Source organism: Pseudomonas sp. GW821-FHT02A08 (assembly GCF_059422045.1).
Window position 1 is genome coordinate 1 of record NZ_JBWKWD010000028.1, and the last position, 56438, is coordinate 56438.

Here is a 56438-nt window from a genome sequence, read left to right on the forward strand (position 1 = left end):
ACGCCTGGAACTGCCGATGCCAACCGTAGAGGGTGTGGTCGACAACGTCCTCGACCCGGATCGCAACGGCACCACGCAGACCGCCACCTGGCTCAATACCCTGGTCGACGACAAGGTGACACGAGAGTGGGTGGGCTCGAAAACCGGCCTGGACAGCGACTCGATCACACTGACCTCGTTCACCGCCGGTAAACCCGTGCCGTTCCCCATCAGCGCCGATTTGATCAAGGGCAACGAGGGCGGCACGGTCCAGGCCAGGTACTTCGTCGAACGTGCGGGGGAGCGCATCCGGCATTCGCAGCCACTGGAGTTCAGTGTCGGCGCTGCCCTGGAGCTCAAACCGCCAAAAATCCGCCAGGCCGAACCCGACGGCAAAACCTTGCTACCGATGAACGCCGTGGAGGCGCTGACGGCCGAGGTTCCGCCGGAGGGGTTGCTGTTGACCGACCTGTTGAGCGTGACCTGGGCCGCGGCGGCCGGCAGCCATGCAGAGGGTTCCCACACCACCGAAGCCAGGCCGATCAGTGAGACGGGGCTGAACATTGAACTGCCGGTCACGGTGCTGGCGTTCAACCTGGGCAAAACGGTGAGCGTGACGTTTACCATGACCCGTGACGGCAAACCTGTTACGTCATTGCCGTTGAGCCTGAATGTCGGGACCTTGCCGGTCGACGTGCTGAACTCACCAATCATCACCGACGCCGACAACGGTGTCCTGGACGTCCCCGCACTGGGCAACAATGCCACGATCCACGCGCTGGATTGGCCGCTGATCGCGGTCGGTCAACAGGTATGGATGAGCCTGGCGGGCAAGAAAGCGAATGGTGATGACCATGACCTCAACCTCTGGACCGGAGGAAGTGCCCATTACGTCAACGCCACCTGGTTCGCGCAAAAATACTGGCCAAGAACTGTCGCCAAAAGTTATTTCAATGAGTTGGCCGATGGCAGCCGCTTGACGCTGAGCTTCAAGGCCGCGCTGGATAAAAGCAACGCCCCGGCCAATGCACTGGTGTTCGCGGATCAGGTCTATACGATCAAGGCCTTCGAGGTGGTGACGCCGACCATCATCAAAGCCGAAGACTCCAAGGGCGTTGAAATCCCGCCAGCCGGCTTCACGGTCGACACCACCGTCAAGCTCACCGGGGAGGCGAGCAAGGGCCAGAAGGTCCAGATCAAGGACGTTGAGACGGTCAAAGGGGAAGCCACCGCCAACACCACCAACGGCGAATGGTCCCTGACCCTGACCGGCCTGAGCGTGGCAGCCCACAGTTTCACTGCCAAGGCGCTGTACGGTTCGGGCCAAACCTCGGACGCACGCCCCCTGACCGTCGTGGCGACCACAGCCCCGACTATCAGATCTGTAAAGGATCGGAGCGACTGGGTCATCCCTGACAACGGCTATACCGTCCACGACAGAGTCACGCTTACAGGCTCCGCGTCTGCCGCTCAGGAGGTGGAAGTCTTCCTCGGTACGACCTCCAAGGGCAAGGCCAAGGCAGGAACCGACTCGATCTGGACCCATACCGTGAGCGGGTTGACGCTTAACGTACAGCACACTTTCCAGGCCGTTGGCCAATACGCAAACAACCCGCCCTCGAACCTCTGGCGTTTGACAGCGTTAAATGGAGTGGTGCCGGCCATTACCGCCGCGCATGATTCCAAAGGGCAACCAATAGCCAATGGCGGTCGCACGATTGACACCACTGTTCGTCTGACAGGGACGGCGAATACGTTTCTGGAGGTGGAGGTTTTCAACCACATGACCTCCACGGGCAAGACGGCCAGGGCAGATGCCCAAGGTGTCTGGACAGTTGATTTGACGGGACTGACGATTGACGATCATTCCTTCAAAGCCAAGGCGTTGTATGGCAGTGGAACAGAGTCGGCACCGCGGACCCTGACTGTGGCCGCCGCCACCGCCCCCACCATCACATCCGTAAAAGACGAGAGCGATTGGGACATCCCCGATAACGGCTATACCGTTCACACCCGTGTCACGCTTACAGGCTCCGCGCCTGCCGGCCAGGAGGTGGAAGTCTTCCTCGGTACGACCTCCAAGGGCAAGGCCAAGGCAGGAACCGACTCGATCTGGACCCATACCGTGAGCGGGTTGACGCTTAACGTGCGGCACACAATCAAGGCCGTTGGCCAATACGCAAACAACCCGACGTCGAACCTCTGGCGTTTGACAGCGTTAAATGGAGTGGTGCCGGACATTACCTCCGCGCATGATTCCAAAGGGCAACCAATAGCCAATGGCGGTCGCACGATTGACACCACTGTTCGTCTGACAGGGACGGCGAATACGTTTCTGGAGGTGGAGATTTTCGACGGCACAGCCTCCACGGGCAAAAAGGCCAAGGCGAATGACCAAGGCGTCTGGACAGTTGATTTGACGGGACTGACGATTGCCGATCACTCGTTCAAAGCCAAGGCATTGTATGGCAGTGGAACGGAGTCGGCACTGCGAACCCTGACTGTGGTCGCGGTTACCGCCCCGACCATCGATTCGGCCAAAGGCTCGCCGAGCGGGGTGGAGATTCCCGAAGGCGGCACCACCGTGGAAACCGCGGTGACCCTGTCTGGTGAGGCCAGCAAAGGTCAGAAAGTCGATGTGCTTGACGGCAGCGTTTCCAAAGGCCAGCCGACGGCTGACCCGAGCACCGGAATCTGGACACTGTTGGTCTCCGGCCTGAGCGTGGCCGCGCACAGTTTTACCGCCAAAGCCCTATACGGTAGTGGGCAAGTTTCAACGGCGTGGACCTTGACGGTGATCGAGGGAAACATCGAAAATTTTGAATCGATACCCTTAGGCCCATTCAGGAATATTACCAACCGCCCACTGATGGACTTCCAGGCGACGTCCACGATTAATTTGCCGGAGATCTCCACCGGTGCCTCGGCATACCCTTATTTCTCGGGCCGGGCGTTGTATATGTCGAAAGGCGGTAGTGTGACGGTAACTTTCAAACGGTATGTAGAGCGCGTCTCACTTGTAACTCGGGGTCACCTTACGGACTCTTCGAGTGGAATTTACGCCACATACAACAATGGGCCAGACTCAACACATTTATGGTCGGAGGGCCAATCTGCAATATTACAGATAGATGGGCTCAACCGCGGAGGTGTCCGCAGACTTTACTTCCTGGCACCTAAAACGGTCGGGGCAACAGTGTATGTAGACAATATTGAGATTTTAACATTTAGCGCCGATTAATCATTAATATCCATGTACCGCCGATGCGGGAATAAGTCCCGCGGGGCGGATACGTTGGGGGAGGTGTAAAACCTATTTCAGGACTACTCTAACCAATCACCTCCTCCAGCCCGACCTGTTCAACCAGCCTCGAATGCGCACCGCGTTCATGTACATGGGATTGCGGGCTGCGGTCGATCAGCAGGCTCAGCAATTCCGGGCGGCTGTAGTGGCCGCGGGAATCCATCATGCGTTTGCGCTTGTCGATCAGGCCCATGTCGAGGTCGGCGATCACCTCGCCCTCACCTTCCTGCAACGAACCCAGCACCGTGCCATCCGGGCTGATGATTGCGGTATAGCAACCGCCGGAAATCGGGCCGATGGCGCAACCGGTGTCGGCCATGATCTGCGCCTGTTGTTCAGGGTTCAGCCATGCCGTGGAGTTGACCACAAAGCACGCGGCCTCCAGGGCATGCTGGCGAATGCTGACTTCCATTTGCGATGCGAACTGGGGACCTGCAAACGACCCCGGGTACATCGCCGCATGGATCTGTTCGCCATCGGCCATCAGGGCATAACGGGCCAGCGGGTTGAAATGCTCCCAGCAGGCCAGTTGCCCGATGCGCCCTACCGCGCTGTCGACGGCCCGCAGGCCGGAGCCGTCGCCCATGCCCCAGATCATGCGCTCGTGGTAGGTCGGGGAAATCTTGCGGCGACGCTGGATCAAGCAGCCGTCGGCATCGAACAGCAACTGCGTATTGTACAGCGTACCGCCATCGCGTTCGTTGACGCCGATGGACACGACCATCCCCGCTTGCCTGGCCGCAGCACCGATGGCATCGGTGGCGGCCGAAGGCACGGTGACCGCCTGGTCCAACAACTTGAGGTGTTCGGCGGCCATTTCGAAAGGCGATTGCACGTAGGAAAAGTACGGGTAGTACGGCACCACGGTTTCCGGGAACACGGCGAATTGCACACCCTGTTCGCCGAGTTCGAGAATCTTCTGCACCACTTTGTCGACGGTGCCTTCACGGCTGTAAAGAACAGGACTGATTTGTACGGCGGCGGCTTTGACGAGGGTCATGGCGGTGATCTCATTGAGGGATACGTTTCAACAAGATCAAGATTACACCTATAATAAAACGACTTTAATGTCGTATACACCACCTTTCAGGACATCATGATTCAGCCCCGACTGGCGCGCTGAATGACCTGTGGCGGCTGCCCGAACGCCCGGATAAAAGCGCGGCGCATACGTTCCCGGTCACCAAAGCCGGTGTCCGTCGCCACCACATCGATGGAGTGCCGTCCGGTTTCCATCATCAACCGGGCCGACTCGACCCGCAGGCTTTCGATGGCCTTGGCCGGAGACTGGCCGGTTTCGGCATGAAACACCCGGCTGAATTGCCGAGGGCTGAGATTGGCCGCGCCGGCCAGTTCTTCGACCGACAGCGCCGACTTGAGATTCTGCTTGGCGTAGTTCAACGCGGCCTGTATGCGATCGGTCTTGGGGGCCAGTTCCAGCATCACCGAAAACTGCGACTGTCCGCCGGAACGCCGGTGATACACCACCAATTGCCGGGCAACCTTGCGTGCAATGTCGGCACCCAGATCGTTCTCCACCAACGCCAAGGCCAGGTCCACGCACGCACTCATGCCCGCCGCCGTCCACAGGTGGCCATCGTTGATGAAGATCCGGTCTTCCTCGACCTTCACGTTCGGGTACGCCTTGCGAAAGGCCGGAACATGGGCCCAATGGGTGGTCGCCCGCCGACCGTCGAGCAAACCGGCCTGGGCCAAGGCATTCGCCCCCGTGCAAATCGAGCCCAGACGCCGGGTGCTGTGACTGGCGCGACGCAGAAATTCCAGCATGCCCGGCGTGGTCGGGCGGATCAGGTTATCGCCCAGGACCAACAGCGTATCGAACCCGCGCCGGTCGAACGCTTCGGTCTGCACAGCAAAACCGGCGGACGTTTGCACCAGGCCACCCGGTTCGGACAGCAAGGCAATGCGGTACAACGGCTCGTCACCGGCACTGTTGGCCAACTCGAAGGCGGCACACATGGCCAGGCCCAGAACCTGGAAACCGGGATAAACAATGAGTCCGATCTGGTGCATGGCGATATGACCCTGATCGTGGCATGCCTGAAGTTAAAGCCAGAACCTGTACTCTAACCCGAACAGCCCGCACCGGACATCAGGGTGGAGCGCCTCGCGCATCGGCGGATGGCGACGGATAATCAAGTGGTATCCATCTCACCGAGGAATTGAAGGATGTCACTGACTCTTTATTTCCATCCGCTCTCGTCGTTCTGCCACAAAGCGCTGATCGCTCTCTATGAACTGGAAATCGAATTTGAAAAAAGGCTCATCGACCTGGGCAACGAGGCTGACCGGGCCGAGCTACAAGCACTTTGGCCACTCTGCAAATTCCCGGTGATCCGCGATCACGACCGCCAACGGGACGTACCCGAGTCGAGCGTGATCATTGAGTACCTGGACCGGCTTCACCCCGGCCAGGCACATCTGATTCCGGACGATTGGGAAACCGCGTTGGAGGTGCGCCTGTGGGACCGTTTTTTCGACCTGCACGTCCAGGTGCCGATGCAGAAAATCGTCGCTGACCGAATCAATGCCGCAAACGACGACCTGAACCGCGAACGTGCCGCGCTGATGACGGCGTACGGCATGCTTGAACGCCAGTTGGCCGCAAACACCTGGGCAGCCAGCCCCGCCTTCAGCATGGCCGATTGCGCCGCCGCCCCGGCGCTGTTCTACGCCAGCACCCTCGTACCCTTCCCCGGCGATCATCGCCACTTGAGTGCTTATTTCGACAGGCTGACCCAAAGGCCCTCGGTCAAGCGGGTGATCGACGAGGCAAGGCCGTATTTTTCCTTGTACCCGTTTGCCGAGGCCATCCCGGAGCGCTTTCGGTAATGATGATCGAAAGGCCAAAACGAAGAATCCACGTCAACCATCAGATCATGGGTCACGGGAATCAGTGAACAATGCTTGCGCTTGATCAGGCCGGAACGCCCAGGATGATGTGGGAAGCCTTGATCACTGCGGTGGCGCTGACGCCGGTTGCCAGCCCCAGTTCTGCCACGGCATCGCGGGTCACGATCGAATAGACCTTCGAACCGCCAGCCAGCTCGATGACCACTTCTGCGTTGACCGCGCCATCGGTAACGCTCAGTACCTTGCCTTCCAGGCAGTTACGCGCCGACAGGCGAATGTCGCTCGATTCGGTCATCAACATCACCCAAGGCGCCTTGATCAGCGCGACGGCTTCTTTGCCGGCGGCGATGCCCAGGTTCTTGATGCTTTCCATGGTGACGACGGCAACCAGTTGCTCACCACCCGCGAGGGTCAGAACCACTTCGGCGTTGACCGCACCGGCCTGGACCTGGCTGACTTTGCCTTTGAATACGTTGCGTGCACTGACTTTCATGTGAGGCGTCCTTTTCTTGACTTTAAAGTTAGGAAATGGCGGGCATCATCAGTGTAAGCGCTATGTAGAAACAACTACAGCGCTGCTCTGGATCAGTGACGGACGGCCAGATCAACTCAGAAATATTGTTCAAGGGCGCCAAAAAAAGCCCCCCGAGCCCAGGCTGGAGGCTGCCTGGCAAGGGAATATCCGGGATAGGGAAAACGAACGCAAAAACCAGCGAATCGACGAATAATAACCGTCGGTCGAGTGTTATCTGATTAGGCAGGAATAAAAAATGGCAGGGGCGGCTGGATTCGAACCAACGCATGGCAGGATCAAAACCTGCTGCCTTACCGCTTGGCGACGCCCCTGTATCTGTTGCGATGAGTGCCTGGCACTCGCTTTCTTGAGTGGCAACAAGACCTGTTGCCGGCTCTCGCGACTGGCTCCCTGAGGGCCGGTGCAAGAGTGGGCGCAAATTTACCAACATTTTCCTTGCCTGGGAAGCCCCAACAAAAAAAATTGTTCGTTAAAACAGATGCTTAGTGTTGAGCCGGATCTCGAGGAGTTATCGGCGCACATTCAGCCCGAACAGCTCTGCTACGCTTTTCTTTACTCGAATTGAATCGGGAATCGTTTACGCAACACCCTTCCCTTGCCATTTGAGGGCGCCAAAAGTGAAAGGCAAATTAATGGGGGTCGCTGCAGCCCTTCTGGTACTCGGGACCGCGATTTATGGGTTGAACACCTGGGAACACATCCAGAACCAGCGACAGGATGCGGTCTGCAAGGCCGCCCGGGAGCATCTCAATCGCCTGGAAACCCAGACGCGAGCGTTGGCCTCCGGGTTGACGGTCGAAGCCTATGCCGAAGCCGAAAAAGCCGAGGCCGGCCAGTTGGTCATGGCACTCGATACCGCGAAGAATGAAGCCGAGGTCGATGCCGTCATCGACAAGCACGCCGCTGCCATCGAGGCGCAGATAACCGCCGAGAACGCTGAGGTCCGGTCCCGAGGCGAACAACCCTTCCTCGGTCAGGAAATGAAAAAGCAACGTATCCCCACCGACGTCAAACAGGAATTCAAACGAGCTGAAAAAGCCGTCGCCGACACTTGTGGATAGTGTCGACCGCCAGCTCCAGGTTTATCGCCAGCGTCCGGACTTCTGCAAAAGAGGTTTCAAGCTGGAACAGGTAAGCGCGCCGTTGCGGCGCACTCACCGGTCACTCAATGCGGCGCGCGCGGGATGGTCTTGAGCAGGTCTTGCGGGCTGATGTGGCCGACCACGCTGCCCGGTTGCGGCAGGTTGAGGATGTGGCCTTTCATCTTGCCGATGATGTGCATCTCGCAAGGCTTGCAGTCGAACTTCAACGTCAGCACTTCATCGCCGTGGATCAATTGCATCGGCGCAACCTTGGTGCGCACGCCGGTCACGCCCTTGGCCTGTTTCGGGCACAGGTTGAAGGAGAAACGCAGGCAGTGCTTGGTGATCATCACCGGCACCTCGCCGGTTTCCTCGTGGGCCTCGTAGGCCGCGTCGATCAGCTTGACGCCATGGCGGTGATAGAAGTCCCGGGCCTTCTGGTTGTAGACGTTGGCCAGGAACGACAGGTGCGACTCCGGGTACACCGGCGGCGGCGTGGTCTCGGCTTTACGGCTGCCGCGCGGGTGGGCGGCGATCCGCGCGTCGGTCAAGGCGTCGATCACTTCACGGCGCAAGGCCTTGAGCTGCGAGTTCGGAATGAAGTACGCCTGCGGCGCATCCAGCTTGATGTCGATAGCGTGGTACTGGGTGGTACCCAGTTGGCCCAGCAGATCCTGCAATTGCTCCAGCGCCTGCTCCGGCTTGTTGGCCGCGCCGAACGGGCCGGCCAGGGTGACGCTGGCGCTGATGCCTTCTTCGCTGGTAGCGGTCAGTTCCAGCTGGTCTTCACGCAGGCGAGCGACCCAGCTCAGGGCAATGCGACGCTCGGCGGAGGTCTTTTGCAGCGCCTGTTGCCAGTTGTGATCGAGATTGCGGTTCAGCGGATGGTTGGGGCGCAGCTTGTACATCCCCTCCGGCATCTCGTTGGGCTCGACGCGATAGCGATAACGCTTCTCGCCGTCTTCCTCGAATTCGCCTTTGGGTTCGGCGATGTTGGCGCGAAAACCCACCACTTCACGCTTGACCAGCACGTTGAGGCCGTCGCCGTTGGACAGCGGCTCGTGCGTCACGACCTGCATGTCACGCTTGGCGACTTTCTCGACCACACCCACCGGCAGACCGGTGAAGGTCGGCGAGTCAAAGGCGCCGATATCGATCTTGCGGTCAGTGACGAAGTAATCGGTGCTGCCACGGTGGAAGGTTTTTTCCGGGTCGGGCAGGAAGAAGTGCGCGGTGCGGCCGCTGGAGGCACGGGCCAGGTCCGGACGGTCTTCGAGGACGTCGTCGAGACGCTGGCGGTAGTAGGCGGTGATGTTTTTCACATAGCCCATGTCCTTGTAGCGACCCTCGATCTTGAACGAACGCACGCCGGCCTCGACCAGGGCGCGGATGTTGGCGCTCTGGTTGTTGTCCTTCATCGACAGCAGGTGCTTTTCGTAGGCGATCACGCCACCCTTTTCATCCTTGAGGGTGTACGGCAGACGGCAAGCCTGGGAGCAGTCGCCGCGGTTGGCGCTGCGCCCGGTTTGCGCGTGGGAAATATTGCACTGACCGGAAAATGCCACGCACAGCGCGCCATGGATAAAGAACTCGATGGCCGCGTCGGTTTCGTCGGCGATCGCGCGGATCTCCTGGAGATTCAGCTCACGGGCCAGCACCAGTTGCGAGAAACCGGCCTGATCGAGGAACTTCGCCCGTTCCAGGGTGCGGATGTCGGTCTGGGTACTGGCGTGCAGTTCGATCGGCGGAATGTCCAGTTCCATCACCCCCAGGTCCTGGACGATCAGCGCATCGACGCCGGCGTCGTACAACTGGTGGATCAGCTTGCGGGCCGGCTCCAGTTCGTTGTCGTGCAGGATGGTATTGATGGTGGTGAACACCCGGGCATGGTAGCGACGGGCGAACTCCACCAATTGGGCGATATCGCTCACTTCGTTGCAGGCGTTGTGGCGGGCGCCGAAGCTCGGGCCACCGATGTAGATGGCATCGGCGCCATGCAGGATGGCCTCGCGGGCGATGGCCACATCGCGGGCAGGGCTGAGCAATTCCAGGTGATGTTTGGGCAAAGACATAATTTTTTTAGTCAGGCTTGTCACGGTCGAGGCGTGCATTGTAGCGGCGAAACGCCTGACCGGCACCCGAATGCTGCTCGATGGTGTTTCGGGTAAGCCTGACCTGCCTCAACCCTGTGGGAGCGGGCTTGCCCGCGAAAGCGCTGGGTCAGTCAACATTTGTGCAAGCTGACACTCCGCTTTCGCGGGCAAGCCCGCTCCCACATTTGATCGGCGTCGAGCACAAATCCAGCCCATGACTAACATCCCCTGTGGGAGCGGGCTTGCCCGCGAAAGCGCTCGGTCAGTCAACATTTGTGCAAGCTGACACTCCGCCTTCGCGGGCAAGCCAGCTCCCACATTTGATCGACGTTGACCACAAATCCCGCCCATGACCAACATCCCCTGTGGGAGCGGGCTTGCCCGCGAAAGCGCTGGGTCAGTCAACATTTGTGCAAGCTGACACTCCGCCTTCGCGGGCAAGCCCGCTCCCACAGGGTTTTGTGTGTGTGTTGCCGAGATCAGGCCTTGGCCGCCATCGCGGTCACTTCCACGCGCATGCCTTCCACCGCCAACGAGGCAACCCCGACAGCGGCGCGCACCGGCCATGGCTTGGCGAAGTAGCGCTTGTAGACCTCGTTGAACGCGGCGCGGTCGGCCATGTCGGTGAGGTAGATGGTCAGGTGCATCACGCGGTCCATGGAACTGCCGGCACGCTCCAGCGCGAATTTCAGCGCTTGCAGAGTGCATTCGCTTTGCAGGGTGATGTCGCCCAGTTCCAGGCTGCCGTCGGTGCGGGTGGGGATCTGGGTGGAGACCAGCACGCCGCCGAAACCGACGACGTCGGAGGAAATCGAATCGGCATCGAGGTCGGGGGTAAAGGTCAGGTCGTGGTTTGCCATGAGGACTCTCTTGCTTGAAGTGATGAGGCTGGCGCCTTTTGCGCGGCCAGTTTACAGGCCCATTGGCGGCGCGTCGCTAATCCACAGCGGACGACTGCTCGATACCGGTAGCCTGGCGGTACTGGCGCGGGGTGAAACCGGTCAATGCCTTGAACTGCCGAGTGAACGCACTGTGGTCGGTGTAGCCGCATTGCAGGGCGACCTCGGTGATCGGCAGATCGGTATGCAGTAGCCGATGCGCGTGCTCCAGGCGAACCTTCTGGATCATCTGCCGTGGCGTCAGGTGAAACACGCGCTTGCAGTAGCGCTCCAGTTGCGCCACGGAAATGCCGGCGATGCGCGTCAACTCGCCCAGGGTGACGCGCCGGTTGAAATGCGCGCGAATGTGCTCGTCCACCGCCGCCAGGCGCTGGTACGCCGGGTGCGTGTCGCTGGCCGATTGCAGGTCGACCGAGATACCCGCCAGACCGATGATTTCATTGCGGCGGTTATACAAGGGTCGCTTATGGGTCAGGCACCAGCCCGGTTCGCGGCTGCCGTACAGATGCAACTCCAGCTGGTCTTCCAGCACCAGACCTTGCTCCAGCACCCGCCGGTCCTGCTCGGTGTAACCGGGCCCCAGTTGCTCGGGAAACACCTCGGCGCTGGTTTTCCCCAGCAGCGGTTTGAGCTGCTTCAAACCACAGCGCTGCACCAGCGTGCGATTGGCCATGACATAGCGCGCCTGCACATCCTTGATGAAGATCGCCGCATTCGGAATGACATCGAGCATGGGCAACAAAAGCGCAACGCCGGCCAGCAGTTGCTCGATGGATTCGGGGCGGTTCGAGTCGTCGCCCTGGCACAACAGCGCAAACGCATCCTGAGTCATCCACCGGCCCCTCGCAAAAATCAGACATTTCCCATTGTGCTGATTTCGTCATCGACACCCAAGCAAAACATCAATCGCGAGCAAGCCGCCAAGTTCACTCTATGGCCACCGCCCTCCTCGGCAAAACCGACCGGGGCGTCTTGAAGTGCACACCTGCCTATCCAATAACTCACAAGAAGGCGATGCCATGTCAGGCCAAGGCAAGTTCAAAAAACAACTTTCGTTGATAGACCTTACGTTTATCGGACTGGGAGCCATCTTCGGCTCCGGCTGGCTGTTCGCAGCCAGTCACGTGTCCGCCATCGCGGGGCCGGCGGGGATCTTTTCCTGGCTGCTGGGCGGTTTTGCGGTGCTGCTGCTGGGCATCGTCTACTGTGAACTCGGCGCCGCATTGCCCCGAGCCGGCGGTGTGATTCGCTACCCGGTTTATTCCCACGGCCCACTGCTGGGCTACCTGATGGGCTTCATCACACTGATCGCGTTTTCCAGCCTGGTGGCCATCGAGGTGGTCGCCGCGCGCCAGTACGCCGCGGCGTGGTTTCCCGCATTGACCCAGGCCGGTTCCAGCAATCCAACAGCCATTGGCTGGCTGGTGCAGTTCGGTCTGCTGTGCCTGTTCTTCATGCTCAATTACTACAGCGTGAAAACGTTCGCCAAGGCCAACAACCTGATCAGCCTGTTCAAGTTCATCGTGCCGTTGCTGGTGATCGGCGTGCTGTTCACCTTCTTCAAACCGCAGAACTTCCAGTCCCAGGGCTTCATGCCGTTCGGGCTTTCAGGTGTCGAGATGGCGGTGTCCGCCGGCGGCATCATCTTCGCCTACCTGGGGCTGACGCCGATCATCTCGGTGGCCAGCGAAGTGAAGAATCCGCAACGCACCATCCCGATTGCACTGATCCTCTCCGTACTGCTCTCCACCGCCATCTATGTGCTGTTGCAAGTGGCGTTCCTCGGCGGCGTGCCCACCGAAATGCTCGCCAACGGTTGGGCCGGCGTCGCCAAGGAACTGGCCCTGCCCTACCGCGACATTGCCCTGGCATTGGGTGTGGGTTGGCTGGCGTATCTGGTGGTGGCCGACGCGGTGATCTCCCCCAGCGGTTGCGGCAACATCTACATGAACGCCACCCCGCGGGTGATCTACGGCTGGGCGCAGACCGGCACCTTCTTCAAGGTCTTCACCCGCATTGACGAAAAGTCCGGCATCCCGCGTCCGGCGCTGTGGCTGACATTCGCCCTGTCGGTGTTCTGGACCTTGCCCTTCCCTTCGTGGGAAGCCCTGATCAACGTGGTCTCCGCCGCGCTGGTGTTGAGCTACGCCGTGGCCCCGGTGTCGGTGGCTGCCCTGCGCCGCAATGCGCCGGACATGCCGCGCCCGTTCAAGGTCAAGCGCATGGGCGTGCTCGGTCCCGTGTCGTTCATCATCGCCGCGCTGATCGTTTACTGGTCCGGCTGGAGCACGGTGTCCTGGCTGCTCGGCCTGCAGATCCTGATGTTCGTGGTGTACCTGCTGTGCGGACGTTTCGTGCCGACCCAGCACCTGAGCCTGGCCCAACAGGTGCGCTCTTCTGCATGGCTGATCGGCTTCTATGCCGTGACCATCGTGCTGTCCTGGCTAGGCAGTTTCGGCGGCATGGGCGTGCTCACCCATCCGTTCGACACCCTGGTCGTGGCGGCCTGTGCGATGGGCATCTACTACTGGGGCGCGGCCACCGGTGTGCCGGCGCATCTGGTTCGCCTGGAAGCCGAGGACGGCGATGAAGAAGCCGATCCCGTCTACAGCGGCACGACCACCGGCCAGCGTCCGATCGGTGTGTCCGCCCAGACCTCTCGCTGAAATTCAGGCCGGCAAAGCCTGCGTGTTCCTCTAATGGAAAGGTATATGAAAAAAGTACATGTCATTGATTCCCACACCGGCGGCGAGCCGACTCGCCTGGTGATGTCGGGTTTGCCCCAGCTGGCTGGCCGGACCATGGCCGAGAAGCGCGACACCTTTCGCGAGCAGCATGACCAATGGCGTCGCGCCTGCCTGCTGGAGCCCCGTGGCAACGATGTGCTGGTGGGTGCGTTGTACTGCGAACCGGTGTCGCCGGATGCCACCTGCGGCGTGATCTTCTTCAACAACGCCGGCTACCTCGGCATGTGCGGTCACGGCACCATCGGCCTGGTCAACTCGCTGCACTACCTGGGGCACATCCAGCCCGGCGAGCACAAGATCGATACGCCGGTCGGCCCGGTCAGCGCCACGTTGCATGAGGACGGTAACGTCACCCTGCGCAACGTGCCCGCCTACCGCTACCGCCAACAGGTGCCGGTCGAAGTGCCGGGGCATGGCCGCGTGTACGGCGACATCGCCTGGGGCGGCAACTGGTTTTTCCTGGTGTCCGATCACGGTCAGGCGTTGCAGATGGACAACGTCGAGTTCCTCACCGAGTACACCTGGGCCATGCTCAAGGCCCTTGAAGCCCAAGGCATCCACGGCGAAGACGGCGCCCTGATCGACCACATCGAACTGTTTGCCGACGACGACCACGCCGACAGCCGCAACTTCGTCATGTGCCCCGGCAAGGCCTACGACCGCTCGCCTTGCGGCACCGGCACCAGCGCAAAACTGGCGTGCCTGGCGGCCGACGGAAAACTGGCCGTCGGTGAGCGCTGGGTCCAGGCCAGCATCACCGCCAGCCAATTCGTCGGCAGCTACGAATGGGAAGGCGCACGCATCATCCCTTTCATCACCGGCCGCGCCCATATGACCGCCGACAGCACCTTGCTGATCGACGAACAGGACCCCTTTGCGTGGGGCATTTGAGCCCCTCGCCTCTTCTCTCAACCGAACTGAACAAACGCTTCAAGGAGTGACAACAATGAGCGACAACATTTTCACTGGCTGCATCCCTGCACTGATGACCCCATGCACCGCCGAGCGCAAGCCGGACTTCGACGCGCTGGTGGCCAAGGGTCGCGAGCTGATCGACATTGGCATGAGCGCGGTGGTGTATTGCGGTTCCATGGGTGACTGGCCGCTGCTGACCGAAGCCGAGCGTCAGGAAGGCGTGGCGCGCCTGGTGGCCGCCGGCGTTCCGACCATCGTCGGCACCGGTGCCGTCAACAGTCGCGAAGCGGTGTCCCATGCGGCACACGCGGCCAAAGTCGGCGCCCATGGTTTGATGGTCATCCCTCGCGTGCTGTCTCGCGGCGCTTCGGCCACCGCGCAAAAAGCCCACTTCGCCGCGATCCTCCAGGCCGCTCCAGGCTTGCCTGCGGTGATCTACAACAGCCCTTACTACGGCTTCGCCACCCGCGCCGACCTGTTCTTCGAACTGCGCCGCGAGTATCCGAACCTGATCGGCTTCAAGGAGTTCGGCGGTGCCGCCGACCTGCGCTACGCCGCCGAGCACATCACCTCCAAGGACGATGACGTGACCCTGATGGTCGGTGTCGACACCCAGGTGGTGCATGGCTTCGTCAACTGCAACGCCACCGGCGCCATCACCGGCATCGGCAACGCGCTGCCGCGCGAAGTGTTACGCCTGGTGGCCTTGAGCAAACAAGCGGCCAAGGGCGATGCCAAGGCACGTCGCCAGGCACGGGAGCTGGAATCCGCGCTGGCGGTGCTGTCGTCCTTCGATGAGGGCTGCGACCTGGTGCTCTATTACAAGCACCTGATGGTGCTCAACGGCGACAAGGAATACAGCCTGCACTTCAACGAGACCGATGCGCTCAGCGATGCCCAGCGTCGTTACGCAGAGAACCAGTACGCGCTGTTCCGCCAGTGGTACGAGCAGTGGTCGGGCGAGCAGAACTTCGCCTGACATCCAGCCTGTACAGCGGCGTGCCAATGCGCGCCGCCTTTATTTTCGCCCACGGCGGTACGGCGCTTTTTCGCAAACGCCTCCCCTCTTTTTTTCAGGAAAGACCATGACTCTGACAGGCAACATGTTGATCGGCCAACAGGCCATCATCGGTAACCGCGAAGCGATCCACGGCATCGATCCCGCCACGGACCTGCCCCTTGAACCAACCTATCACGGTGGCAGCGGCGAACACGTCGAACAGGCCTGCGCCCTGGCCTGGAGTGCCCTGGACAGCTACCGCGCGACGTCCCTGGAGGCCCGCGCCGAATTCCTCGAAACCATCGCCAGCGAAATCGAAGCCCTGGGCGATACGTTGATCGACCGCGCCGTGGCCGAGACCGGCCTGCCACGCCCGCGCATCCAGGGTGAACGGGGCCGCACTTGCCAGCAATTGCGCACCTTTGCCCGCACCGTGCGGGCCGGTGAGTGGCTGGATGTACGGGTCGACTCCGCGCTGCCGGAGCGTCAGCCCCTGCCCCGCCCGGACCTGCGTCAGCGTCAGGTGCCGCTCGGCCCGGTGGCGGTGTTCGGCGCCAGCAACTTTCCCCTGGCCTTCTCCGTCGCCGGCGGTGACACCGCGTCGGCGCTGGCCGCTGGTTGCCCGGTGATCGTCAAGGCCCATGGCGCGCACCCCGGCACCGGCGAACTGGTGGGCCGCGCCGTGGCCCGTGCGGTCAAACTGTGCGGGCTGCATGAAGGCGTGTTCTCGCTGTTGTACGGCTCCGGCCGCGAAGTGGGCATCGCTCTGGTCAGCGATCCGCGCATCAAGGCCGTGGGTTTCACCGGCTCGCGCAGCGGTGGCATCGCCTTGTGCAACGCGGCCCAGGCGCGTCCCGAGCCGATCCCGGTGTATGCGGAAATGAGTTCGATCAACCCGGTGTTGCTGTTCCCGGCGGCCCTGCAATCGCGAGCCGAAACACTGGCGCAAGGCTTCGTCGCCTCCCTCACCCAGGGCGCCGGCCAGTTCTGCACCAACCCTGGCCTGGTGATTGCCCGCCAAGGCCCGGACCTTGAGCGCTTCATCAAGACAGCTGCGCAACTGCTACAGAACAGCCCGGCGCAGACCATGCTCACCCCCGGCATCTTCAACGCTTATGAGTCCGGCGTCGGTTCGCTGGCCGAACACGCGCAAACCGTGGCAAGGGGCCTGCGGGGCGAAACGCCGAACCAGTGCCAGGCCCACCTGTTCGTCACCCAGGCCAGCGACTTTCTCGCCGACCCGGCCTTGCAGGCGGAAATGTTCGGCGCCGCATCGCTGATCGTGCAATGCGCCAGCGACGCGCAAATCCGCCAGGTCATCGAACACCTGGAAGGCCAGTTGACCGCCACCCTGCACCTGGACGATGCCGACGTGGAGAGCGCCAGGGCCTTGCTGCCGACCCTGGAGCGCAAGGCCGGGCGTCTGTTGGTCAATGGCTGGCCGACCGGGGTCGAGGTATGCGATGCCATGGTCCATGGCGGCCCGTTCCCGGCGACGTCCGATGCCCGCAGCACCTCGGTCGGCACCGCCGCCATCCTGCGGTTCCTGCGCCCGGTCTGCTATCAGGACTTCCCGGACGCCCTGTTGCCGGCCGCGCTCAAGCACGGCAACCCGTTGCAGTTGCGCCGTCTGCTCGACGGCCAGAGAGAAGCCTAGGCCATGTCGATCCATTCCCCTTTGAACCATTCGCAAACAACGGCGGACGTTGCCGTGATCGGCGCCGGGATCATCGGCGTCGCTTGCGCCCTGCGCCTGGCGCGCCAGGGCCGGCGGGTGGTGGTCATCGATCAACAGGAGCCCGGCCGTGGCGCCTCGTTCGGCAATGCCGGGCACCTGGCCACCGAGCAGGTGTTCCCCATCGCCGATCTGTCGATCCTCAAACGCCTGCCCGCCATGCTCTTGGACCCGATGGGCCCGCTGCGCCTGGACTGGAAATACATGCCCCGGGCCCTGCCCTGGTTCACACGCCTGCTGCTGAACCTGCGCCCGGCGCCGTTCCAGCGCACCGTGGCCGGCATCCGCGCGCTCAATGAAGGCAGCCTGGGTGCCTGGCAGCGCTTGCTGGAGACCATCGACCGCCCCGGGTTGCTCAAGGCAGACGGCTCGCTGCTGGTATTCGAGCGCCCCGACTCGCAGCAGGCCATCGAAGCGCTACAGGCGCGCATGCGCCAGCAACAAGTGCCGGTGGATTTCTGGCAGGCCAAGGCGGTAAGCGATGCGGCGCCGCAACTCAGCGAGCAGATCCGGGGTGGCTTGTTTTTCCCGCGCACCGGGCATTTTCTCGATCCCTTCCAGGTAGTCGGCGAACTGGTGCACGCGGCCAAAAACAGCGGCGTGCAGTTCCTCAAGCAGCGGGTCGAGGGCGGGCAATTGAATGAACACGGTGTGTCGTTGATCACTGATCAGGGCCGCGTCAGCAGTCGACAAGTGCTGATAGCCTGTGGCGCGCATTCCGCCAGGCTCACCGCCGCGCTGACCGGCAAGAAGGTGCCGCTGGACACCGAGCGCGGCTATCACCTGATGCTGCCCCACGAACACGGGCGCCTGCCGTTCGCCGTCACGTCGCTGGAGCGCAAGTTCATCATGACGCCAATGGCCGACGGGCTGCGCCTCGCCGGCACCGTCGAATTCGCCGGCCTCGAATGCCCACCGACCATGGAACGCGCCTGGCAGTTGCATCGACTGAGCAAAGGCCTGTTCAAGCGTGAACTGAGTGCTGAAGCCGCGACGCCATGGATGGGTTTCCGACCCTCCTTGCCCGACTCCCTGCCGATCATCGACCGGGTGTGCGACGGCAAGGTCCTGCTCGCCTTCGGCCATCAGCACCTGGGGTTGACCCAGGCGGCGGTCACGGCGGAGATGATCGCGCAGATGGCCTCGCCCTTGACCGACGCCCAGCCTCACGGCCTGCCGGCGACTGCGCCGTATCGGCTGGATCGTTTCTGAGGCCCCAATCAAGCCGAGCCCTCGTCATTGCAAGGGCGAAAACTTCGCCGGCAGGTAGATCGTCGAGCGCATGTCACGCAATTGCGGGCCGGAGTTTTCCGGCGGCCAGACGCCGTCGGCGACCGCCTGGGTGCGCACCTGCAAGCGCTGCTCAAGGCTGGCCCACGGCCAGATGTGCAGATAGCGCGGCAGCGCGCCGTCGGTGGCGTAAAACGCCGCGTACACCGGCGAATACTGCTCGGCGGTTCGTGCCTCGATGGCTTTGCTCCAGCCGTCGAGGGTGGGCTGCAACCCGCTGCTGACCAGGTCGTAGACACGCAGTTCGTAGAATGGACCGTGCGTCCCCGCGCTCAAGGGTTCGAGGAAGGGAAACAGCGTGTAGTTTTCGATGCGCAGATCGGTGATCCACTCGTTGATGCCAAACGCCCCGCCTCCCAGCAGGAAACGCTCGCGCTCCGCCTGCCTTGAGTGTTCGTCGGCATAGCCGCGCAGCACGGCAATCTGGTTCAACTGACCGATCTCCGAGGCCCAGCAACCCATCAGCGTGCCGCCGACATTCGGGTCGTCCAGCGCCGCCTCGATCTGCGCCAATGCTTGCGCAACCGTGCGCACCCGCACAGTGAAAGTGATCAGTTCAAAAAAACCCATAGCGACTCCGCCGACTTGATTGCCAAAAGCCCACAGCCTAAGGCAGCCCCTGCCGACAGGGTATTGAGACGAACCCCATCGATTACGGCATTTCCCCCAGTGTTCCAGGTGATTTCTTTACGCCGGGCAACCATCGATTATTTACACAACGTGTTCAATGCCTTCACTTAATGGCGCTTGATGCAGGAATGGCGACGAATATGCTGTGGGTACGTTTCCGTGATCTCGCATGACAACAAGAGCCCACACCATGCACAGCCCCAGAACGCTCTACCAGAAACATATCGACAGTCACACCGTCTGCGCCCTCGACGATCAGGGCCATGTGCTGCTGTACATCGACCGCCAGGTCGCCAACGAATACACCAGCCCGCAAGCCTTCAGCGGCATGCGCGACGCAGGTCGCAAAGCCTGGCGGCCGAGCGCGACGCTGGCGGTGGTCGACCACGTCAATCCCACGGCGCCGACACGCGTTGCCACCATGCCGGACGCCGGCGGTGCCCGTCAGGTGTCCTATTTCGAAGAAAACTGCCGCGACTTCGGCATCGAACTGTTCGATGTACTGGACAAGCGCCAGGGCATAGAGCACGTCGTGGCCCCCGAGCAGGGCTTTATCCTGCCCGGCATGGTCGTTGCCGCCGGCGACAGCCACACCACCACCTACGGTGCCCTGGGTGCCTTCGGTTTCGGCATCGGCACCTCGGAAATCGAACACCTGCTGGCCTCGCAGACCCTGGTCTACAAGTGCCTGAAGACGATGCGCGTGACGGTCAATGGCCTGCTCGGGCCTGGCGTGACGTCCAAGGACATCATCATGGCCCTGATCGAGCAAATCGGCGCTTCAGGCGCCACCGGCTATGCCATCGAATTCGCCGGCCCGGCGATCAGCGACCTCAGCGTCGAAGCACGCATGACCATTTGCAACATGGCCGTCGAGGCTGGCGCCCGAGGTGCGTTCATGGCCCCGGATGACAAGGTCTTCGCCTACCTGCAACACAAGCCCCGCGCACCCCAGGGCCAGCTGTGGGAACAGGCCATCGCAAAATGGCGCGGCCTGCACAGCGACGATGGTGCGGTGTTCGATCGCGAAGTCACCCTGGATGTCGCGACGCTCGAACCCATGGTCACCTGGGGCACCAGCCCCGATCAGGCTGCACCGGTGGGCGGGCATGTGCCGGACCCGGCCGCGCAGCCGGACCTGATCCTGCGTCAGGGCATGCAACGCGCCTTGAACTACATGGGCCTGGAACCGGGCATGCCGCTCAGCGACGTGGTGATCAGCCATGCTTTCATCGGCTCCTGCACCAATGCGCGCATCGAAGACCTGCGCGATGTCGCCCGCGTCGTGCGCGGCAAACGGGTGGCAGCCCACGTGCGGGCCATGATTGTTCCCGGCTCGACGATGGTGCGTGACCAGGCCGAAGACGAAGGGCTGGCGCAGATATTCCTCGACGCCGGTTTTGAATGGCGCCAGTCGGGTTGCTCGATGTGCCTGGCCATGAATGACGATGTGCTCGCCCCCGGTGATCGCTGTGCATCGAGCACCAACCGCAACTTCGAAGGCCGGCAAGGCGCCGGCGCGCGCACCCATTTGATGAGCCCGGCCATGGTCGCCGCCGCAGCGATTACCGGACACTTGACCGACGTGCGCACCTTCGCGCTGGAGGCTTGAACCATGCAACCTTTCGCTATCGTCAGCGGCAGCGCCGCCCCGCTCCTGGCCGCCAACATCGACACCGACGTGATCATGCCCAAGCAGTTTCTCAAAGGGATCGATCGCAAGGGTCTGGACAAGGGTCTGTTCTTTGACTTGAGGTTCCTTGAGTCCGGCGAACCCGATCCGCGGTTCATCCTCAATCAACCGGCCTGGAGCGAGGCTGCGTTTCTGGTGGTGGGTGCCAATTTCGGCTGTGGTTCGAGTCGCGAACATGCGGTCTGGGGCCTGAAACAAGTGGGCATCCGGGCACTGATCGGCACCAGCTTCGCCGGCATTTTCTACGACAATTGCCAGCGCAATGGGGTGTTGGCGATTCAGCTGACCGAGGATCAACTCAAGCAGATTGCCGCGTTGACCAGCAACCCGGCAACGGCTCGAATCAGCGTCAACCTGCCGGAGCAAACCATCGAACTGGCTGACGGCAACGTGATCCCGTTCGAGATCGATGAACTGCGCAAGCAATCATTACTGCTGGGGCTGGATGCCATTGGCACCACGTTGCAACGGGCCGAACAGATTCGCCAGTTCGAAGCCCGGCACCTGGCGGAAAATCCCTGGCTGGTCTGATAAGGATCCTGTAGGAGCGAGCCTGCTCGCGATGGTCGTTAACGATAACGCGTGTTTACTGGCTAAACGCGGCGCTTTTGAATCCATCGCGAGCCAGCTCGCTCCTACAGAGGATGATGACGCCGGTGGTTCACTCAACCGACAGATGACGGAAATATTCCTCCAGAAACTCAACGCAAACCCGCAGCTTGGCCGACTGGCTCAGCCGCGTCGGGTATACCGCCCACACGTTGGCGCTCTGGGTGTAATCGTGCAGCACCTGCACCAGTCGCCCCTGCTCCAGCATCGGCTTCACATCCCACATCGAGCGTAACAGGATCCCGCCGCCACTCAAGGCCCACTGCAACACGATCTCACCGTTGTTGGAGGATAACGGCCCGCTGACACGCACCGATTCTTCCTGCCCGTCCTTCGTCAGGTTCCACACGCCGAACGCGTTGTTGCGCTCCTTGAGCACCAGGCAATCGTGGTCCTTGAGGTCAGCCAGCGACTGCGGCACACCGCGCCGTTCCAGGTACTCGGGCGTCGCACACAGCACCCGCCGGTTGCTCACCAGTTTGCGCCCCAGGTGCTGGCCCGGCAGGTCATCCCCCACGCGAATCTCCAGATCGAAGCCCTCGCCAACGATATCGACCACGCGGTCGAATACGTCCAGGCGCAGCTCGAGTTTCGGATAGGTCTGCGACAGCTCGCAAATAGCCGGCGCCACATGGTTGCGGCCAAAACCGAAGCTGCTGCAGATGTGCAACGAGCCCATGGGTTGTTGCCGCGCCTCGGATATTTCGCCGACGAAATCATCGAAGTCACCCAGCAACTTCTCCGCCCACACCCGCACCCGCTCGCCGTCGTCGGTCAGCGCGATGCGTCTTGTCGTGCGGTGCAGCAGGCGGGTCGAGAGCGTGGTTTCCAGCACGGAAATGCGTTTGCTGATGTAGGCCGGCGAATACCCCAGCTCCTCGGCGGCGCTGGCGAAGCCGTTTTTGCGCACGACGGTGAGGAACACCTTGAGGTCTTCAGGCAAGGGAAATTGATCACGATTCGTGTTCATACGCCTCATACTTTTGCTGTTTATCGCGTTATTCGCGAAGGATAGCATCGATCTACCGAGTGGCAATCCATCCCCGGCCAACCGTGGTTTCTGAATCCTCGATAAAAACAACATGAGGAAAGCGCGACATGAACAAGCCCTACGAGCAAACCCTTAACGCCCCCGACGGCGGTTTCGTGCAACGCCTGCGCAGCCTCTGCGCCTACGAAATCGGCGTCATCCCGCTGCCGATCTTTCTCGGCATCGCGGTCATCGTTTATCTCTCGGCCCATCTGGGCTTCCTGCCCAAGAACATGATCGGCGGGCTCGCCGTGATCATGACCATGGGCGTGTTCTTCGGCCAACTGGGGTCGCGTCTGCCGATCCTCAAGGAAATCGGCGGCGGCGCCATCCTGTGCCTGATGCTGCCCTCGATCCTGGTGTTCTACGGCTTCTTCGGGCCGGCGACGATCGACGCGACCAAAATGCTCATGAAGGAAGCCAACTTCCTGTACTTCGTGATCGCCAGCCTGGTGGTCGGCAGCATTCTGGGGATGAGTCGTTTCATCCTGGTCCAGGGCATGCTGCGGATGTTCATTCCCCTGCTCGTCGGCACCCTGGCCGCCGTTGCCAGCGGATTGCTGGTCGGCAAACTGGTGGGCTACAGCTTTCACCACACGTTCTTTTTCATCATCGTGCCGATCATTGGCGGCGGGATCGGCGAAGGGATTCTGCCCCTGTCGCTGGCCTACTCGGCGATCCTCGGCGGCACCCCGGATATCTACGTAGCGCAACTGGCGCCCGCCGCCGTGGTCGGCAACATCGCGGCGATCATCTGTGCCGGTTTTCTCGCGCGCCTGGCACTCAAACGCCCGAACATCAATGGTGAAGGTTCGCTGATCCGCGCCAAGGACGAGAACGATAAATTCAAGGTCAAGGAAGACACCGGCTCCCTTGTCGACTTCCGCGTCATGGGTGCCGGGGTGCTGGTGATCTGCGCGTTCTTCGTCCTCGGCGGCCTGCTGGAAAAAGTCGTGGGCATTCCCGGCCCGGTAATGATGATCCTCGTGGCGGTGCTGTTTAAGTACCTTCGGGTGCTGCCGGAGAAACTCGAGAAAGGCGCCAACACCTTTTACAAGCTGGTGTCATCGGCCTTCATCTGGCCGGTCATGATCGGCCTGGGCATGCTCTACGTGCCGCTGGACAGCGTAGTGAAAGTGTTCTCGGTCGGCTATGTGCTGGTGTGCGTCTCGGTGGTGGTGTCGATGACCGTGGCCGGCTTTTTCATTGGCAACCTGATGAAGATGTACCCCATTGAATCGGCCATCGTGACCTGCTGTCACAGCGGCCTGGGCGGAACCGGAGACGTGGCGATCCTCTCGGCTTCCAACCGCATGTCGCTGATGCCGTTCGCGCAGATTTCCACGCGCATTGGCGGGGCTTCGACGGTGATTCTGGCGACGATACTGTTGCGGCTTTTTGTTTGACGCTGTGCCGGTGACCGAAGGGAGTTCTCTTGAGCAAGAGAACTCCCTTTTCATCACCTGAAAAAATCACTCGGCGTCTTGCCGAACTGCTTCTTGAACATGGTGGTGAACGCGCTCGGGCTGTCGTACCCCAGCTCCCCGGCGATGTCGATGATCTTCTCCCCGACGGCGATGCGCTCCAGCGCCAGCAGCAGTCGCGCTTGCTGGCGCCATTGGCCGAAGGTCATGCCGGTTTCCTTGCGGAAGCGGCGCTGGATGGTTTTGGCGTCGAGGCTCAACCGCGCGCTCCAGTCCGACAAGGTCGAGCCATCGCCTGGGTCTTGCTGCAATGCGCTACAGATCTGGCTGATCCGTTGATCGGTGGGCTGCGGCAGGTTCAAAGGCAAGGTCGGCAGGATCGTCAGTTCGTCCAGGATCAGCCGCAGCACCCGGGCTTCCCGGGAGTCCGGATCGCAATTGAAATCGAAATCCACCGAGACCTTGATCAGCTCACTGAGCAATGCGGACACACTCACCGCCCGGGTTTCGCCGGGCAGATCCGGGCTTGCGCCGGGGTGCACAAACACGCTGCGCATCTTGATCGGCCCCACGCAGCGAATCGAGTGCACTTCCCCACTCGGCATCCAGATGCCACGGCTCGGCGGCACTGTCCATTGGCTGGTGGCGGCGTGCACCACCATCACGCCTTCGATGGCATAGATCAGTTGATGCTTTTCATGGGAATGCGGCGCGATAAACCAGTTTTCCGGGTAGTCGGTCGCACTGCTGCGAACGCTCCAGCCGCCCTGGTCGATCTCCGCAAGAAATGTCTGCAATGGCTTGATCATGACGCCCTTTTTGCGATGGTCCGTGCCCGAGCTGCGCGAGACGGGCGACTTTGTGGGCCATAGGATAACGCCGAACCCTGAAATCGGCTGCGCCTTGCATTCGCGGCTCGCGTTTTTTATCCGGAAACCCGCCTATGTCGACCACTACCCTCAGCTCGCCCTCACCCACCGTCTCGGTCGCCAGCCAGGCCAGCCCCCTGGTCATGCGCGTCATCGGCGCCTGTGCCCTGGCGCACCTGATCAACGACCTGATCCAGGCCGTGCTGCCGTCGATCTATCCGATGCTCAAGGCCAGCTATGGCCTGAGCTTCACCCAGGTCGGGCTGATCACCCTGACCTTCCAGCTCACCGCCTCATTGCTGCAACCGTGGATCGGCTTCTACACTGACCGTCATCCCAAACCGTGGCTGCTGCCGGCCGGCATGGTCTGCACCCTGATCGGTATCCTGATGCTGTCGATGGTCGGCAGTTTCCCGGCGATTCTCGTGGCCTCGGCGCTGGTGGGGGTTGGCTCGTCGACCTTTCACCCGGAGACCTCGCGGGTGGCGCGCCTGGCCTCGGGCGGTCGCTACGGCCTGGCGCAGTCGACCTTTCAGGTCGGTGGCAACGCCGGCAGCGCCTTCGGCCCCTTGCTGGCCGCCGCGATCATCATTCCCTATGGCCAGGGCAACGTCGCCTGGTTCGGCCTGTTCGCGGTGTTCGCCATCCTCGTGCAATACGGCCTGAGCCGCTGGTATCGCAATCACCTGAACCTGTTCAAGCTCAAGCAAGGCAGCAAGGCCACCCACGGACTGTCCAAGCGGCGGGTGACCTTCGCCCTGGTGGTGCTGGCGCTGTTGGTGTTTTCCAAATACTTCTACATGGCCAGCTTCACCAGTTACTTCACCTTCTACCTGATCGAAAAATTCGACCTGTCGGTGGCCAGTTCGCAGCTGTACCTGTTCCTGTTTCTTGGCGCTGTCGCGGCGGGTACCTTCTTTGGCGGCCCGATCGGTGACCGGATCGGCCGCAAGCGGGTGATCTGGTTCTCGATCCTCGGCGCAGCGCCGTTCACCCTTGCCCTGCCCTACGTCGACCTGTTCTGGACGGGCGTGTTGAGTATGATCATCGGCTTCATCCTCGCCTCGGCATTCTCGGCCATCGTGGTCTTCGCCCAGGAACTGGTGCCCGGCAACGTCGGCATGATCGCCGGGGTGTTCTTCGGCCTGATGTTCGGGTTCGGCGGGATCGGTGCTGCGTTGCTCGGGCATCTGGCGGATATCCATGGCATCGAGTACGTCTACACGCTGTGTTCGTTCCTGCCGCTGCTGGGAATTCTGACGATCCTGTTGCCTTCGACCCGGAGCGCTCGCTGAAGGATTCAGCCGATCACTTTTGCTACCAACCTTGTAGCACTCGGTAACACCTGTCCCTGTTGCGGTGCGTCTTTTCCACGACGCGCCGCCACCCACCCCGCTCCACATGGGCAAACCCGCCATGGCGTACTTTGTGCATCCAAAGGCCATCCTCTTCTGCCTGTAGTCGCCATGCGCCCCAAGGAACTGAAACTCTGGACCACCGGAGTCGCCCACCTGCTCGACCTGCCTGCCGGGCATGGGCGGCTGTCGGGGTTGAGCCACTGGCTGCGGCAAATCTGCCCGGTCGATCATTTCGTGTTGTTTGTCTACGAAGGCAATCACCGGCCACTGGCGTTGTTCGATACGTTCTCGGCGGACAAGCGCGCGGTGTATGTCGACGACTATCAGTGCGGGCCTTACCTGCTCGATCCGTTCTACCTGGCCTGTACACGCGGGCAGGCGCCGGGGCTGTGGCGTCTGCGCCAGTTCGCCCCCGACCACTTCTACCTTGGCGAATACTTCCTGACCTATTACCAGCAAACCGGACTGGCCGAGGAAGTGGCGTTTTTCGTCGACCTCGGAGGTGGCGCCATGGCGGTTTTGTCGCTGATGCGCTCCAGTGCCAGTTGCGCCTTCAGCCGGGACGAAATGCAGTTGGTCGAGTGTGCGCAAGCGGTGGTCGAGCAGATTATCAATGAAGCCTGGCGCTTGCGTCAGGCCCAGCAACCGCGCCCGGCGCAGGACCTGGACTTCAAGATCCGCGAAGCCTTCGACCACTTCGGCGCGCACATCCTCACCGGACGCGAACAGGAAATCGTTCAACTGTTACTGCGCGGCCACTCCAGCGCCTCGGTGGCCGAACAACTGAACATCAGCCCCGGCACGGTGAAGATTCACCGCAAGAACATCTACGCCAAACTGGGGATTGGCAGCCAGTCGGAGTTGCTGGGGTTGTTCATTCGGGAGCTGACGGAGGATCCGTTGCAGGCGCCCGGCCTCAGGTTGCACGCCTGATACCTGTCGGCTAGCACAACACCCTGTGGGAGCGGGCTTGCTCGCGAAAGCAATATTTCAGCCGACACATAAGTTGCCTGACACACCGCTTTCGCGAGCAAGCCCGCTCCCACAGGTCTTTGTGTTGCCTGGATAGGTGTGGTTATTCAGGTGGATCGAGCCGATCCAGCGCCCGGTTCACCGCCAGTTCACCCAGCATGATCACCTGCGCAATACCCAACAGCGCATTGCGACTCGTCCCCTCCAGATGATCCACCAGATCGTTGGCCATGACATTGGCCGATGCCAGCGACTCGCAGGCATGCACCAGCAAGGTTTCGGTATTGAGTTCGGGATTGACGATGAACATGGTGCTGGGCTTGCGCGGCGTCGCCATGATCTGGGGGCCGGGGTTGAGGTCGTAATCGAGACTTTCGCACGGGGATGCCGGATCGGTGTCCGGCGGGTTGGGTGTGACCTTGAACATAGTGAAACTCCTTGTACCGTAAAAAGGAGCCATCACTCTCACGCTACCAAACGTAGGGTGGTGGCCATACGCAGGTTGGTAGACCGGGTACAAGGAAACCGGCGCGCCCGAAGACGCCCTGTGCATGACCACCATGTAGCAGCAGAGCAGAAAAACGCTGCTGATAGTGACGCGTTGCACCTTGTAAAACCGGGCTACCAAACCCGATCACTGCTTTTTTTCAGCGACCGGCCAACGATAAAACCCAGCCCCAAGGCGCACAAGCCGGCGGATTCTGGCGTACCTGTAGGCAACGACGCAAGGTGTTGTAGCTTGCGGGAAGTAACGCTGACAGCGACTAAACACGAACATCTCAGCCGTGAATTTACGCGATCCACTGCGTTGAAATTCTTAGGGAAGCGGAGGAAATATCCGACGTACTTTTAAGGTTGGCGGTCGGAAGCGTGAGTATTAACTTGGCCGCTCTCAATATTCAGGGTGAAACGATTACATGCGCGAGACAAGGGTCGACAAAGTCAATTGCCCGGATGGCGACATTTGGCGTTATGATCACGTCAAATGTCGCATGGAGGTAATCGGTATGCCCGCCGTCAGATCCACAGAAAATAAAGTCGTTGGGACGGAGACAAAGCGTCTCGCCCGCAAGCCGACTGAGGTGCTGCTACATGGCCGTAGTGGCGATACGCGCATGTTGATCATCCGATACACCCAGGAAGGCTTTGATCTGAGCGACGTCAGGGACATGATTTCCATATCCGGCCTGTACATGGAACACGACCTTGTTCAGCGCATTACCGGGAAATCCCTCAGAACTGTGCAGCGCTTGGCAAAGGAGACCCAGCCAGTTCGGCTGAACCAGCAACAAAGCACCGTCGCCTTTCAGTTTGCACAGGTACTCGAGCACGCCATCAATGTGTTTGGCGATCAGCAGTTGGCTGAGGACTGGCTGAGAAAACCCTGCAAGTACCTGGAGGGTCATATTCCGCTGGAACTGATCGACAACTCGCTGGGTTTCCAGGTGGTAGAGGACTATCTGACCCGAATTGAACATGGGGTTTATCAATGAATCCTTTGCCTTGGGATGGGAAGTGGCACGCCTGGCGTCTGGACCGTGCAGTTTTCAAGGACTCATGGGATAGCGGCATTGGTGCGCAACAATCCGGCGGCCGATGGAACCCTCCTGGCCGTCGGGTTATTTACGCTTCGGCTGACCCAGCTACTGCGATTTTAGAAGTCGCCACCCACGCAGGCTTCGATACGCTCGACAGGGTGCCTTATGTGCTGACGTGTTTCGAAGTGCTGGATTCGAATGTCATCAAGGTTGTTCAGCCCGAAGATGTGCCGAACCCGAACTGGCTCATTCCGTCTGAACTTTCACCCAATCAACAGCATTTTGCTGATGAGCTACTGGCCGAACACCCATTCGTGCTTATCCCGTCTGCGGTTACCCGCCACTCCTGGAACCTGCTGGTAAGTTGTGATTTGGCAGCGGATCAATTCAAGCTTGTTTCGCAGGAGCGTTTTGGACTGGATACCCGCTTACTGAAATGAATGAGAGTGTCGACCTTGCCCATCAGAACCTCAAATGTAGCCAGTCGCGTGTGATCTCTACACTTCACACCCACTGAACACCTGCTCCACTTCCCTCCTATCCCCCAAGGGATATATACACCGCAAAACCCCCATTGCTAGTTTGGCCCCCGACGCACTGATTCATCACTGCAAGGGAGCCCGCCTCGTGAACAACAGCGTGAACAACACCCCGCCAAGCGATATCGAATTCTGCAATGTGGTCAAACGCTATGGCGAGGTGCAGGCCGTCAGCGGTCTGGATTTCGCGGTGCGGCGTGGCTCGTTTCATTCCTTTCTCGGCGGCTCGGGCTGTGGCAAGACCACCACCCTGCGCATGATCGCCGGTTTCGAACAGCCCACCAGCGGCGAGGTCCGTCTGGCCGGCAAGAGCGTGGCCGGGGTGCCGGCGTTCGAGCGGCCGGTGAACATGGTGTTCCAGCATTACGCGTTGTTCCCGCACCTGACCGTGGCGCAGAACATTGCCTACGGCCTGCGCTATCGCAATCCGCGCCCGGACAAGAAACAGCAACTGCGCGTGGCCGATGAAGCGCTGGAGATGGTCCGTCTGAGCGGCTTTGGCCAGCGCAAGCCGAGCGAGCTTTCCGGCGGCCAGCAACAGCGTGTCGCCCTCGCCCGCGCTCTGGTCAACAAGCCGACGGTGTTGCTGCTCGACGAGCCGCTGGCCGCGCTGGACCGCAAGCTGCGCAAGGAGATGCAGTCGGAGTTGCTGCGTTTGCAGCGCGAGGTCGGCATCACCTTCGTGCTGGTCACCCATGATCAGGAAGAAGCCCTGTCGATGAGCGACAGCATCAGCGTGATGCACAACGGTTCGATCATCCAGACCGCCACCCCGGAGCAACTCTACGAAGCCCCGGCCAGTCGCTACGTGGCTGACTTTATCGGCGAGTCCAACCTGTTCGACGGCACCGTGCGCCAGCTCAACGGCAACTCGGTGGTGCTGCGTACCGAGCAGGGCCTGGAGCTGACCAGCCCACTGACGCCCACCGGCAAAGGCCTGAGCGCCAATGCAGCCGGTTGCATCGCCGTGCGCCCGGAGTTGATCAGCATCGCCAGCGCCAACGCCGAGATGGCCCGGGAAGTGAAGCTGCAAGGCTGTGTCGAGGACCGCATCTACCTGGGTAACTCAACCGAATACCGCGTGCGCACCCAGGCCTTCGGCGTGGTTTGCGTGCGGGTGCCGCGCCAGCAGGACCACGGTGCCAATGCATTCGAACACGGCGCGCCAGTGCGCGTCGGCTGGGATCACGCCAATGGGTTGGCCATGGCGTTGTAAATCATCGATTCGTTTCATCAACCGGATGTGGAGCGTGCTATGGACCAGAAGACTTTTATAAAAACCCTGCGCAGCTGGCAGAACGGCTCGATCAGCCGCCGCGAGTTCCTTGGCCGCACCGGCCTCGGCATTGCCGCCGCCGTGGTCGCGACCAACATGCCCGGCCTGTTGACCTCCAGCGCCGAGGCTGCCGAGCAAACCAGGCTCGGTGATCGCCTGTCGCTGGCGACCTGGCCGAACTACCACAGCCAGGACAACCTCGACGCGTTCAGCAAGACCACCGGCGCCCGGGTGTCGATGAGTGTTTTCGGCTCCAACGAAGAAATGCTCGCCAAATTGCAGGCCGGCGGCAGCGGCTGGGACGTATTGGTGCCAACCAACTACACCATCAGCACCTACGTCGGGCTGGGTCTGATCGAACCGCTGGACCTGTCGCGCATTCCCAACTTCGACGCCTCGGCGTTCCAGCAGAAGTTCATGGCCCAGGGCACGGTGGACGGCAAGGTCTACGCAGTGCCGAAAAACTGGGGCACCACCGGCATGCTCTACGACACCGGCAAACTGAAAAACGGCCCGACCAGCTGGAAGGAATTCTGGGTCGCCGCCCAGGGCCCGGCCAGTGGCCGCACGATGGTCCACGACTACCAGTTGACCGCCATCGGCAATGCCCTGAAAAGCTTCGGCTACAGCTTCAACTCCCTGGACCCGAAAGAACTGGCCGACGCGGAAAAGCTGCTGATCGAGGTCAAGCCGCACCTGTTCGCGATCAACTCCGACATCCAGCCGTCGATGCGCAGCGGCGATGCCTGGCTGGCGATGTCCTGGACCGGCGACGCTTCGCAACTGCACCGCGACAACGCGCAAATGCAGTTCGAACTGGGCAAGGAAGGGGGTGAGCTGTGGAGCGACTTCTTCGCGATTCCCAAAAGCTCGGAGCACAAGGATGCCGCCTACGCCTTCATCAACTATTTGCTCGACCCGCAGCACAACAAGCTCGAAGTGCTGAGCCACGGCTACCCGAGCGGCGACAAGCGTGTCGACGCACTGCTGCCGGTGGCGATGCTCGACGATCCGATCATGTACCCGGCCGCCGAGGCCCTGAGCCCGCTGGAGTTCGGTGCCGCCGCGACGCTCACCAGCCCGGCGCGCGCCGAACTGATGGCGCGTTTCAAGTCCGCCTGATCGCTTGAACATGGCCAATGAGGAGTCACCCATGAATGCCGCCGCCCACCCGCAAACGGTGCAGCCGGGCCATGCCCTGTCGGCCGAGGTTCGCCAACGGCGCAGCCTCGGCCGGCGCATCACCCTGCTGATGCTCTTGCCTTCGACCCTGTGGTTCTTGCTGCTGTTGTTGATGCCGCTGGTGATCATCCTGGTCTTCAGCTTCGGCGAGCGCAGCGCCGTGGGCGGTTACGCCGGTGGCTTCACCCTGGCCAACTACCTGAACCTCGGTTCTCGCGGCGCAGCGTTCAGCAACACGCTGATGCTCGCGCCGCTGGGCACTTTGGTGTGCCTGGTGGCGGCCTATCCGCTGGCGTACTTCCTCGCGGTCAAGGTCACCAGAAACCGCTCATTGCTGCTGACCCTGGTGATCGTGCCGTTCTGGACCAGTTTCCTGATCCGCACCTACGCGTGGATTTTCATCCTCAGCGGCAAAGGCATTCCGGCACTGCTGGCCAGCCTGGGGCTTGAGGATGTGCGGCTGATCAACACGCCGTGGGCGGTGCTGATCGGCATCGTCTACGGCTACCTGCCGCTGATGGTGTTCCCGATCTACGTCAGCCTGGAAAAACTCGACAAGCGCCTGCTCGAAGCCTCGGCGGACCTGGGCGCCAGTGCCTTCGAAAGCTTTCGCCGGATCACCCTGCCGCTGTCCGCGCCGGGGATCATCACCGGGGTGATGCTGGTGTTCATCCTGCTGATGGGCGAGTTCCTGATCCCGGCCATTCTCGGCGGCGGCAAGGTGTTCTTTGTCGGCAACGCGCTGGTCGACCTGTTCCTGCAATCGCGCAACTGGCCGTTCGGCAGTGCACTGGCCATGACGTTGGTGGCGATGATGCTGCTGATCATCGGCGTGTACTTGAAACTGGTGGCGCGCTATGGCGGCCGCCCTGCCGACGGAGGCCTGTGACATGTGGCTGCGCAGCTATTCGACCTCACTGTACCTGTTCCTCTATGCGCCGATTGCCTTGATCGTGCTGTTCAGCTTCAACGCCGGGCGCAGTGGTCTGGCCTTCCAGTGCTGCTCGGTGCAATGGTTCGGCACCGCGTTCGGCAACCCGTTCATCATGGAAGCCCTGGGCAACAGCGCACTGATTGCCGCAAGTTCCGCGGTGATTGCCACGCTGTTCGGCACCCTGGCGGTGTTCGGCCTGCAACGTACCGGGCCCAAGGTGCGCCTGCTGTTCGATGCGCTGACCTATTGCGCGATCATCGTGCCGGGCATCGTCATCGGTATCTCGACGCTGATTGCCTTCATCAGCCTGTTCGACCTGATCAACCCGCTGCTGGCGAGCTGGCTGCCGACTGTGCCGAAGCTGAACATGGGCTTCTTTACCGTGATCGCCGCGCACTCGCTGTTCACCATGGCCCTGGTGATGGTGATCGTGCGCAGTCGCGTCGATTCGCTGGACAAGGCCTTGCTGGAAGCGTCGGCGGACCTGTACGCACCACCGATGGACACTTTCTGGCGGGTGACCCTGCCGCAGATCAGCCCGGCGATCATGGCCGGGTTCCTGCTGGCGTTCACCTTCAGCTTCGACGATTTCATCATCGCGTTCTTCGTCGCCGGCTCCGAAACGACGTTGCCGATCTACATTTTTTCCTCCATCCGCCGCGGCGTGACGCCAGAGATCAACGCAATTTCCACGGTGATCATCTGCGTGTCACTGGCCCTGCTGTTCACTTCCCGCCATCTGCAGAACCGCCGCACCGGCGTCCAGGAGTCGCACCATGCGTGATCAGCTCTACATCAACGGCGAATGGGTCAGCCCGGATCTGGGCGGCTATCTGGACGTGATCGACCCGGCCACCGAACAGGTCTTCCACCGTGTCGCGGCCGGCACCGAAGAAGACGTCGACCATGCCGTGCGTGCGGCCCGTCGCGCCTTCGACAATGGCTGGAGCCAGACCAGCGGCGCCGAGCGCGGGCAATGGCTGGAGGCGCTGGCCGATGAACTGGAAAGTGGCCGGCAGGCGCTGGCGGAACTGGAAGTTCGCGACAACGGCAAACCCTTGCCCGAAGCGCAGTGGGACATTGGCGATGCGATTGGTTGCTTTCGTTACTACGCCGGTCTGGCCCGCGATCTCGATCAGCAACAGGACCAGCCGCTGGCATTGCCGGATGAGCGTTTCCGCTGCCGCATCCGCCACGAGCCGATTGGCGTGGCCGGGCAGATCATTCCCTGGAACTACCCGCTGCTGATGGCCGCGTGGAAGGTGGCGCCAGCCTTGGCCGCCGGAGCCACGGTGGTGTTGAAACCGTCCGAGCTGACGCCGCTGACCGCCCTGGAACTGGTCGCCGCCGCCGATCGTATCGGCCTGCCAGCCGGGGTGTTGAACCTGGTCACCGGCCTCGGCGCCGACGCCGGCAGCCCGCTCACCGAGCATCCGGGCGTAGACAAACTGGCCTTCACCGGCAGTGTGCCCACCGGGGCGAAAATCATGTCGGCGGCGGCGCGGGACATCAAGAACATCAGCCTGGAACTGGGGGGTAAGTCGGCCTTCATCGTGTTCGATGACGCCGATGTCGACGCCGCCGTTGAGTGGATTCTGTTCGGGATCTTCTGGAACCAGGGTCAGGTGTGCAGCGCCACGTCACGCCTGCTGGTGCAGGAAAGCATCGCCCCGCGCCTGATCGAACGGCTGGTGGAGGAAACCCGCAAGATCAGCATCGGCCCGGGCATGCAGCCCGGGGTTCTGCTGGGGCCGCTGGTGAGCCAGGGCCAGTACGACAAGGTGCTCGGTTTCATCGACCAGGGCTTGGCCAGTGGCGCCCGTTTGCTCACCGGCGGACGGCGACCGGCGCATCTGGCTGAAGGGTATTTCATTGAGCCGACAATCTTCGACGAACCGGGGCACAGCAGCATTCTGTGGCGCGAAGAAGTGTTCGGCCCGGTGCTGTGCATCAAGCGCTTCAAGACCGAAGAGCAAGCGGTGCAAATGGCCAACGCCAGCCGCTTCGGCCTGGCCGCCGCCGTGATGAGCGCCGACTTGCAGCGCACCGCCCGGGTCGCCAACCAACTGCGCGCCGGGATCGTCTGGGTCAACTGCTCGCAACCGACCTTCGTCGAAGCACCTTGGGGCGGCATGAAACACAGCGGTATCGGCCGGGAACTGGGGCAATGGGGGTTGCACAATTATCTTGAGGTCAAGCAGGTGACCGAGTACGTCAGCGACCAGCCGTGGGGGTGGTACCTGAAATAAACAGTCAACTTCCCACAATTATTCTCTGCACCACACAATGACTGCGCTCACCGCCGCCCCCTGTGGGAGCGGGCTTGTGGCCAGCCGTGGGATTGGCGATCACTGAAGATCAAAACTGTGGGAGCGGGCTTGCCCGCGAAGAGTCCGGTACATCCAACATTGATACCGCCTGACACGCCGCCTTCGCGAGCAAGCCCGCTCCTACAGTTCCACTGGCCAGCAGGCTTGTGACAACGGGTTATCTACGCGTAACTTGAATGACCTGCCCTGCAAGACACGCCGGAGTTGATCAATGCGCATTGCTTTGCTGTCCGACATGCACCTGTCCGTCAATACGATCCCGTTTCCCGAAGTGGATGCCGATATTGTCGTGCTCGCCGGGGATATCGCCCGGCCGGCCAAGGCCATCGAGTGGGCCAGGGCCTGCCCGGTTCCGCTGCTGTACGTGGCGGGCAATCACGAGTTCTATGGCAGTGACCTGGTCTCCACCTACGAACAGTTGAACAGCCTGGCGCAAGGCACGCAGATCCACATTCTGGAACGTTCGGAGTACGTCCACGACGGCGTGCGTTTTCTCGGTTGCACCTTGTGGTCTGACTATCGTCTGCTCGACAGCCCTGAGGATCGAGCGCTGGGCATCGACTTGGCGACTCAACTGATCCGCGACTTCAGCCACATCAAAATCGCCCCCGACTTTCCAGACCTGTTCACGCCGGCCATTTCCCAGCTGGTGTTTCTGCAGACGGTCGCCTGGCTGCAAGACTGCTTCGCCCGCGACAGCAGCACACCCACGGTGGTGGTCTCCCATTTCGCCCCGACACGATCGAGCATCGGCCCGAGCTTTGCCGGTTCGCCGGTCAACTCAAGCTTTGTCTCGGACCTCGAAGCGCGGATCAAAGACTGGCAGCCGGCACTGTGGCTGCATGGGCACACCCATGGCAGCTTCGATTATCGGGTGGGCAACACCCGCGTGGTCTGCAACCCTCGGGGCTATGCCAAGAACGGCATCAATGAAAATCCCGATTTCGATGATGCCTTCGTGATTGATCTGGATTTCTGAGGTAACTCCCGGGTCAGCAGCACCGCGTATTGCACTTGCCCCGGCCGAAACGCGCTTCCTGGCGTTCGCGGAAAAACGCCTCATAACTCATCACTGGCTCGCCCGGACGGTTGCGGGCCATTTGTGCCACGTAGTTGTCGTACTCGGGAACGCCGACCATCAATCGGGCGCTCTGGCTGAACAATCTGGCGACCTGCTGCAGTTTGCGGAACATGGCGGATCTCTCTGTGGGCGTGGAAACTGGCCCATGAAACCGCGCTCATGTATCTGCAATGTGTCCAGATCAGGCGCCTTTGTATTTTCAAGTATCCAGGCTCGCGCCCGATGGACCGCCGGCAACCCGCTACACTTTCCTCGCTCCGCCGCTGCACCGAAGCGGCCAAGACCCCTGACTTCTGATCTGGAGGTATCCCATGAGCGACAGCAGCGAACTCACCACCTTTACCGGCTGGGCCGCCACGACAGCGGGCGCGCCACTGGAACGCTACAGCTACGATCCCGGGCCGTTGGGCAACGATGAGGTGGAAGTCGCCGTGGAATATTGCGGCGTCTGCCACTCCGACCAGTCGCTGATTGACGACGACTGGGGTATCAGCCGCTACCCGTTCATTCCCGGCCATGAGGTGGTCGGCCGTATCGTGCGGATGGGCGCCCAGGTGCGCGGCCTGGAACTGGGGCAACGGGTGGGTATCGGCTGGTACAAGGGCAGTTGCATGCATTGCACGTCCTGTATCGAAGGCTCGCATAACCTGTGCAGCACGGTGCAACCGACCATCATCGGCAGCAACGGCGGCTTTGCCGACCGCATCCGCTCACACTGGGCCTGGGCCCTGCCGATCCCGGCCGGACTCGACCCGGCGATGGCCGGGCCGTTGTTCTGTGCCGGCTCGACCGTGTTCAACCCGCTGGTGGAATTCGGCATCAAGCCCACTGACCGGGCCGGCGTGGTGGGCATCGGCGGCCTTGGTCACCTGGCGCTGCGCTTTCTCAACGCCTGGGGCTGCGAAGTCACGGCGTTCACCTCATCGCTGAGCAAGCAGGACGAAGCCAGGCGCCTGGGCGCACACAAGGTGGTCGCCTCGACCGATTCCGATGCGCTCAACGCCATTGCCGGCACTCTGGATTTTCTCCTGGTCACCGCCAACGCCAACCTCGACTGGACCGCCATGCTCGCCACCCTGCGCGGCAAGGGGCGCCTGCACTTTGTCGGCGTCGTGCCCGACGCCATTCCGGTCCACGTGTTCAACCTGATTCCCCAGCAAAAAACCATGTCCGCCTCACCGGTCGGTTCCCCCGCCAACACCGCAGCCATGCTGGAATTCTGCGCCCGCCACCAGATCCTGCCGCAGGTCGAGATGTTTCCCATGAGCCGGATCAACGACGCCATCGATCACTTGCGCAGCGGCAAGGCGCGCTACCGCGTGGTGCTGGACGCCAGCCAGTGACAAGCGACGAGCGGAGAAAAAGAACGCGGTCCCCTGTGGGAGCTGGCTTGCCAGCGATGGTCGTCAACGAAAACGCGTGTGAACTGGATAAACGCGGCGCGCTTGAGCCCATCGCCAGCAAGCTGGCTCCTACAGGTTCCCGGGATTGCGTGAAGGACCTTTTTAACCCTCAGGGATTGGCTGCCTGCGCCGGCACCATTGGCATATACGGGTCGTTCCAGCTGAACCGATAGGCTTTGCCGGCTTCTGGCGGCAGGCATTTGCCGTTGTCGGCATCCGCACCCACGATCGACCAGTTCGCCCGGGAGTTCTCGCCCAGTTCACGGGCCGCTTCGGCTTTGAAACACTGGTTCAAAACATCATCCGGCACCAAGGCGTAGGCCTTGGAGTGGTCGCGCAGATACAGCGCGGCCTTCTCGATGGACGAGTTATCCATGCCGAAATGCACGATCGGCTGGCGGGCGAACAACCAATGCCCCTCCTCCCAGTTGACCAGCACCAGATCGGCGCCCTGGGTCATGGTCGCGGCCTGGGTCATGAGCACCTGATCAACGTTGGTGCCGTCCTTGAGCGGTTCGATGAAACCCCGGGCGAACCACAACGCGAACCAGGTCGCCGCCAGTGCCGGGAACACCCGACGCAAACGCGGGTGCCGTTTGAACCAGCGCTTGAGCAGCCACGGGATCAACGGCGCGGCGACCAGCACCAGCCCCGGCAGCGCCGGGTAAATGTACAACTTGCGCTTGCCCGTGCTGATGCAAAAAAACAGCACCACCAGCACGACCCAACCCAGCAGTACCAGGACCCGGCCATCGCGCTTTTGCAACTGCCGGCGCCAGGCCGGCACCAGCCATGGCAGTACCAGCACCAACGGCAGCCAGTACTGCGGAATCACGTTGGTAAAGAAGTACCAGAACGGCTCGCGGTGATGCCACGCGGCGGCATAGCGGCCGGCGGTCTGGTGCAGGAGAATTTCCCGCGCATAGGCCACTTCGTCGGCGCTGCCATTGAAGATGATGGACAAGGCCAGGGGCAGCAGCCAGATCGCAATCGCCGCGAGCATCAGTGCAACCCCGAGCAACCACTTGCGCGCCTCGCCGGGCATCGCCACCACGCCGGGCCAGCCTTTGCGTACTGCATAGGCATAAGGAATCAGCAACAACGCCGGCAGAAAACCCACGCCTTTGGTGATCACGCCAATGCCCATGGCCGCACAGCCAGCGTAGAACCAGCGCCACGCAGGCCCCAGCAGCAGGTGTCGCGCCAGGCCGTACAGGCCCAGGGAGGTGAACAGAATCAACAAACTGTCGATCTGACCGGTGCGCAAAATGCTGTAGGTCTGGTACGTCGCCAGGTACAAGAGCGCGGCGTTGCGCCCGGTACGCTGGGTCCACAGTCGACGGCCCAGGTCATAGACCATCGCCGTGACCGTCACCGCCGAAAACAGTCCCGGGATATAAAGGGCGATGTTGGGCTTGCCGGTCAGCCAGGTGAAGAACGCCACCGCCCACATGAAAATCGGCGGCTTGTCGCCGTAGATCTCGGCGGCCCGGTGCGGGATCAGCCAGGAACCGTTCTGCAGCATCTCCAGCGCGACGCCGAGAAAACGCTCTTCGTCCACATTCTGCGCCTGACGCAAGCCCATTCCCGCGCCGATCAGCAACAGGGCAAGCAGCATCAGGCCCAGGCACTCGACCCTGGGCGACAACGATCTACGCATTGCTTATTCCTTTACGCTTCTGCTTTTGGCGATCAATTGCAGGTTGCGAAAATAGACGAGGGAGCCAAAGGCCTGCCCGACGATGAACACCGGGTCCTGGCGGTAAATGGCATAGGCGAGCAACAAGGTGCTGCCGACGATGCTCAGGTACCAGAAGTTGGTCGGGATCACGCTGCGTTTCTTGTACTCGCTGTACAGCCACTGCAAGACAAACCGCCCGGTAAAGGCAACCTGCCCGGCAAAACCGACCAGCAGCCAGAGGGTTTCACGGGTCAGAATCATCCTTCGAGCTCCTGGGCCTGGGTATTCAGGCGCGTGCGTTTGATCAGCCACCAGACGCCGATCAGGTCAAGAATGCCGACCAGCGCGCGGTCGAGGTTGCCGTATTTCGAGACCCCGGCCGTGCGCGGCCGGTGGTTGACCGGGTGCACGATCATGCGCCCGTTATGACGCTGGATCAGCGCCGGAATATAGCGATGCATGTGGTCGAAGTACGGCAGGCGCAAGAACGCCGCGCGCTCGATCAGCTTCAGGCCGCACCCGGTGTCCGGGGTCGCGTCCTTGAGCAGGCGCCGGCGCAGGTTGTTGGCGAACCGCGAGGCGTAGCGTTTGCTCGCGGTGTCGCGGCGATTGACCCGGTGCCCGGCCACCAGCTGCACATCGACCTTTCCCGGTTCGCCGCGCACCAGCGCGAGCATGCCGGGGATGTCCGCCGGGTCGTTCTGGCCATCGCCATCGAGGGTCGCCAGCCAAAGCCCGCGAGCCTCGCGGGCGGCGTGGTACAGCGAGGTGCTCTGCCCCAGCGACCGCTCGTGATGCAGGATGCGCAAGGTGTTCAGGCCGTTTTGGCGAATCTGCCGCAGTTCCTGCAGGGTCGAATCGGTGCTGCCGTCGTCGACCACGATGATTTCGTAAGCCTCATCGGCCAGTGCCACGCGGATTTCCTCAAGCAGTGGCTTGAGGTTGTTCGCTTCGTTCTTGGCGGGAATCAGTACGGATACAAAAATGTCTTGGCTCATGGGGTCTCTCTCGCCTTTTTTGATTTTTTCGAGATCAGAGGCGAACGCTTCAAATCCGGTAGAACTGCCGATACCACTTCACAAATGCTCTTACGCCGGTTTCCAGCGTCACCTGCGGGCTGAAGCCCACCCACTCGGCCAGTGCCGAGACATCGGCCCAGGTCTTGACCACATCGCCGGCCTGCATCGGCAGGTAGTTGCGCCGGGCCTGCAGGTCCAGGGCGGACTCCAGACACTCGACGAAATCCAGCAACGCGACCGGCATGCCCCGCCCGATGTTGAACAGCCTGTTGACCCCGGCGGCGGAGCCCTCCGGCACCGGTGGCCTTGGGCGCAGTCGGGCGATACCTTCGACAATGTCGTCGACATAAGTGAAGTCGCGGGACATCTGGCCCTGGTTGTAAATGTCGATGGGCAGGCCTTTGAGAATGGCGTCGGTGAACTTGAACAGCGCCATGTCCGGGCGGCCCCACGGGCCGTAGACGGTAAAGAAGCGCAGGCCACTGGCTTTCAGGCCATACAGGTGGCAGTAACTTTCGGCCAGCAGCTCATTGGCGCGCTTGCTGGCGGCGTACAGCGAGACAGGATGTTCGACAGGGTCCTCGACACTGAACGGCATCTTGCTGTTGCTGCCGTAGACCGAGCTGCTCGAGGCGTAGATCAGGTGCTCGGGGCGATGGTGCCGACAGGCTTCGAGCACATTGAGGAAGCCCACCAGGTTCGATTGCCCATAGACATCCGGGTTGTCCAGCGAGTAGCGCACCCCGGCCTGGGCTGCCAGGTGCACCACCTCGGTGAAACGGTGCTCTTGAAACAGGCTCATCAGGGCCGGTTTATCGACTATGTCCATTTTCCGGAAACGAAAACCCGGTAACGTCTCCAGCACCTTGAGGCGTGCGTGCTTGAGTTCCACGTCGTAGTAGTCGTTGAGGTTGTCAATACCGACGACCTCCTGACCCTCGCGGCACAAGCGCTGGACCGTATGAAAACCGATGAAACCGGCCGCACCGGTGACCAGGACGGTCATTGCGCGTACGCCGGTGAATGCGCCGTGATCGGCGCGAGATTACTGATCCAGACCCTCATCAGCTTCATGTGTCGTTCCTGCTTAGGGCGTCATTCGCCCGCGGTTGCGTTATGAAGCTTATAAAACAGATACATTTCAGTTTCGATAACCCCTCGCCCGACCTCAGCAAAAATAAAATATTTGGCCGAAATAACCGCTGCTATCTGGCCGATCCGTCATGGGGTTTGTAAAACCGGAACAAACCGATATCCACGGTCCTGATGTATTCCCGGGCCCAATCCGGCTTGACCGTACGATCATGAAAATACAGGGCACCCTGGGTGCGATCCGGCAGTTCCTTGTTCAGGGCCTTGCGTGCGATTTCCTTGGCCATCGTGTAAGGCACCTCTTCCTGGACCGAATCGGATTTGCCGTCGCACCACCAGGAAAACTGGCAACTCTTGGTCTCCGAACCCTGCTTGACCACTTTGCACACCGTGTCCGGAAAGCCCTCGTGGCCCAGGCGATTCATGACCACGTTGGCCACCGCCTCCATGTCGGCGGCGTCCTTGCCCCTGGCTTCCCAGTAAATGGATCGGGCCAGGCAGGTGATCGCATCGTCCAGCGGCGCGGCGCCGGCCGGGTCGACGGCCTGGACTTCGGACGGGGTAATGGCTTCTGCCTTGGGCGCCGGTGCGGGGTTGTCGCTCTCGGCGGCTTTTTGTTCCAGCACCTCGGCCTTGTTCTCGGCCGCTTGCTGCTTTTGCGCTTGATCCGCAGCGGACACCGGGCCGGCAAGCAACATCAGGGCGAAGCAGGTGGCGATCCAGTCGAGGCGCATGGTCGGTGTCACTCGGTGAGTGGTTCGATTCAGTCTAGTAGTGAAATGATTTCGCCCACCCCCACTACACTCTGGATAAATCCGTTGTCTTAGCTGGGCCAACTTCGCGCATCATGGGCGCAATCTGCTCAAGGGGGATTTTCATGGGTTTCATTTCATCCGCAATGCGCTTGGCCGGTGTGGCACTGGGCCTGGTATTCACCGCCAACGCCGTGGCGGCCGACGAAGCGCAACTGATCGAATCGATCAACGTCTACCGCAGCCAGCTGCAGCGCTGCGCCGGCCAGGTGTCATCGGAGCTGCCGCCACTGTCGGCCGACCCGCGCCTGGTGCTCACCGCCCCGAGCATCGGTGATCTGCAGCAGGCCATGGCTACGGCCGGTTATCCCATGAAGAATGTGCAAGCCATCAGCCTGTCCGGACCTCGTGATGCGGCATCGGCGATGAAGGCGATCCAGGAGAGCTTTTGCCAGATCGTCCTCGACCCGCAATTCGTCGATGTCGGCGTCAGCCGCCAGGACCGGCAATGGCGCATCGTGGTCGCTCGGCCATTGTTGAGCGCACGCCTGGGCGACGCCCAGACCGAAGGCCAGAAGCTGCTCACCGAACTCAACGCCGCACGCACCCGGCCACGCCAGTGCGGCGCGCAGTCCTTCGCCGCCGCGCCACCGCTGGCCTGGAACGCCACGCTGGCCAGCGCCGCCGAAGGCAACTCCCGCTCCATGGCCAACAACAACTACTTCGATCACAAGGACCGTGATGGCCGCACCCCGGGCGACCGCGCGGAACTGGCCGGCTACGACTTCCAGCAGATCGGCGAAAACATCGCCGCCGGGCAGGACAGCGTACGCAAGGTGGTCGAAGGCTGGCTGACCAGCCCCGGCCATTGCGCCAACCTGATGAACCCGCAATTTCGTGAATTGGGCGCGGCGTATGCGACCGATCCGAAGAGCGATGCGGGGATTTACTGGACGGCGATGTTTGGGGCGCAGTGAGAACTGAACCTGGCACGAACAATGTGGCGAGGGAGCTTGCTCGAAGCGGCCCAAAAAGAGGGCCTGTTGCGCTAATGCCGATCAGTCAGGCGAACCCAGACGCTACGCCTTCCTTGTAGCAGCTGCCGAAGGCTGCGTGCGGCTGCGCAGCAGTCGTAAATCCGGCTTGCACGATCTCTCTGAGGTACCGCGAACTCTGATTTTACGACTGCTGCGCAGCCGAACGCAGGCTACGCCAGCTGCTACAGATTGCGTTGTGGCTGAACTGATCGGCATTAGCCTGCTGCGCAGTACAGCGGGACGGTGCGGCGATCCGACAAGCTCCCTCGCCACAGGTGATTCATCACTCCTGGTATTTCCATGTTTTTGCAAGGTGCGTCAGTGCGAACTCATCCCGGCCGCCTGCATCAACATCCGCAACGCCCCCGCCACCACCCCCAACGCAACCACACTGCCCAGCCAGATCAACACCAGCCACCCAAGGCGCTTGTACCAAGGCGCCGGTGCTGGTTCACGGGAATCAATGGTAGCCATCGCCAATCCTCACTTTGCCGCGGAACACGTAGTAGCTCCAGACCGTGTACATCAGGATGATCGGCAGGATGAACAGCGCGCCGATCAGGATGAACAACTGGCTGGTCGGCGGTGACGCCGCGGCCCACAGGCTGATCGACGGCGGCACGATGTTCGGCCAGAGGCTGAACGCCAGGCCGATGTAGCCCAGGAACACCAGCATCAGGGTGAAGGCGAACGGCCAATGGGTGTGGCGTTGGCGCAGGGTCTTGAGCAAGCCGAACATCGCCAGCAAGGCCAGCACCGCGAGGCCACCGAACACCGCCAGGTGCGCATGGGCAAACCAGCGGGTGGCGATGTCCGGATGCAGGATCGGTGTCCACACACAGATCACACCGATCACCGCCAACAGCAGCCAGGCCAGGGGCCGGGTGAACAGGCGCATCCGCGATTCCAGCATGCCTTCGGTCTTGACCAGCAACCAGGTGCTGCCGAGCAGCGCATAAGCGACGATCAGACCGACACCGCAGAACAGCGGAAAGGGTGCCAGCCAGTCCAGTGAACCACCGGCGAACTGGCGGTCGACCACCGGGATGCCGGCAATGTAAGTGCCGATCACCACGCCCTGGGAGAAGGTCGCCAGCAGCGAACCGCCGATGAACGCCATGTCCCAGATGTGACGTTTTTCAGGGCTGGCCTTGAAGCGAAACTCGAAGGCCACGCCGCGAAAAATCAAGCCGCACAACATCAGGATCAGCGGCAGGTACAACGCTTCCAGAATCACCGAATAGGCCAGAGGGAACGCGCCGTACAGCGCCGCGCCGCCCAGCACCAGCCAGGTCTCGTTACCGTCCCAGACCGGTGCCACGGTGTTCATCATCACATCGCGTTCCTTCGCATCCGGGATCAGCGGAAACAGAATGCCCAACCCCAGGTCGAAGCCGTCCATGATCACGTACATCATCACGCCGAAGGCGATGATCACGCCCCAGATCAGCGATAAATCGATACCTTGAATACCCATGACTCAACTCCCTTCCTTCAATTGACGCGGGCGTCGGTTTCGAGGATTTCAGCGTCGGCGGACAGCGGCCGGCGCGGTGTGATGACCTGATCGGAATGCCCGTCGACGGGATGTCCGTGATGCGGCTGCGGGCCTTTGCCGACCAGTTTCATCATGTAGCCGATGCCCACCGTGAACACCGAGAAATAGATCACCACGAACAGCGCCAGCGAAATGCTCAACTGCGCGACACTGTGGTTCGTTGCGGCATCGACGGTGCGCAGAAGCCCATACACCACCCACGGCTGGCGCCCGACTTCGGTGGTGATCCACCCGGCGAGCATGGCGATCAGGCCACTTGGCCCCATCCACAACATCAGGCGCAGGAACCAGCGATTGCGGTAGATGGCACCGCTGCGACGCAGGGCCAGGCCGAGCACGCCGGCCAGCACCATCAACATGCCGAGCCCGGCCATGACGCGGAAACTCCAGAAGACCACCGTCGAATTCGGCCGTTCCTCCTTCGGGAAGCTCTTGAGCGCCGGGATCTGCTTGTCGAGGCTGTGGGTCAGGATCAGGCTGCCCAGGTACGGAATCTCGATGGCGTATCGGGTTTTCTCGGCCTGCATGTCGGGGATGCCGAACAGCACCAGCGGCGTGGCTTCGTTGCCATTGTTTTCCCAGTGCCCTTCGATGGCTGCGATCTTCGCCGGTTGATGTTCCAGGGTGTTCAAGCCATGGGCGTCGCCGACCACTGCCTGGATCGGCGCGACGATCAAGGCCATCCACAACGCCATCGACAGCATCTTGCGCACTTGTTTGGTGTCGTTGCCGCGCAGCAAGTGCCACGCCGCCGACGAGCCGACGAAGAACGCCGTGGCGACGAACGCGGCGATCGCCATGTGCGCCAGGCGGAACGGGAACGACGGGTTGAACACGATGGCCAGCCAGTCCAGCGGCATCACCCGACCGTCGACGATCTCGAAGCCCTGGGGCGTTTGCATCCAGCTGTTGGACGCAAGAATCCAGAAGGTCGAAATCAGCGTGCCGATGGCGACCATGACCGTCGAGAAGAAGTGCAACCCACGCCCTACCCGGTTCCAGCCGAACAGCATGACCCCGAGGAAACCGGCTTCGAGGAAGAACGCGGTGAGCACTTCATAGGTCAGCAAGGGCCCGGTGATGCTGCCGGCGAAATCGGAGAAGCGGCTCCAGTTGGTGCCGAACTCGTAGGCCATGACCAGCCCCGAGACCACGCCCATGCAGAAGTTGACGGCGAAGATCTTCGACCAGAAATGGTAGAGATCGCGGTAGGTGTCGTTGCGGGTCTTGAGCCAAAGCCCTTCGAGCACCGCCAGGAAACTGGCCAGCCCGATGGTGATGGCGGGAAAGATGATGTGGAACGAAACCGTGAACGCGAATTGCGTGCGCGCCAGGTCCAGTGCCTCCAGGTTAAACATGTCGAAATCCTCATTGCGGATTTAAAACTGTGGGAGCGAGCTTGCTCGCGATGAGGCCGGCACCTTCAACATCAATGGCGTCTGGCACCCTGCAATCGCGAGCAAGCTCGCTCCCACAAAGTCTTGAGTGATCGGCACTACGCAGCGGACGTCGAAATCAGGTTGCTGGCCCTGGCCTGCTCCAGCCGGATGGCGACGAACTTGGAAGTCGGGGTGAAGGTGCGGTCACCGTAACTTTCCAGCGGCACCAGTGGGTTGGTCTCCGGGTAGTACGCCGCGGCCTGACCAGCCGGAATGTCGTAGGCGATCAGGGTGAAACCGCTGACCCGACGCTCGCGTTCGTCGTCCCACAGCGCCACCAGGTCGACCTTCTGCCCCGGTTCGAACCCCAGCCGGCGAATGTCCTGCTCGTTGGCGAACACCACGTCGCGCATGCCGTAGACCCCGCGATAACGGTCATCCAGGCCGTACAGCGTGGTGTTGTACTGATCGTGGGAGCGCATGGTCTGCAGAATCAGGTGCGGCTTGACCGCCAGGTTGCGCACGCCCTCGCTGATCAGGTGCTCCGGCAGCACGCTCGGGGTGAACTGGGCTTTGCCGCTGGCGGTTTTCCAGATGCGCCTGGCCGCGTCGTTGGGCATGTGGAAGCCGCCCGGATGCAGCAAGCGCCGGTTGAAGTCTTCGAAACCCGGAATGGTGTCGGCAATCATGTTGCGGATGCGGCCGTAGTCGCCGATGGCCCAGTTCCAGTCGATCGGGTGCTTGCCCAGGGTCGCGGCGGCGATGCCGGCGATGATCGCAGGCTCCGAGCGCAGGTGTTTCGACTTCGGCTTCAGTTGACCGTGGGAGATGTGGATCATGCTGAAGGTGTCTTCCACGGTGACGCCTTGCGGCCCTTCGGCCTGGATGTCGATGTCGGTGCGGCCCAGGCACGGCAGGATCAGCGCTTCACGACCGGTGACCAGATGGCTGCGATTGAGCTTGGTGGCGATGTGCACGGTGAGGTCGCATTTGCGCAATGCAGCGTGGGTCCGCGGGGTGTCGGGGGTGGCCTGGGCGAAGTTGCCGCCCAGGGCGATAAACACTTTCGAACGCCCCTGCTCCATCGCGCCGATCGCCATCACGGTGTTGTGACCATGCTCGCGCGGCGGCTTGAAGGAGAAGCGTTTTTCCAGGGCATCGAGCAAATCAGTGGGTGCCAGCTCGTTGATGCCCATGGTGCGGTCGCCCTGCACGTTACTGTGACCGCGAACCGGCGACAGCCCCGCTCCGGGCCGGCCGACGTTGCCGCGCAGCAACATCAGGTTGATGACTTCCTGCAGCATCGGCACCGAGTGCGTGTGCTGGGTCAGGCCCATCGCCCAGCACATGATCACCCGCTTGGACCGGGCGTACATGCGGGCGGCGAGTTCGATGTCAGCTAAAGACATGCCCGACTGCTGTTCGATGTGCTCCCAGCTGGTGGCGTCGACTTCGGCCAGGTAGGCATCCATTCCCGAGGTGTGTTCGGCGATGAACTCATGGTCGAACACCGGCTCACCACCGCTGGCCTGCGCTTCGCGCTCCCACTGCAGCAGGAACTTGACCATGCCGCGCATGACCGCCATGTCGCCGCCCAGTGCCGGGCGGAAGTACGCGGTGTTGGTCGGCTCGGAGCCGTTCATGAGCATTTCGATCGGGTGCTGTGGATGCTGGAAGCGCTCCAGTCCGCGCTCCTTGAGCGGGTTGATGCAGATCACCTGCGCACCGCGCTTGACCGCTTCACGCAGCGGTTCGAGCATCCGCGGGTGGTTGGTGCCGGGGTTCTGGCCGATGACGAAGATCGCATCGGCATGCTCCAGGTCGTCAAACACCACGGTGCCTTTGCCCACGCCGAGGCTTTCGATCATGCTCACCGCGCTGGCTTCGTGGCACATGTTCGAACAGTCCGGGAAGTTGTTGGTGCCGTAGGCCCGGACGAACAGTTGATAGAGAAAGGCGGCCTCGTTGCTGGCCCGGCCCGAGGTGTAGAACTCGGCCTGATCCGGCGACTCCAGCGCATTGAGGTGCCGGGCGATCGTCGCGAACGCTTCGTCCCAGGTGGTTTCCACGTAACGGTCGGTGGCCGCGTCATAGCGCATCGGGTGGGTCAGGCGGCCCTGATACTCCAGCCAATAATCGCTCTGCCCGGCCAGTGCCGAGACGCTGTATTTGTTGAAGAACGCAGGGTCGACCAAACGCCCCGTGGCTTCCCAGTTAACCGCCTTGGCGCCGTTCTCGCAGAACTTGACCATGCCGCTTTCCGGCGACTCGCCCCAGGCACAACCGGGGCAGTCGAACCCGCCGTTCTGGTTGGTCTTGAGCATGGCGCGAATGTTCTTCAGCGCGTTTTCACTGCCCAGCCAGTTCCTGGTAACAGCGATCAGCGCGCCCCAACCAGCGGCGGCACCTTTATAGGGTTTGTAGCGGTCGACTTGAGACATGGTACTTCTCCGTGACCTGATTCAGGTCATTGATCGTTTGACGGAGAAAAGCATATGAACAGCGATTAATTATTGTCTAATCGCTATTTACGACCACATTATCGAAACGCTCTATCACTGTATTTTATCCTTGTTTATCAATGCCTTGAACTCACTTAAAGCCCGTCAAATCACAAAATAAAGTTCATCATCGACCCGCTCGATCACCCGGTTGTTAATAGTGATTGGACGCCCGTTAACGTTGCTCCTAGCCTGCGATCAACAGATCCGTTAACAGCGCAATACTTGTAGGAGCGAGCCCTGCTCGCGATGGACTCAAGAACACCGCGTTTAGTCAGTAAGCACGCGTCATCGTTAACGATCATCGCGAGCAGGGCTCGCTCCTACAAAGTCCATCCAACACCAAGCGAGGGTGTCATGTCAGAACGAGTCCTGATCGATGGGTTTGCAAGGCGCGTGGACTATCTGCGGATGTCGGTCACCGACCGCTGCGATTTCCGTTGCGTGTATTGCATGGCCGAGGACATGCAGTTTCTGCCCCGGCAACGGGTGCTGACCCTGGAAGAGATTTATCAACTGGCACAAAGCTTCGTCGCACTGGGCACCCGCAAGATCCGCCTGACCGGAGGCGAGCCGCTGATTCGTCCCGGCGTGGTGCAACTGTGCGAGAAGATCGCCGCCCTGCCCGGCCTGCGTGAACTGTGCATGACCACCAACGGTTCACAGCTGGCCAAACTGGCCGGGCCGTTGTTCGACGCCGGGGTCAAGCGCCTCAACATCAGCCTCGACTGCCTGGACCCGCAACGTTTTCGCGAACTGACCCGCACCGGTGACCTGGCGCAGGTGATCAGGGGCATCGACGCCGCCAACCAGGCGGGATTTCGCAACACCAAGCTCAACTGCGTGGTGATGAAGGGCCGCAACGACCATGAGATAAATGATCTGGTGAGCTTCGCCATCGACCGCAACCTCGACATCTCCTTCATCGAGGAGATGCCGTTGGGCACGATCGACGAGCACAGCCGCGCCGAATCGTTTTTCGCCAGCAGCCAGGTCCGCGAACGCATCGCCGAACGCTACACTTTGATTGATTGCGCCGAGTCGACCCAGGGCCCGTCGCGCTACTGGCGCCTGGCCGAGGCGCCGCAGATTCGCCTGGGGTTCATCTCACCCCACAGCCACAATTTTTGCGGCACCTGCAATCGGGTGCGGCTGACCGTGGAAGGTCGCCTGCTGCTGTGCCTGGGCAATGAGCACTCGGTGGATCTCAAGGCTGTTTTGCGCAGCCACCCCGGACAGCCCGAGCGCCTGGAACAAGCCATTATCGAGGCGATGAAGCTCAAGCCTTATCGGCACAACTTCGAAGTGAACGACGATGTTCAGGTTGTTCGCTTCATGAACATGACGGGTGGCTGAAACCCATGATCGTGAGACCCAAACCCAACCTGATCGGCGTGCTGACGTCCCTCAAGGGTTCGATTGCCAAGCGCATCGCCTGGCGCAGCCTGATGGTGACGCTGCTCGCCTCGGCCATCGTGCTCATCGAAACCCTGCATCCCAGCTACTTTTCCAAGGTCAGTGCCACGCCCTTCACGCTGTTGGGTTTGTCGCTATCGATCTTCATGAGCTTTCGCAACAACGCCTGCTACGACCGCTGGTATGAAGCACGCAAGGCCTGGGGCGATGTGATCGTGGAAGTCCGCTCGATGATTCGTGAAACCCTGGTGATCAAGGACACGGCTGAACGCCACACGATCCTCAGCAACCTGTGCGGTTTCGCCCATGCCCTCAACGCGCGCCTGCGCCAGGAAAACGAACTGGCCGCCAGTGGCGACTGGCTGCACCCGGTGCCCAAGGGCAACACCACGGACATCAGCGGGCAGATCCTGATGCAGGTCGGTCAACAGTGCTCGACACTCAACGAGTCCGGGGCGATCAACGACTGGCGCTACACACTCATGGCCAACCATCTGACCAGCCTGACCCATGCCCAGGCCGTCTGTGAACGGATCAAGAACACCCCGCTGCCGTTCCCCTACACCTTGCTACTGCACCGCACCATCTACCTGTTCTGCATCCTCCTGCCGTTTGCCATGGCCGAACCCCTGGGCTGGCTGACACCGATTTTCACCGCGATTGTCAGCTACACCTTTTTCGGCCTGGACGCGATTGCCGACGAACTGGAAGACCCCTTCGGCCGCGATGAAAACGACCTGCCCACTGATGCCATCGTACGCAACATCGAGCGTGATGTGCTGGCTGCGCTGGGTGTGAAGCAATTGCCGCCACAGCTGGAGCCGGTGGATTTTGTGTTGAACTGACACTAAAGAAACATACAGAACCTGTGGGAGCGAGCTTGCTCGCGATAGCGGTGGGTCAGGCAACATCTCTATTGAATGTGCCGACCTCTTCGCGGGCAAGCCCGCTCCCACAGGAATTGTGGCCGGCCGTGGGATTGGCGTTCACTGAAGATCAAAGTTGTGGGAGCGGGCTTGCTCGCGAAGGCGTCAGGTCAGTCGACATCTCTGTTGAATGTGCCGGCCTCTTCGCGGGCAAGCCCGCTCCCACAGGGTATTTTGGGTGGCCGCAAGAATGGCGTTCACTGACGATCAAAACTGTGGGAGCGAGCTTGCTCGCGATAGCGGTGGGTCAGGCAACATCTCTATTGAATGTGCCGACCTCTTCGCGGGCAAAGCCCGCTCCCACAGTTTATTCGCTGTATTCAGAACAGTTCGCTGAAGGGTATGAACCGCGCTGTGTCGCCCACTTCCAGGGTGCAGCCCTGCGCCGCCGCGACCGCCAGTTCGAACGGGCCGAGACGCTTGCCGGCACGCAGCAGCACATCGCCGGCGCGGTTCTCCTGACCTTGCGGGCGAATGTTGCTGCCGGCGCTCAGGGGCTGCTTGAAGCGAATGCGTCCGTCATCCAGTACCTCGGTGTTCTCCTGCATCTCCACGCAGTTGGCCCCCGGCGGAACCGGAGCGCCGGTGAAGATGCGTGCGCAGGTTCCCGGTGCCAGGGTTTCGGGGGCGTGACCGGCAAACACCTGCTGCGACACGGTCAGCGGATCCCCATCCCAACCCTCGATATTCAGGGCATACCCGTCCATGGCGCTGTTCGGCCACGGCGGCAAATCGAGAGTCGCCACCAGGTCAATGGCCAGTACCCGTTGCCTGGCGGCACTGAGCGGCACCGCTTCACTGTCTTCAATCCACCGCGCCTCGGCCATTGTCAGCAAACGGTCGATGGCCTCCTCCACCGACATCAAGGGTGATCGACTCATCCCCGCGTCCCGCAGGCTTGCACAGGCTTGAGGTGCGGTACGAAATTGCACGGTCGGTGGCGCGCGTCGAGCTGCTCGGCAAGGATGCCTTCCCACGCGGTGCGGCAGGCGCCCGTGGAACCCGGCAGGCAGCAGACCAGCGTGCCATTGGCCAGCCCGGCCAGCGCCCGGCTCTGCACCATCGAGGTACCGATGTCCAGGATCGAAATCGCCCGGAACAGCTCACCGAAACCATCGATCTGTTTATCCAGCAAACAGGCCACGGCCTCGGGTGTGCTGTCGCGGCCGGTGAACCCGGTGCCGCCCGTGATCAGCACCACCTGGATGCCGTCGTCGGCAATCCAGTTCGCCACCTGCGCGCGGATCTTGTACAGGTCGTCCTTGAGCAGGTTGCGCTCGCTGAGGGTGTGGCCGGCTTCCAGCAAGCGACTGACGAGTAATTGGCCGGAGGTGTCATTGGCATATTCACGGGTATCGCTAACGGTCAGCACGGCAATATTCAAAGGGATAAACAATGCATCCGGTTTGACGCTCATGGAGTTCTCCGGCAGATAAAGGTTAAATGACTTCCGGAGACTAATTCGATAAATCAAGCCGCGTCTAATCACTCTAATCAACCAGACTATCGAGCCAATCTATCAATATAAAAAGACCAGAAACAACATTAACGATAGAGCCCGTCGATAACCCCTTAGATAGCAGTGATTGGACGCACGCCGAAGACAATGAGATCGTCTCGGCTCACGATTCCTGCCTCGCCTTGTGTCTTGCACACCTGAGTCAATACTTAACCCTTCACTCCCCCGCCAGCAGGTGCCGTCATGGACATCAAACAACTCAAGTTCCTGATCGCCCTGGAGCAGACCCGCCACTTCGGCCAGGCGGCCGCGCGCTGCCACATCACCCAGCCCACGCTGTCAATGCGCCTGCGCAACCTGGAGGATGAACTGGACCTGGTGCTGGTCACCCGGGGCCAGCGCTTCGAGGGTTTTACCGAGGCCGGCGAACGCGTGCTGGCGTGGGCCAGGACCCTGCTGGCCGCCCACGACGGGCTCTTCGCCGAGGCTGCCGCGTGTCGGGGCCAACTCGTCGGCAACTTGCGCCTGGGGCTCGTGCCCCTCAGCAGCTTCAACCCGGTCACCTACATCCAGGGCCTGTCCCGCAGTTTTCCGGAGCTCAAGTACAGCCTGTCGTCCCTGAGTTCCGACCAGATCATCGAGGGTCTGGGCAACAATCAGCTGGACCTGGGCGTGTGCTACCTCGATCACGTCAACCCGAGCTATTTCGAGTTTTTCGAGATCGGCGAAACCCGCGTCGGACTGCTGTACGACAACCGCCACTTCCATTTCGACGGCACGCAAATGAGCTGGGAAGACGCCGCCGAACTGCCGCTGGGGATGCTCAGTAATGGCATGCACTACCGCAAGTCCATCGACCTGAGCTTTCGCAGCCGCGGGCTGGATCCGCAGCCGATCCTCGAAAGCGATTCGACCTACCAGTTGCTGCAGGCGATTCACGAAGGTTTCTGCTGCGCGATCATGCCGCTGGACAGTGGCCTGGAAGAGCCCATCGAACACCTGTCGTTCATCGAATTGCCCGATGCCAGCGTGCTCGCGCCCCTGGGCCTGGTGATGCGCAAGACCGAACCGCGCTCGGCCATTGCCGAGAAGTGTTTCGCCGAAGCACGAACGTTATTCAGCCGGGCCCACTGATCAAGTTGCGGTTTTATATAAAACCGCACCGAACATGTTTGCCCAGCATGATAGACATCACCAATCGGCACATCGGAACAAGCGATTGGACGCTTATAAAAGTTACCCGTAGCCTGAACTTAATTCAGCGCTTCGAGGTTCTTTTCATGTTGTACCAAGTTGAACAAGCCGATAGTCGAAGCGACACTAACGCCCCCGCACAAAAACCGCTGAATGTGAACTTTCGCGAGTACGACAATGCCGCGTCAGTCTGTCAGGCGACGCCCACCGCCCTGACCGCCGTCAGCGTGGCGGCGTTGACCCTCTACGACATGTGCAAGGCGGTGGACCGCGGCATGGTCATCGACGACATCCGTCTGCTGAGTAAACAAGGTGGCCGTTCCGGTCATTTCAAGCTCGAGGACGCACAATGATCCTGATCAATTACTTCGCCCGTTACCGCGAGCAGCTCAACCTGGGCGGCGAAAAACTGCCCCTGACCGACAACCTCAAGACCATCGAGGACGTGCGCCGCCTGCTGATGGCTCGCGGTGAACTGTGGAGCCATGTGCTCGGTGAAAACAACCTGATGTGTGCGCTGAACCAGGAGCTGTGCCATCCGGACCGGGTGATCGAGGACTATGACGAGATCGCCTTTTTTCCACCGGTCACCGGGGGTTGAGCCATGGCGGTTCGGGTCCAGCGTGAAGTGTTCGACGTCGGCCGCTTAATCGACAGCCTGTGCGTTCATCATGGACTACCTGAAAACCGACGCGCCGTTCTGGAAACGCGAAGACGTGGCGTGTGGCGCTCGCTGGGTGGATGCCCGTGACAGTGACCGCTCAGCCGTCGAGCGCTGGGCAGATACGCAGCATCAGGCTGCTATGCAACGCGCGCCGGCGTAGCTACAGTCATTGGCTCAACGCTTTTCTACACAAGGAATTTCCGCTTGAGCCCCACGCCCTCCCCGATCACCCAACAGGACGTGCCACAGCCCCGGTCCATCAGCCTGCGCGAAGCCTTCCTGTTCTGGCTCAAACTTGGCTTTATCAGTTTCGGCGGGCCGGCCGGGCAGATTTCAATCATGCATCAGGAGCTGGTCGAACGCCGGCGCTGGATCTCCGAGCGGCGCTTTCTGCATGCCCTCAACTATTGCATGTTGCTGCCCGGGCCCGAGGCACAGCAGTTGGCGACCTACATCGGCTGGCTGATGCACCGGACCTGGGGCGGTGTGATCGCAGGTGTGCTGTTTGTATTGCCGTCGCTGTTCATCCTGATCGCGCTGTCCTGGGTGTACATCGCCTTCGGCGAAGTGCCCGTGGTCGCCGGATTGTTCTACGGGATCAAGCCGGCGGTCACGGCAATCGTGGTGCAGGCGGCTCACCGGATCGGCTCGCGGGCGCTGAAGAACGGCTGGTTATGGGGTATCGCCGCCGCGTCCTTTGTGGCCATCTTCGTGCTCAACGTGCCGTTCCCGCTGATCGTGCTCGGTGCGGCGGTCATCGGCTTTTTCGGCGGACGCCTGGCACCGGAAAAATTCAGGACCGGTGGCCACGGCGCGGCGAAAAAGTCTTTCGGCCCGGCCGTGATCGACGATGACACCCCAACCCCCGAACACGCTCGTTTCAGCAGCTGGAAACTGGCGCGCCTGGCCGTGATCGGTGCGCTCTTGTGGACACTGCCCATGGCCATGCTCACCGCACTGTTCGGCTGGGAAGGCACGCTGACCCAGATGGCCTGGTTCTTCACCAAGGCCGCGCTGCTGACCTTTGGCGGCGCCTACGCGGTGCTGCCGTATGTCTACCAGGGCGCGGTCGGTCACTACGCATGGCTGACGCCGACGCAGATGATCGACGGCCTGGCGCTCGGTGAAACCACGCCGGGTCCGTTGATCATGGTCGTCGCCTTCGTCGGGTTCATCGGCGCCTACGTGCTTCAGGTCTTCGGGCCGGATCAGGCGTTTGTCGCCGGTGCCGTGGCCGCCACTCTGGTGACCTGGTTCACCTTCCTGCCCTCGTTCCTGTTCATCCTTGCTGGCGGACCGCTGGTGGAATCGACACACAACGAACTCAAGTTCACCGCGCCGCTGACAGCCATTACGGCCGCCGTGGTGGGCGTGATTCTCAATCTGGCCTGTTTCTTTGGCTACCACGTACTGTGGCCCAAAGGCTTCGAAGGAGCACTGGACTGGCCTTCGCTGCTGATCGCCATGGTGGCGGGCGTTGCCTTGCTTCGGTTCAAGCGCGGGGTGATCGAGGTGTTGATCGGTTGCGGGTTGATCGGCCTTGTCGTGCACCTGATGTTCTGAATCAAACATTTACACGCGCTCCAATCCTCCCTAGTATCCAGCCATCCCCCCGGATGGCTTGTGCTACTTGCCACCGACGATTTGCGCCGCCGGAAACCTGCGCCATGCGTACTTTGCCGTCACTGCTGAAAATTTCGATCCAGGCCACCTCGCTGCTGGCCGCGGACGGCATTGCATGAAGCGCATCGTCAACCTGCCCATGGCCCTGCGCCGCTCCAAACTGCGTCACTCCGCACGTCCGCCGGATAGCGCCCTGCTCGCCTGATCGGCGAGCCCCTCCTTTCGCTATCCCGGTCCGCGTGAACCCTGCTCAGCCATACACAGAACCTGTGGGAGCGGGCTTGCTCGCGAAAGCGGTGTGTCAGTCACCACATGTGCTGGATGTGCGGGCCTCTTCGCGAGCAAGCCCGCTCCCACAAGAACTGCGCTCGCCTGACCGGCATTGGTATCTCCCCATTCTGCCTGGACACCGACATGACTCAACGTTGCAATTCCTACTACACCGCCACCCTCAACCAGGACACCGATTACCCGACGCTGCAAGGCCGGCACAAGGTTGACGTGGTGATCATCGGCGGCGGATTCACCGGCGTGGCCACCGCCGTCGAGCTAGCGGAAAAAGGCCTGAAGGTGGCAATCGTCGAAAGCCACAAGATCGGCTGGGGCGCCACCGGGCGCAACGGCGGCCAGGTCACCGGCAGCCTGTCGGGCGACGAGGCCATGCGCAAACAGATGCGCCGCAGCATTGGTGATGAAGTCGACGATTTCATCTGGAACCTGCGCTGGCGCGGGCACCAGATCATTCGGCAGCGCGTGGAAAAGTACGGCATCGCCTGCGACCTCAAGCACGGCCACCTGCACGCGGCGTACAAACCC

The 56438-nt window shown here is 61.4% G+C and carries 50 protein-coding genes, 1 tRNA gene and 3 pseudogenes (1 of these 54 running past the window's edge); 31 read left to right on the top strand and 23 right to left on the bottom strand.

Features of this window, described 5'->3' with window-relative positions:
- The first annotated feature begins 16 nt into the window (after positions 1-16).
- Positions 17-3220: a hypothetical protein gene (locus AC07W4_RS19130; RefSeq protein WP_495033559.1), complete on the top strand. Its 3204-nt coding sequence runs from the start codon at positions 17-19 to the stop codon at positions 3218-3220.
- Between the two features lie 88 nt (positions 3221-3308).
- On the opposite strand, the gene AC07W4_RS19135 is transcribed toward AC07W4_RS19130, so the two are convergent.
- Complete coding sequence (locus AC07W4_RS19135) at positions 3309-4283, bottom strand: nitrilase-related carbon-nitrogen hydrolase (protein ID WP_495033560.1); 975 nt, start codon at positions 4281-4283, stop codon at positions 3309-3311.
- Positions 4284-4384: 101 nt separating this feature from the next.
- Entirely contained in the window at positions 4385-5317 is a 933-nt protein-coding gene (locus AC07W4_RS19140) for a GlxA family transcriptional regulator (protein ID WP_495033561.1), read from the bottom strand.
- A gap of 156 nt (positions 5318-5473) precedes the next feature.
- Between AC07W4_RS19140 and AC07W4_RS19145 the strand changes: the two genes are divergently transcribed.
- A complete protein-coding gene (locus tag AC07W4_RS19145; RefSeq protein WP_495033562.1) occupies positions 5474-6136 on the top strand; it encodes a glutathione S-transferase family protein in 663 nt (220 codons plus the stop codon).
- A gap of 85 nt (positions 6137-6221) precedes the next feature.
- Here AC07W4_RS19145 and AC07W4_RS19150 read toward each other — a convergent pair whose 3' ends face one another.
- Together AC07W4_RS19150 and AC07W4_RS19155 are read right to left on the bottom strand one after the other, a co-directional pair.
- Positions 6222-6650: a TOBE domain-containing protein gene (locus AC07W4_RS19150; protein WP_495033563.1), complete on the bottom strand. Its 429-nt coding sequence runs from the start codon at positions 6648-6650 to the stop codon at positions 6222-6224.
- Positions 6651-6928: 278 nt separating this feature from the next.
- A tRNA-Gln gene (locus AC07W4_RS19155) sits at positions 6929-7003 on the bottom strand.
- Between the two features lie 321 nt (positions 7004-7324).
- On the opposite strand from AC07W4_RS19155, the gene AC07W4_RS19160 reads away from it, so the two are divergent.
- The gene (locus AC07W4_RS19160; protein ID WP_495033564.1) at positions 7325-7753 is read left to right on the top strand and encodes a hypothetical protein; all 429 of its coding nucleotides are present in this window, start codon (positions 7325-7327) and stop codon (positions 7751-7753) included.
- A gap of 104 nt (positions 7754-7857) precedes the next feature.
- Here the strand turns inward: AC07W4_RS19160 and AC07W4_RS19165 are convergent, their stop codons facing one another.
- The 3 genes from AC07W4_RS19165 to AC07W4_RS19175 all read right to left on the bottom strand — a co-directional run bounded on the left by AC07W4_RS19165 (position 7858) and on the right by AC07W4_RS19175 (position 11598).
- A complete protein-coding gene (locus AC07W4_RS19165) occupies positions 7858-9846 on the bottom strand; it encodes a peptidase U32 family protein (RefSeq protein ID WP_495033565.1) in 1989 nt (662 codons plus the stop codon).
- 500 nt (positions 9847-10346) lie between these two features.
- A complete protein-coding gene (locus AC07W4_RS19170) occupies positions 10347-10727 on the bottom strand; it encodes a RidA family protein (protein WP_495033566.1) in 381 nt (126 codons plus the stop codon).
- Positions 10728-10803: 76 nt separating this feature from the next.
- The gene (locus AC07W4_RS19175; RefSeq protein WP_495033567.1) at positions 10804-11598 is read right to left on the bottom strand and encodes a PAS domain-containing protein; all 795 of its coding nucleotides are present in this window, start codon (positions 11596-11598) and stop codon (positions 10804-10806) included.
- 187 nt (positions 11599-11785) lie between these two features.
- On the opposite strand from AC07W4_RS19175, the gene AC07W4_RS19180 reads away from it, so the two are divergent.
- From AC07W4_RS19180 to AC07W4_RS19200, 5 genes are all read left to right on the top strand, one after another.
- Entirely contained in the window at positions 11786-13432 is a 1647-nt protein-coding gene (locus tag AC07W4_RS19180) for an APC family permease (protein ID WP_495033568.1), read from the top strand.
- Positions 13433-13477: 45 nt separating this feature from the next.
- A complete protein-coding gene (locus tag AC07W4_RS19185) occupies positions 13478-14404 on the top strand; it encodes a 4-hydroxyproline epimerase (RefSeq protein WP_495033569.1) in 927 nt (308 codons plus the stop codon).
- A 55-nt stretch (positions 14405-14459) separates the two neighbouring features.
- Positions 14460-15407 (top strand): dihydrodipicolinate synthase family protein, encoded by a 948-nt coding sequence (locus tag AC07W4_RS19190; RefSeq protein WP_495033570.1) that lies wholly within the window; start codon positions 14460-14462, stop codon positions 15405-15407.
- Between the two features lie 106 nt (positions 15408-15513).
- A complete protein-coding gene (locus AC07W4_RS19195) occupies positions 15514-17085 on the top strand; it encodes an aldehyde dehydrogenase (NADP(+)) (protein WP_495033571.1) in 1572 nt (523 codons plus the stop codon).
- A 3-nt stretch (positions 17086-17088) separates the two neighbouring features.
- Positions 17089-18375, top strand: a complete 1287-nt coding sequence (locus AC07W4_RS19200) for an NAD(P)/FAD-dependent oxidoreductase (RefSeq protein ID WP_495033572.1) — start codon at positions 17089-17091, stop codon at positions 18373-18375.
- A 24-nt stretch (positions 18376-18399) separates the two neighbouring features.
- Here the strand turns inward: AC07W4_RS19200 and AC07W4_RS19205 are convergent, their stop codons facing one another.
- Complete coding sequence (locus AC07W4_RS19205; protein WP_495033573.1) at positions 18400-19023, bottom strand: NIPSNAP family protein; 624 nt, start codon at positions 19021-19023, stop codon at positions 18400-18402.
- Between the two features lie 250 nt (positions 19024-19273).
- On the opposite strand from AC07W4_RS19205, the gene leuC reads away from it, so the two are divergent.
- Positions 19274-20695 (top strand): 3-isopropylmalate dehydratase large subunit, encoded by a 1422-nt coding sequence (gene leuC / locus AC07W4_RS19210; RefSeq protein ID WP_495033574.1) that lies wholly within the window; start codon positions 19274-19276, stop codon positions 20693-20695.
- Between the two features lie 3 nt (positions 20696-20698).
- Positions 20699-21307, top strand: coding sequence for a 3-isopropylmalate dehydratase small subunit (leuD, locus tag AC07W4_RS19215; RefSeq protein ID WP_495033575.1), 609 nt, complete (start codon positions 20699-20701; stop codon positions 21305-21307).
- Between the two features lie 130 nt (positions 21308-21437).
- Here the strand turns inward: leuD and AC07W4_RS19220 are convergent, their stop codons facing one another.
- Complete coding sequence (locus AC07W4_RS19220) at positions 21438-22355, bottom strand: LysR substrate-binding domain-containing protein (RefSeq protein ID WP_008004747.1); 918 nt, start codon at positions 22353-22355, stop codon at positions 21438-21440.
- A 128-nt stretch (positions 22356-22483) separates the two neighbouring features.
- Between AC07W4_RS19220 and AC07W4_RS19225 the strand changes: the two genes are divergently transcribed.
- Positions 22484-23821 carry a 2-hydroxycarboxylate transporter family protein gene (locus AC07W4_RS19225; RefSeq protein WP_495033576.1) on the top strand — a complete coding sequence of 446 codons (1338 nt, stop codon included), beginning with the start codon at positions 22484-22486 and terminating at the stop codon, positions 23819-23821.
- A 53-nt stretch (positions 23822-23874) separates the two neighbouring features.
- Here the strand turns inward: AC07W4_RS19225 and AC07W4_RS19230 are convergent, their stop codons facing one another.
- Positions 23875-24648, bottom strand: a complete 774-nt coding sequence (locus AC07W4_RS19230) for an AraC family transcriptional regulator (RefSeq protein WP_495033577.1) — start codon at positions 24646-24648, stop codon at positions 23875-23877.
- Positions 24649-24782: 134 nt separating this feature from the next.
- Here AC07W4_RS19230 and AC07W4_RS19235 point away from each other — a divergent pair, with 134 nt between their 5' ends.
- Both AC07W4_RS19235 and AC07W4_RS19240 read left to right on the top strand, forming a co-directional pair.
- Positions 24783-26003, top strand: coding sequence for an MFS transporter (locus AC07W4_RS19235; RefSeq protein ID WP_495033578.1), 1221 nt, complete (start codon positions 24783-24785; stop codon positions 26001-26003).
- 171 nt (positions 26004-26174) lie between these two features.
- Positions 26175-26999, top strand: coding sequence for a helix-turn-helix transcriptional regulator (locus AC07W4_RS19240; RefSeq protein WP_495033579.1), 825 nt, complete (start codon positions 26175-26177; stop codon positions 26997-26999).
- A gap of 142 nt (positions 27000-27141) precedes the next feature.
- On the opposite strand, the gene AC07W4_RS19245 is transcribed toward AC07W4_RS19240, so the two are convergent.
- Entirely contained in the window at positions 27142-27465 is a 324-nt protein-coding gene (locus AC07W4_RS19245) for a DUF6124 family protein (protein WP_277537235.1), read from the bottom strand.
- 580 nt (positions 27466-28045) lie between these two features.
- On the opposite strand from AC07W4_RS19245, the gene AC07W4_RS19250 reads away from it, so the two are divergent.
- From AC07W4_RS19250 to AC07W4_RS19285, 8 genes are all read left to right on the top strand, one after another.
- Positions 28046-28531, top strand: a complete 486-nt coding sequence (locus AC07W4_RS19250) for an Xre family toxin-antitoxin system antitoxin (RefSeq protein ID WP_495033580.1) — start codon at positions 28046-28048, stop codon at positions 28529-28531.
- Positions 28528-29016, top strand: a complete 489-nt coding sequence (locus tag AC07W4_RS19255; protein WP_095945699.1) for an RES family NAD+ phosphorylase — start codon at positions 28528-28530, stop codon at positions 29014-29016. The genes AC07W4_RS19250 and AC07W4_RS19255 overlap by 4 nt, the downstream gene beginning before the upstream one ends.
- Before the next feature lie 187 nt (positions 29017-29203).
- Positions 29204-30331 carry an ABC transporter ATP-binding protein gene (locus AC07W4_RS19260; RefSeq protein ID WP_495033581.1) on the top strand — a complete coding sequence of 376 codons (1128 nt, stop codon included), beginning with the start codon at positions 29204-29206 and terminating at the stop codon, positions 30329-30331.
- 39 nt (positions 30332-30370) lie between these two features.
- Complete coding sequence (locus tag AC07W4_RS19265) at positions 30371-31513, top strand: ABC transporter substrate-binding protein (RefSeq protein ID WP_495033582.1); 1143 nt, start codon at positions 30371-30373, stop codon at positions 31511-31513.
- 31 nt (positions 31514-31544) lie between these two features.
- On the top strand, positions 31545-32462 hold the full coding sequence (locus AC07W4_RS19270) for an ABC transporter permease (RefSeq protein ID WP_102670073.1): 918 nt from the start codon (positions 31545-31547) through the stop codon (positions 32460-32462).
- A gap of 1 nt (position 32463) precedes the next feature.
- Positions 32464-33291: an ABC transporter permease gene (locus tag AC07W4_RS19275; protein ID WP_495033583.1), complete on the top strand. Its 828-nt coding sequence runs from the start codon at positions 32464-32466 to the stop codon at positions 33289-33291.
- Entirely contained in the window at positions 33284-34756 is a 1473-nt protein-coding gene (locus AC07W4_RS19280) for an aldehyde dehydrogenase family protein (protein ID WP_495033584.1), read from the top strand. Before AC07W4_RS19275 ends, AC07W4_RS19280 begins: the two co-directional genes overlap by 8 nt.
- A gap of 292 nt (positions 34757-35048) precedes the next feature.
- Positions 35049-35816, top strand: coding sequence for a metallophosphoesterase (locus AC07W4_RS19285; protein ID WP_495033585.1), 768 nt, complete (start codon positions 35049-35051; stop codon positions 35814-35816).
- Between the two features lie 13 nt (positions 35817-35829).
- Here the strand turns inward: AC07W4_RS19285 and AC07W4_RS19290 are convergent, their stop codons facing one another.
- Positions 35830-36030, bottom strand: coding sequence for a YbdD/YjiX family protein (locus AC07W4_RS19290; protein ID WP_429398793.1), 201 nt, complete (start codon positions 36028-36030; stop codon positions 35830-35832).
- A gap of 199 nt (positions 36031-36229) precedes the next feature.
- On the opposite strand from AC07W4_RS19290, the gene ahr reads away from it, so the two are divergent.
- Positions 36230-37261, top strand: coding sequence for an NADPH-dependent aldehyde reductase Ahr (gene ahr, locus AC07W4_RS19295; protein ID WP_495033586.1), 1032 nt, complete (start codon positions 36230-36232; stop codon positions 37259-37261).
- 169 nt (positions 37262-37430) lie between these two features.
- On the opposite strand, the gene AC07W4_RS19300 is transcribed toward ahr, so the two are convergent.
- From AC07W4_RS19300 to AC07W4_RS19320, 5 genes are all read right to left on the bottom strand, one after another.
- A complete protein-coding gene (locus tag AC07W4_RS19300) occupies positions 37431-38981 on the bottom strand; it encodes an ArnT family glycosyltransferase (protein ID WP_495033587.1) in 1551 nt (516 codons plus the stop codon).
- Between the two features lie 3 nt (positions 38982-38984).
- Positions 38985-39263 (bottom strand): lipid-A-disaccharide synthase N-terminal domain-containing protein, encoded by a 279-nt coding sequence (locus AC07W4_RS19305; RefSeq protein ID WP_008052904.1) that lies wholly within the window; start codon positions 39261-39263, stop codon positions 38985-38987.
- Complete coding sequence (locus tag AC07W4_RS19310; RefSeq protein WP_495033588.1) at positions 39260-40000, bottom strand: glycosyltransferase family 2 protein; 741 nt, start codon at positions 39998-40000, stop codon at positions 39260-39262. Before AC07W4_RS19310 ends, AC07W4_RS19305 begins: the two co-directional genes overlap by 4 nt.
- A 49-nt stretch (positions 40001-40049) precedes the next feature.
- On the bottom strand, positions 40050-41027 hold the full coding sequence (locus AC07W4_RS19315) for an NAD-dependent epimerase/dehydratase family protein (protein WP_495033589.1): 978 nt from the start codon (positions 41025-41027) through the stop codon (positions 40050-40052).
- Positions 41028-41226: 199 nt separating this feature from the next.
- Positions 41227-41847: a cell wall hydrolase gene (locus AC07W4_RS19320; RefSeq protein ID WP_495033590.1), complete on the bottom strand. Its 621-nt coding sequence runs from the start codon at positions 41845-41847 to the stop codon at positions 41227-41229.
- Positions 41848-41990: 143 nt separating this feature from the next.
- On the opposite strand from AC07W4_RS19320, the gene AC07W4_RS19325 reads away from it, so the two are divergent.
- Positions 41991-42842 (top strand): CAP domain-containing protein, encoded by an 852-nt coding sequence (locus AC07W4_RS19325; RefSeq protein WP_495033591.1) that lies wholly within the window; start codon positions 41991-41993, stop codon positions 42840-42842.
- A gap of 378 nt (positions 42843-43220) precedes the next feature.
- Here AC07W4_RS19325 and AC07W4_RS19330 read toward each other — a convergent pair whose 3' ends face one another.
- The 4 genes from AC07W4_RS19330 to AC07W4_RS19345 form a co-directional block, all read right to left on the bottom strand.
- A complete protein-coding gene (locus tag AC07W4_RS19330; RefSeq protein WP_008051210.1) occupies positions 43221-43376 on the bottom strand; it encodes a DUF2474 domain-containing protein in 156 nt (51 codons plus the stop codon).
- Positions 43363-44379, bottom strand: coding sequence for a cytochrome d ubiquinol oxidase subunit II (gene cydB, locus AC07W4_RS19335; protein WP_495033592.1), 1017 nt, complete (start codon positions 44377-44379; stop codon positions 43363-43365). Before cydB ends, AC07W4_RS19330 begins: the two co-directional genes overlap by 14 nt.
- Before the next feature lie 17 nt (positions 44380-44396).
- Positions 44397-45818: a cytochrome ubiquinol oxidase subunit I gene (locus tag AC07W4_RS19340; RefSeq protein ID WP_495033593.1), complete on the bottom strand. Its 1422-nt coding sequence runs from the start codon at positions 45816-45818 to the stop codon at positions 44397-44399.
- A gap of 137 nt (positions 45819-45955) precedes the next feature.
- Positions 45956-48280 carry an FdhF/YdeP family oxidoreductase gene (locus tag AC07W4_RS19345; RefSeq protein WP_495033594.1) on the bottom strand — a complete coding sequence of 775 codons (2325 nt, stop codon included), beginning with the start codon at positions 48278-48280 and terminating at the stop codon, positions 45956-45958.
- Positions 48281-48697: 417 nt separating this feature from the next.
- On the opposite strand from AC07W4_RS19345, the gene moaA reads away from it, so the two are divergent.
- The gene (gene moaA / locus AC07W4_RS19350; protein ID WP_495033595.1) at positions 48698-49696 is read left to right on the top strand and encodes a GTP 3',8-cyclase MoaA; all 999 of its coding nucleotides are present in this window, start codon (positions 48698-48700) and stop codon (positions 49694-49696) included.
- Positions 49697-49701: 5 nt separating this feature from the next.
- Positions 49702-50601: a bestrophin family protein gene (locus AC07W4_RS19355; RefSeq protein ID WP_495033596.1), complete on the top strand. Its 900-nt coding sequence runs from the start codon at positions 49702-49704 to the stop codon at positions 50599-50601.
- 452 nt (positions 50602-51053) lie between these two features.
- On the opposite strand, the pseudogene AC07W4_RS19360 reads toward AC07W4_RS19355, so the two are convergent.
- Positions 51054-51563 (bottom strand): annotated as a pseudogene (locus AC07W4_RS19360) (MoeA family protein); the annotation flags it as partial.
- On the bottom strand, positions 51560-52099 hold the full coding sequence (moaB, locus tag AC07W4_RS19365; RefSeq protein WP_495033597.1) for a molybdenum cofactor biosynthesis protein B: 540 nt from the start codon (positions 52097-52099) through the stop codon (positions 51560-51562). The gene moaB and the pseudogene AC07W4_RS19360, both read right to left, overlap by 4 nt.
- Before the next feature lie 285 nt (positions 52100-52384).
- Here moaB and AC07W4_RS19370 point away from each other — a divergent pair, with 285 nt between their 5' ends.
- The 6 genes and pseudogenes from AC07W4_RS19370 to AC07W4_RS19395 form a co-directional block, all read left to right on the top strand.
- Positions 52385-53275 (top strand): LysR family transcriptional regulator, encoded by an 891-nt coding sequence (locus AC07W4_RS19370; RefSeq protein WP_495033598.1) that lies wholly within the window; start codon positions 52385-52387, stop codon positions 53273-53275.
- 269 nt (positions 53276-53544) lie between these two features.
- Positions 53545-53688: pseudogene (locus AC07W4_RS19375) on the top strand (cyclic pyranopterin monophosphate synthase MoaC); the annotation flags it as partial.
- On the top strand, positions 53685-53936 hold the full coding sequence (gene moaD, locus AC07W4_RS19380; RefSeq protein WP_008051226.1) for a molybdopterin converting factor subunit 1: 252 nt from the start codon (positions 53685-53687) through the stop codon (positions 53934-53936). The pseudogene AC07W4_RS19375 and the gene moaD, both read left to right, overlap by 4 nt.
- A 55-nt stretch (positions 53937-53991) precedes the next feature.
- Positions 53992-54159: pseudogene (locus AC07W4_RS19385) on the top strand (molybdenum cofactor biosynthesis protein MoaE); the annotation flags it as partial.
- A gap of 44 nt (positions 54160-54203) precedes the next feature.
- Positions 54204-55562, top strand: coding sequence for a chromate efflux transporter (chrA, locus tag AC07W4_RS19390; RefSeq protein WP_495033599.1), 1359 nt, complete (start codon positions 54204-54206; stop codon positions 55560-55562).
- Between the two features lie 474 nt (positions 55563-56036).
- Positions 56037-56438: the 5' portion of an NAD(P)/FAD-dependent oxidoreductase gene (locus AC07W4_RS19395; RefSeq protein ID WP_495033600.1), read on the top strand. The gene runs 882 nt beyond the window's last position; only the first 402 of its 1284 coding nucleotides appear in the window; its start codon is at positions 56037-56039; its stop codon lies beyond the right edge, outside the window.

What these genes read in the sequence shown, in the direction of transcription:
- AC07W4_RS19205 (WP_495033573.1), bottom strand. Translation starts at nt 19,023, where the DNA reads ATGGGTTTTTTTGAACTGATCACTTTCACTGTGCGGGTGCGCACGGTT.
- AC07W4_RS19280 (WP_495033584.1), top strand. Translation starts at nt 33,284, where the DNA reads ATGCGTGATCAGCTCTACATCAACGGCGAATGGGTCAGCCCGGATCTG.
- AC07W4_RS19285 (WP_495033585.1), top strand. Translation starts at nt 35,049, where the DNA reads ATGCGCATTGCTTTGCTGTCCGACATGCACCTGTCCGTCAATACGATC.
- ahr (WP_495033586.1), top strand. Translation starts at nt 36,230, where the DNA reads ATGAGCGACAGCAGCGAACTCACCACCTTTACCGGCTGGGCCGCCACG.
- AC07W4_RS19370 (WP_495033598.1), top strand. Translation starts at nt 52,385, where the DNA reads ATGGACATCAAACAACTCAAGTTCCTGATCGCCCTGGAGCAGACCCGC.
- AC07W4_RS19180 (WP_495033568.1), top strand. Translation starts at nt 11,786, where the DNA reads ATGTCAGGCCAAGGCAAGTTCAAAAAACAACTTTCGTTGATAGACCTT.
- AC07W4_RS19245 (WP_277537235.1), bottom strand. Translation starts at nt 27,465, where the DNA reads ATGTTCAAGGTCACACCCAACCCGCCGGACACCGATCCGGCATCCCCG.
- AC07W4_RS19230 (WP_495033577.1), bottom strand. Translation starts at nt 24,648, where the DNA reads ATGATCAAGCCATTGCAGACATTTCTTGCGGAGATCGACCAGGGCGGC.
- AC07W4_RS19255 (WP_095945699.1), top strand. Translation starts at nt 28,528, where the DNA reads ATGAATCCTTTGCCTTGGGATGGGAAGTGGCACGCCTGGCGTCTGGAC.
- AC07W4_RS19170 (WP_495033566.1), bottom strand. Translation starts at nt 10,727, where the DNA reads ATGGCAAACCACGACCTGACCTTTACCCCCGACCTCGATGCCGATTCG.
- AC07W4_RS19160 (WP_495033564.1), top strand. Translation starts at nt 7,325, where the DNA reads ATGGGGGTCGCTGCAGCCCTTCTGGTACTCGGGACCGCGATTTATGGG.
- AC07W4_RS19270 (WP_102670073.1), top strand. Translation starts at nt 31,545, where the DNA reads ATGAATGCCGCCGCCCACCCGCAAACGGTGCAGCCGGGCCATGCCCTG.
- AC07W4_RS19265 (WP_495033582.1), top strand. Translation starts at nt 30,371, where the DNA reads ATGGACCAGAAGACTTTTATAAAAACCCTGCGCAGCTGGCAGAACGGC.
- AC07W4_RS19315 (WP_495033589.1), bottom strand. Translation starts at nt 41,027, where the DNA reads ATGACCGTCCTGGTCACCGGTGCGGCCGGTTTCATCGGTTTTCATACG.
- AC07W4_RS19355 (WP_495033596.1), top strand. Translation starts at nt 49,702, where the DNA reads ATGATCGTGAGACCCAAACCCAACCTGATCGGCGTGCTGACGTCCCTC.
- AC07W4_RS19190 (WP_495033570.1), top strand. Translation starts at nt 14,460, where the DNA reads ATGAGCGACAACATTTTCACTGGCTGCATCCCTGCACTGATGACCCCA.
- AC07W4_RS19195 (WP_495033571.1), top strand. Translation starts at nt 15,514, where the DNA reads ATGACTCTGACAGGCAACATGTTGATCGGCCAACAGGCCATCATCGGT.
- AC07W4_RS19325 (WP_495033591.1), top strand. Translation starts at nt 41,991, where the DNA reads ATGGGTTTCATTTCATCCGCAATGCGCTTGGCCGGTGTGGCACTGGGC.
- AC07W4_RS19135 (WP_495033560.1), bottom strand. Translation starts at nt 4,283, where the DNA reads ATGACCCTCGTCAAAGCCGCCGCCGTACAAATCAGTCCTGTTCTTTAC.
- AC07W4_RS19320 (WP_495033590.1), bottom strand. Translation starts at nt 41,847, where the DNA reads ATGCGCCTCGACTGGATCGCCACCTGCTTCGCCCTGATGTTGCTTGCC.
- AC07W4_RS19275 (WP_495033583.1), top strand. Translation starts at nt 32,464, where the DNA reads ATGTGGCTGCGCAGCTATTCGACCTCACTGTACCTGTTCCTCTATGCG.
- cydB (WP_495033592.1), bottom strand. Translation starts at nt 44,379, where the DNA reads ATGGGTATTCAAGGTATCGATTTATCGCTGATCTGGGGCGTGATCATC.
- AC07W4_RS19140 (WP_495033561.1), bottom strand. Translation starts at nt 5,317, where the DNA reads ATGCACCAGATCGGACTCATTGTTTATCCCGGTTTCCAGGTTCTGGGC.
- AC07W4_RS19200 (WP_495033572.1), top strand. Translation starts at nt 17,089, where the DNA reads ATGTCGATCCATTCCCCTTTGAACCATTCGCAAACAACGGCGGACGTT.
- AC07W4_RS19225 (WP_495033576.1), top strand. Translation starts at nt 22,484, where the DNA reads ATGAACAAGCCCTACGAGCAAACCCTTAACGCCCCCGACGGCGGTTTC.
- AC07W4_RS19145 (WP_495033562.1), top strand. Translation starts at nt 5,474, where the DNA reads ATGTCACTGACTCTTTATTTCCATCCGCTCTCGTCGTTCTGCCACAAA.
- AC07W4_RS19340 (WP_495033593.1), bottom strand. Translation starts at nt 45,818, where the DNA reads ATGTTTAACCTGGAGGCACTGGACCTGGCGCGCACGCAATTCGCGTTC.
- AC07W4_RS19310 (WP_495033588.1), bottom strand. Translation starts at nt 40,000, where the DNA reads ATGAGCCAAGACATTTTTGTATCCGTACTGATTCCCGCCAAGAACGAA.
- AC07W4_RS19240 (WP_495033579.1), top strand. Translation starts at nt 26,175, where the DNA reads ATGCGCCCCAAGGAACTGAAACTCTGGACCACCGGAGTCGCCCACCTG.
- AC07W4_RS19130 (WP_495033559.1), top strand. Translation starts at nt 17, where the DNA reads ATGCCAACCGTAGAGGGTGTGGTCGACAACGTCCTCGACCCGGATCGC.
- AC07W4_RS19220 (WP_008004747.1), bottom strand. Translation starts at nt 22,355, where the DNA reads ATGAACACGAATCGTGATCAATTTCCCTTGCCTGAAGACCTCAAGGTG.
- moaB (WP_495033597.1), bottom strand. Translation starts at nt 52,099, where the DNA reads ATGAGCGTCAAACCGGATGCATTGTTTATCCCTTTGAATATTGCCGTG.
- AC07W4_RS19330 (WP_008051210.1), bottom strand. Translation starts at nt 43,376, where the DNA reads ATGGCTACCATTGATTCCCGTGAACCAGCACCGGCGCCTTGGTACAAG.
- AC07W4_RS19250 (WP_495033580.1), top strand. Translation starts at nt 28,046, where the DNA reads ATGCCCGCCGTCAGATCCACAGAAAATAAAGTCGTTGGGACGGAGACA.
- AC07W4_RS19150 (WP_495033563.1), bottom strand. Translation starts at nt 6,650, where the DNA reads ATGAAAGTCAGTGCACGCAACGTATTCAAAGGCAAAGTCAGCCAGGTC.
- leuC (WP_495033574.1), top strand. Translation starts at nt 19,274, where the DNA reads ATGCACAGCCCCAGAACGCTCTACCAGAAACATATCGACAGTCACACC.
- AC07W4_RS19305 (WP_008052904.1), bottom strand. Translation starts at nt 39,263, where the DNA reads ATGATTCTGACCCGTGAAACCCTCTGGCTGCTGGTCGGTTTTGCCGGG.
- AC07W4_RS19165 (WP_495033565.1), bottom strand. Translation starts at nt 9,846, where the DNA reads ATGTCTTTGCCCAAACATCACCTGGAATTGCTCAGCCCTGCCCGCGAT.
- moaD (WP_008051226.1), top strand. Translation starts at nt 53,685, where the DNA reads ATGATCCTGATCAATTACTTCGCCCGTTACCGCGAGCAGCTCAACCTG.
- moaA (WP_495033595.1), top strand. Translation starts at nt 48,698, where the DNA reads ATGTCAGAACGAGTCCTGATCGATGGGTTTGCAAGGCGCGTGGACTAT.
- AC07W4_RS19175 (WP_495033567.1), bottom strand. Translation starts at nt 11,598, where the DNA reads ATGACTCAGGATGCGTTTGCGCTGTTGTGCCAGGGCGACGACTCGAAC.
- AC07W4_RS19300 (WP_495033587.1), bottom strand. Translation starts at nt 38,981, where the DNA reads ATGCGTAGATCGTTGTCGCCCAGGGTCGAGTGCCTGGGCCTGATGCTG.
- AC07W4_RS19345 (WP_495033594.1), bottom strand. Translation starts at nt 48,280, where the DNA reads ATGTCTCAAGTCGACCGCTACAAACCCTATAAAGGTGCCGCCGCTGGT.
- AC07W4_RS19185 (WP_495033569.1), top strand. Translation starts at nt 13,478, where the DNA reads ATGAAAAAAGTACATGTCATTGATTCCCACACCGGCGGCGAGCCGACT.
- AC07W4_RS19290 (WP_429398793.1), bottom strand. Translation starts at nt 36,030, where the DNA reads ATGTTCCGCAAACTGCAGCAGGTCGCCAGATTGTTCAGCCAGAGCGCC.
- leuD (WP_495033575.1), top strand. Translation starts at nt 20,699, where the DNA reads ATGCAACCTTTCGCTATCGTCAGCGGCAGCGCCGCCCCGCTCCTGGCC.
- AC07W4_RS19235 (WP_495033578.1), top strand. Translation starts at nt 24,783, where the DNA reads ATGTCGACCACTACCCTCAGCTCGCCCTCACCCACCGTCTCGGTCGCC.